This window comes from Muricoccus nepalensis (assembly GCF_006438825.1).
GTDB classification, from domain to species: domain Bacteria; phylum Pseudomonadota; class Alphaproteobacteria; order Acetobacterales; family Acetobacteraceae; genus Roseomonas; species Roseomonas nepalensis.
This window is the reverse complement of record NZ_RCZP01000005.1, coordinates 1-55,956: the sequence shown is the minus strand read 5'-3', so window position 1 is coordinate 55,956 and position 55,956 is coordinate 1. Positions and strand designations below refer to the sequence as shown.

Annotated in this window: 51 protein-coding genes and 1 tRNA gene (1 of these 52 only partly in view); 29 read left to right on the top strand and 23 right to left on the bottom strand. The window is 73.7% G+C overall.

The window, feature by feature from the left end; all coding sequences use genetic code 11:
* The 3 genes from EAH89_RS07800 to EAH89_RS33025 form a co-directional block, all read left to right on the top strand.
* Positions 1–858 carry the 3' portion of an NAD-dependent succinate-semialdehyde dehydrogenase gene (locus tag EAH89_RS07800; protein WP_140882241.1) on the top strand. 582 nt of this gene lie to the left of the window's left edge, so the window shows 858 of its 1,440 coding nt (coding positions 583–1,440); its start codon lies beyond the left edge, outside the window; the stop codon is at positions 856–858.
* 23 nt (positions 859–881) lie between these two features.
* On the top strand, positions 882–1,604 hold the full coding sequence (locus tag EAH89_RS07795; RefSeq protein ID WP_140882240.1) for a class II aldolase/adducin family protein: 723 nt from the start codon (positions 882–884) through the stop codon (positions 1,602–1,604).
* A 133-nt stretch (positions 1,605–1,737) separates the two neighbouring features.
* Positions 1,738–3,843, top strand: coding sequence for a methyl-accepting chemotaxis protein (locus EAH89_RS33025; RefSeq protein ID WP_140882239.1), 2,106 nt, complete (start codon positions 1,738–1,740; stop codon positions 3,841–3,843).
* A 23-nt stretch (positions 3,844–3,866) separates the two neighbouring features.
* Here EAH89_RS33025 and truA read toward each other — a convergent pair whose 3' ends face one another.
* From truA to def, 3 genes are read right to left on the bottom strand one after another with little or no spacing between them, the layout of a single operon-like run.
* A complete protein-coding gene (gene truA / locus EAH89_RS07785) occupies positions 3,867–4,643 on the bottom strand; it encodes a tRNA pseudouridine(38-40) synthase TruA (protein WP_140882238.1) in 777 nt (258 codons plus the stop codon).
* A 13-nt stretch (positions 4,644–4,656) separates the two neighbouring features.
* Positions 4,657–5,571: a methionyl-tRNA formyltransferase gene (gene fmt, locus EAH89_RS07780; RefSeq protein ID WP_140882395.1), complete on the bottom strand. Its 915-nt coding sequence runs from the start codon at positions 5,569–5,571 to the stop codon at positions 4,657–4,659.
* 41 nt (positions 5,572–5,612) lie between these two features.
* A complete protein-coding gene (gene def, locus EAH89_RS07775) occupies positions 5,613–6,146 on the bottom strand; it encodes a peptide deformylase (protein ID WP_140882237.1) in 534 nt (177 codons plus the stop codon).
* Between the two features lie 161 nt (positions 6,147–6,307).
* On the opposite strand from def, the gene EAH89_RS07770 reads away from it, so the two are divergent.
* Together EAH89_RS07770 and EAH89_RS07765 are read left to right on the top strand one after the other, a co-directional pair.
* Positions 6,308–6,745 carry an Hsp20 family protein gene (locus EAH89_RS07770; RefSeq protein WP_140882236.1) on the top strand — a complete coding sequence of 146 codons (438 nt, stop codon included), beginning with the start codon at positions 6,308–6,310 and terminating at the stop codon, positions 6,743–6,745.
* A gap of 95 nt (positions 6,746–6,840) precedes the next feature.
* Positions 6,841–7,062: a DUF1150 family protein gene (locus EAH89_RS07765; RefSeq protein WP_140882235.1), complete on the top strand. Its 222-nt coding sequence runs from the start codon at positions 6,841–6,843 to the stop codon at positions 7,060–7,062.
* A gap of 50 nt (positions 7,063–7,112) precedes the next feature.
* On the opposite strand, the gene hpf is transcribed toward EAH89_RS07765, so the two are convergent.
* The 7 genes from hpf to EAH89_RS07730 form a co-directional block, all read right to left on the bottom strand.
* On the bottom strand, positions 7,113–7,730 hold the full coding sequence (hpf, locus tag EAH89_RS07760; RefSeq protein WP_140882234.1) for a ribosome hibernation-promoting factor, HPF/YfiA family: 618 nt from the start codon (positions 7,728–7,730) through the stop codon (positions 7,113–7,115).
* A 74-nt stretch (positions 7,731–7,804) separates the two neighbouring features.
* A complete protein-coding gene (gene rpoN, locus EAH89_RS07755; protein ID WP_140882394.1) occupies positions 7,805–9,265 on the bottom strand; it encodes an RNA polymerase factor sigma-54 in 1,461 nt (486 codons plus the stop codon).
* A 71-nt stretch (positions 9,266–9,336) separates the two neighbouring features.
* Positions 9,337–10,089, bottom strand: a complete 753-nt coding sequence (gene lptB, locus EAH89_RS07750) for an LPS export ABC transporter ATP-binding protein (RefSeq protein ID WP_140882233.1) — start codon at positions 10,087–10,089, stop codon at positions 9,337–9,339.
* Complete coding sequence (locus EAH89_RS07745; RefSeq protein ID WP_140882232.1) at positions 10,086–11,111, bottom strand: LptA/OstA family protein; 1,026 nt, start codon at positions 11,109–11,111, stop codon at positions 10,086–10,088. Before EAH89_RS07745 ends, lptB begins: the two co-directional genes overlap by 4 nt.
* Positions 11,108–11,866 carry an LPS export ABC transporter periplasmic protein LptC gene (lptC, locus tag EAH89_RS07740; RefSeq protein ID WP_241666909.1) on the bottom strand — a complete coding sequence of 253 codons (759 nt, stop codon included), beginning with the start codon at positions 11,864–11,866 and terminating at the stop codon, positions 11,108–11,110. The genes EAH89_RS07745 and lptC overlap by 4 nt, the downstream gene beginning before the upstream one ends.
* 104 nt (positions 11,867–11,970) lie before the next feature.
* A complete protein-coding gene (locus EAH89_RS07735; protein WP_140882392.1) occupies positions 11,971–12,621 on the bottom strand; it encodes a ribonuclease D in 651 nt (216 codons plus the stop codon).
* 136 nt (positions 12,622–12,757) lie between these two features.
* Positions 12,758–12,844: transfer RNA gene (locus EAH89_RS07730), tRNA-Leu, on the bottom strand.
* 193 nt (positions 12,845–13,037) lie between these two features.
* Between EAH89_RS07730 and EAH89_RS07725 the strand changes: the two genes are divergently transcribed.
* From EAH89_RS07725 to ypfJ, 6 genes are all read left to right on the top strand, one after another.
* A complete protein-coding gene (locus EAH89_RS07725) occupies positions 13,038–13,985 on the top strand; it encodes a complex I NDUFA9 subunit family protein (RefSeq protein WP_140882231.1) in 948 nt (315 codons plus the stop codon).
* A 218-nt stretch (positions 13,986–14,203) separates the two neighbouring features.
* On the top strand, positions 14,204–15,640 hold the full coding sequence (locus tag EAH89_RS07720; protein ID WP_140882230.1) for an NAD(P)-dependent oxidoreductase: 1,437 nt from the start codon (positions 14,204–14,206) through the stop codon (positions 15,638–15,640).
* A 14-nt stretch (positions 15,641–15,654) separates the two neighbouring features.
* Entirely contained in the window at positions 15,655–20,172 is a 4,518-nt protein-coding gene (gene gltB / locus EAH89_RS07715) for a glutamate synthase large subunit (protein WP_140882229.1), read from the top strand.
* 140 nt (positions 20,173–20,312) lie between these two features.
* Complete coding sequence (gene fzlA / locus EAH89_RS07710) at positions 20,313–20,981, top strand: FtsZ-binding protein FzlA (protein WP_140882391.1); 669 nt, start codon at positions 20,313–20,315, stop codon at positions 20,979–20,981.
* Positions 20,982–21,032: 51 nt separating this feature from the next.
* Positions 21,033–21,884, top strand: a complete 852-nt coding sequence (locus EAH89_RS07705; protein WP_140882228.1) for a Rossmann-fold NAD(P)-binding domain-containing protein — start codon at positions 21,033–21,035, stop codon at positions 21,882–21,884.
* A gap of 79 nt (positions 21,885–21,963) precedes the next feature.
* Positions 21,964–22,932 (top strand): KPN_02809 family neutral zinc metallopeptidase, encoded by a 969-nt coding sequence (gene ypfJ / locus EAH89_RS07700; protein ID WP_140882227.1) that lies wholly within the window; start codon positions 21,964–21,966, stop codon positions 22,930–22,932.
* A gap of 108 nt (positions 22,933–23,040) precedes the next feature.
* Here ypfJ and EAH89_RS07695 read toward each other — a convergent pair whose 3' ends face one another.
* Positions 23,041–24,270: a polyhydroxyalkanoate depolymerase gene (locus EAH89_RS07695; RefSeq protein WP_140882226.1), complete on the bottom strand. Its 1,230-nt coding sequence runs from the start codon at positions 24,268–24,270 to the stop codon at positions 23,041–23,043.
* Positions 24,271–24,524: 254 nt separating this feature from the next.
* Between EAH89_RS07695 and EAH89_RS07690 the strand changes: the two genes are divergently transcribed.
* Positions 24,525–25,235 (top strand): glutathione S-transferase, encoded by a 711-nt coding sequence (locus EAH89_RS07690; RefSeq protein ID WP_140882225.1) that lies wholly within the window; start codon positions 24,525–24,527, stop codon positions 25,233–25,235.
* 27 nt (positions 25,236–25,262) lie between these two features.
* Here the strand turns inward: EAH89_RS07690 and EAH89_RS07685 are convergent, their stop codons facing one another.
* Positions 25,263–26,279 (bottom strand): Bug family tripartite tricarboxylate transporter substrate binding protein, encoded by a 1,017-nt coding sequence (locus EAH89_RS07685; RefSeq protein ID WP_140882224.1) that lies wholly within the window; start codon positions 26,277–26,279, stop codon positions 25,263–25,265.
* A 5-nt stretch (positions 26,280–26,284) separates the two neighbouring features.
* Entirely contained in the window at positions 26,285–27,325 is a 1,041-nt protein-coding gene (locus EAH89_RS07680) for a Bug family tripartite tricarboxylate transporter substrate binding protein (RefSeq protein WP_140882223.1), read from the bottom strand.
* A 298-nt stretch (positions 27,326–27,623) separates the two neighbouring features.
* Here EAH89_RS07680 and EAH89_RS07675 point away from each other — a divergent pair, with 298 nt between their 5' ends.
* The 7 genes from EAH89_RS07675 (at position 27,624) to EAH89_RS07645 (ending at position 35,881) form a co-directional block, all read left to right on the top strand.
* Entirely contained in the window at positions 27,624–29,402 is a 1,779-nt protein-coding gene (locus EAH89_RS07675; RefSeq protein ID WP_140882222.1) for a glucan ABC transporter ATP-binding protein/ permease, read from the top strand.
* Positions 29,403–29,533: 131 nt separating this feature from the next.
* Positions 29,534–29,965, top strand: a complete 432-nt coding sequence (locus EAH89_RS07670) for a CBS domain-containing protein (protein ID WP_140882221.1) — start codon at positions 29,534–29,536, stop codon at positions 29,963–29,965.
* Between the two features lie 133 nt (positions 29,966–30,098).
* Positions 30,099–31,007: a formyltetrahydrofolate deformylase gene (gene purU, locus EAH89_RS07665; RefSeq protein WP_140882220.1), complete on the top strand. Its 909-nt coding sequence runs from the start codon at positions 30,099–30,101 to the stop codon at positions 31,005–31,007.
* A 109-nt stretch (positions 31,008–31,116) separates the two neighbouring features.
* Positions 31,117–32,121, top strand: a complete 1,005-nt coding sequence (locus EAH89_RS07660) for a catalase family peroxidase (protein WP_140882219.1) — start codon at positions 31,117–31,119, stop codon at positions 32,119–32,121.
* Positions 32,122–32,328: 207 nt separating this feature from the next.
* Complete coding sequence (gene thrS / locus EAH89_RS07655; RefSeq protein WP_140882218.1) at positions 32,329–34,290, top strand: threonine--tRNA ligase; 1,962 nt, start codon at positions 32,329–32,331, stop codon at positions 34,288–34,290.
* 156 nt (positions 34,291–34,446) lie between these two features.
* Positions 34,447–34,971 carry a translation initiation factor IF-3 gene (gene infC / locus EAH89_RS07650; RefSeq protein WP_140882217.1) on the top strand — a complete coding sequence of 175 codons (525 nt, stop codon included), beginning with the start codon at positions 34,447–34,449 and terminating at the stop codon, positions 34,969–34,971.
* A gap of 163 nt (positions 34,972–35,134) precedes the next feature.
* On the top strand, positions 35,135–35,881 hold the full coding sequence (locus EAH89_RS07645; protein WP_140882216.1) for a carbonic anhydrase: 747 nt from the start codon (positions 35,135–35,137) through the stop codon (positions 35,879–35,881).
* 94 nt (positions 35,882–35,975) lie between these two features.
* Here EAH89_RS07645 and EAH89_RS07640 read toward each other — a convergent pair whose 3' ends face one another.
* Positions 35,976–36,293 carry a hypothetical protein gene (locus EAH89_RS07640; RefSeq protein WP_140882215.1) on the bottom strand — a complete coding sequence of 106 codons (318 nt, stop codon included), beginning with the start codon at positions 36,291–36,293 and terminating at the stop codon, positions 35,976–35,978.
* A gap of 132 nt (positions 36,294–36,425) precedes the next feature.
* Positions 36,426–37,694 (bottom strand): M20 family metallo-hydrolase, encoded by a 1,269-nt coding sequence (locus EAH89_RS07635; protein WP_140882214.1) that lies wholly within the window; start codon positions 37,692–37,694, stop codon positions 36,426–36,428.
* A 175-nt stretch (positions 37,695–37,869) separates the two neighbouring features.
* Here EAH89_RS07635 and EAH89_RS07630 point away from each other — a divergent pair, with 175 nt between their 5' ends.
* From EAH89_RS07630 to EAH89_RS33020, 3 genes are all read left to right on the top strand, one after another.
* Complete coding sequence (locus EAH89_RS07630; RefSeq protein WP_140882213.1) at positions 37,870–39,363, top strand: SidA/IucD/PvdA family monooxygenase; 1,494 nt, start codon at positions 37,870–37,872, stop codon at positions 39,361–39,363.
* A gap of 7 nt (positions 39,364–39,370) precedes the next feature.
* Entirely contained in the window at positions 39,371–39,718 is a 348-nt protein-coding gene (uraH, locus tag EAH89_RS07625) for a hydroxyisourate hydrolase (RefSeq protein ID WP_140882212.1), read from the top strand.
* Between the two features lie 89 nt (positions 39,719–39,807).
* Entirely contained in the window at positions 39,808–41,145 is a 1,338-nt protein-coding gene (locus EAH89_RS33020; RefSeq protein WP_140882211.1) for a vanadium-dependent haloperoxidase, read from the top strand.
* A gap of 51 nt (positions 41,146–41,196) precedes the next feature.
* Here EAH89_RS33020 and EAH89_RS07615 read toward each other — a convergent pair whose 3' ends face one another.
* A complete protein-coding gene (locus tag EAH89_RS07615; protein WP_140882210.1) occupies positions 41,197–41,964 on the bottom strand; it encodes an SOS response-associated peptidase in 768 nt (255 codons plus the stop codon).
* A gap of 102 nt (positions 41,965–42,066) precedes the next feature.
* Here EAH89_RS07615 and EAH89_RS07610 point away from each other — a divergent pair, with 102 nt between their 5' ends.
* Both EAH89_RS07610 and EAH89_RS07605 read left to right on the top strand, forming a co-directional pair.
* On the top strand, positions 42,067–42,258 hold the full coding sequence (locus tag EAH89_RS07610; protein ID WP_338325521.1) for a CsbD family protein: 192 nt from the start codon (positions 42,067–42,069) through the stop codon (positions 42,256–42,258).
* Positions 42,259–42,472: 214 nt separating this feature from the next.
* On the top strand, positions 42,473–44,917 hold the full coding sequence (locus tag EAH89_RS07605; RefSeq protein ID WP_241666908.1) for a recombinase: 2,445 nt from the start codon (positions 42,473–42,475) through the stop codon (positions 44,915–44,917).
* Between the two features lie 55 nt (positions 44,918–44,972).
* Here the strand turns inward: EAH89_RS07605 and EAH89_RS07600 are convergent, their stop codons facing one another.
* Positions 44,973–45,842 (bottom strand): HpcH/HpaI aldolase/citrate lyase family protein, encoded by an 870-nt coding sequence (locus EAH89_RS07600; RefSeq protein WP_140882209.1) that lies wholly within the window; start codon positions 45,840–45,842, stop codon positions 44,973–44,975.
* Positions 45,843–45,958: 116 nt separating this feature from the next.
* Positions 45,959–47,071, bottom strand: a complete 1,113-nt coding sequence (locus EAH89_RS07595; protein WP_140882208.1) for a helix-turn-helix transcriptional regulator — start codon at positions 47,069–47,071, stop codon at positions 45,959–45,961.
* A gap of 517 nt (positions 47,072–47,588) precedes the next feature.
* Between EAH89_RS07595 and EAH89_RS07590 the strand changes: the two genes are divergently transcribed.
* Positions 47,589–48,440 (top strand): hypothetical protein, encoded by an 852-nt coding sequence (locus EAH89_RS07590; RefSeq protein ID WP_140882207.1) that lies wholly within the window; start codon positions 47,589–47,591, stop codon positions 48,438–48,440.
* A gap of 107 nt (positions 48,441–48,547) precedes the next feature.
* On the top strand, positions 48,548–49,120 hold the full coding sequence (locus tag EAH89_RS07585) for a hypothetical protein (protein WP_140882206.1): 573 nt from the start codon (positions 48,548–48,550) through the stop codon (positions 49,118–49,120).
* Between the two features lie 30 nt (positions 49,121–49,150).
* Here EAH89_RS07585 and EAH89_RS07580 read toward each other — a convergent pair whose 3' ends face one another.
* The 4 genes from EAH89_RS07580 to pdxR form a co-directional block, all read right to left on the bottom strand.
* Positions 49,151–49,930 carry an SDR family NAD(P)-dependent oxidoreductase gene (locus EAH89_RS07580; RefSeq protein ID WP_140882205.1) on the bottom strand — a complete coding sequence of 260 codons (780 nt, stop codon included), beginning with the start codon at positions 49,928–49,930 and terminating at the stop codon, positions 49,151–49,153.
* A 111-nt stretch (positions 49,931–50,041) separates the two neighbouring features.
* Entirely contained in the window at positions 50,042–51,022 is a 981-nt protein-coding gene (locus EAH89_RS07575) for a Bug family tripartite tricarboxylate transporter substrate binding protein (RefSeq protein ID WP_140882204.1), read from the bottom strand.
* Positions 51,023–51,068: 46 nt separating this feature from the next.
* Positions 51,069–51,866, bottom strand: coding sequence for a substrate-binding domain-containing protein (locus EAH89_RS07570; RefSeq protein WP_140882203.1), 798 nt, complete (start codon positions 51,864–51,866; stop codon positions 51,069–51,071).
* 121 nt (positions 51,867–51,987) lie between these two features.
* Positions 51,988–53,457 carry a MocR-like pyridoxine biosynthesis transcription factor PdxR gene (gene pdxR, locus EAH89_RS07565; RefSeq protein ID WP_140882202.1) on the bottom strand — a complete coding sequence of 490 codons (1,470 nt, stop codon included), beginning with the start codon at positions 53,455–53,457 and terminating at the stop codon, positions 51,988–51,990.
* A 91-nt stretch (positions 53,458–53,548) separates the two neighbouring features.
* Between pdxR and EAH89_RS07560 the strand changes: the two genes are divergently transcribed.
* Both EAH89_RS07560 and EAH89_RS07555 read left to right on the top strand, forming a co-directional pair.
* Positions 53,549–54,172 (top strand): FMN-binding negative transcriptional regulator, encoded by a 624-nt coding sequence (locus EAH89_RS07560; protein WP_140882201.1) that lies wholly within the window; start codon positions 53,549–53,551, stop codon positions 54,170–54,172.
* Positions 54,173–54,203: 31 nt separating this feature from the next.
* Positions 54,204–54,854 (top strand): LysE family translocator, encoded by a 651-nt coding sequence (locus tag EAH89_RS07555; RefSeq protein ID WP_140882200.1) that lies wholly within the window; start codon positions 54,204–54,206, stop codon positions 54,852–54,854.
* Positions 54,855–54,899: 45 nt separating this feature from the next.
* Here the strand turns inward: EAH89_RS07555 and EAH89_RS07550 are convergent, their stop codons facing one another.
* Complete coding sequence (locus EAH89_RS07550) at positions 54,900–55,265, bottom strand: hypothetical protein (protein WP_140882199.1); 366 nt, start codon at positions 55,263–55,265, stop codon at positions 54,900–54,902.
* Positions 55,266–55,658: 393 nt separating this feature from the next.
* Here EAH89_RS07550 and EAH89_RS07545 point away from each other — a divergent pair.
* Positions 55,659–55,956: response regulator (locus tag EAH89_RS07545; protein ID WP_140882198.1), on the top strand; the 298-nt coding region annotated here is incomplete at its 3' end.

The following is a 55,956-nucleotide window of genomic DNA, read 5'->3' as shown; positions in this document are numbered from 1 at the left end:
GCCGGCGTGCCGAACGGCGTCGTCCAGCTCGTCTACGGCATCCCCGCGGAGATCTCCGCCTACCTCATCCCGCACCCGGTGATCCGCAAGATCACCTTCACCGGCTCCACCCCCGTGGGCAAGATGCTCGCGGGCCTCGCCGGCCAGCACATGAAGCGCGCGACCATGGAGCTCGGCGGCCACGCGCCGGCCATCGTCTTCAACGACGCCGACGTGGGGAAGGCCGCCAGGACCCTCGCCGCCGCGAAGTTCCGCAACGCCGGCCAGGTCTGCGTCTCCCCCACCCGCTTCCTCATCCAGGAGCGCTCCTTCGACGAGTTCCTCGAGACCTTCACGACCGCCGCGAAGGCCATCAAGGTCGGCCCCGGCACCGAGGCCGGCGTCGCCATGGGCCCGCTCGCCAACGAGCGCCGCATCCCCGCCATCGAGGCCCTCGTGCAGGACGCCGTCACCCGCGGGGGCAAGCTGCAGACCGGCGGCAAGCGCATCGGCAACAAGGGCTACTTCTACGAGCCCACCGTCATCTCCGACCTGCCCCGCGACGCCCGCGCGATGAACGAGGAGCCCTTCGGGCCGCTCGCCCTCGTCAACCGCTTCTCCGACCTCGACGAGGTCGTGGAGGAGGCCAACCGCCTGCCCTTCGGCCTCGCCTCCTACGCCTTCACGGGCTCGGCCGGCACCGCACAGGCCCTCGGCGCCCGCGTCGAGACCGGCATGATGACCATCAACCACCTCGGCCTCGCCCTCCCCGAGGTTCCCTTCGGCGGCGTGAAGGACAGCGGCTACGGCTCCGAGGGCGGCTCCGAGGCCATCGAGCCCTACCTCGTCACGAAGTTCGTGACCCAGACGGGCCTCTGAGCCGGCAAGGGGAGGGGAGGGCGATGACGGACCGCACGCTGGACGCCCTCCTCGCGGACCTCGTCATCGCCAACCGCATCCTCGCGCACGAGGGCGTGCTCGACGACTTCGGGCACGTCTCCGCGCGCGACCCGCACGACCCCTCCCGCTTCTGGCTCAGCGCCTCCCGCAGCCCCGAGCTCGTCTCCCGCGCCGACCTCCTCCGCTTCGACCTCGACGGGCGGCCGGAGGACCCCGGCCAGCGCCGCCCCTACCTCGAGACCATCGTCCACGCCCGCCTCTACGCCGCGCGCCCGGACGTGCGGGCCATCGTCCACCACCACGCCCGCGCCGTGCTCCCCTTCACCGTCACGAAGCGCCCGCTCCGCCCCGTCTTCCACCTCGCGGCCGTGCTGGGCGAGGCCGTGCCCGTCTGGGACAGCGTGCCCGAGTTCGGCGACACCGCCATGATCATCGCCGACGGCGCCGTCGCCGACAGCCACGCCCGCGCGATGGGCGGGGGCAACAGCCTGCTGCTGCGCGGCCACGGCGCCACCAACGCGGAGGCCGGCCTCGCCGCCGTCACCTTCGTCGCCGTCACGCTGCGCGACAACGCCGAGGTCCAGGCCGCCGCCGAGGCCATGGGCGAGGTCCAGTACCTCTCCCCCGGCGAGATCGCGCTCACCGCGAAGATGCAGATGGGCGAGCGCCCGCTCTCCCGATCCTGGGAGTACCGCCGCGCCCGCGCGGGCTTCGCCGGCCTCTAGGCGCCGCCCCGCCCCGGCCCGGGACCGCGCGACGAAACGGCCCGGAAACCTCGGGCCGCGCCGGTAATCTCCCGTTCATCCCGTTCTCGGAAGATTGTGCCTCGCGACGACACAATTTCTGGAGGATGGCTGGATGATGCGGTGGCTGGACCGGTGCTTCGGCTCGCGGCGGTGGGCGGCGATGGAGGCTGTCCGCGCGAACGTCATGATCGCCGATGCCAACTTGCGCATCGTCTACATGAACCCCTCGGTCATCCGGCTGATGCAGGAGGCCGAGGCCGAGCTGAAGCGGGAGATGCCGAACTTCAGCGTCGACCGCCTCATCGGCAGCAACATCGACATCTTCCACAAGAAGCCGGCGCACCAGCGCAAGATGCTGGCCGCGCTCGCCAAGCCGCACGCGGCCACCATCCAGGTCGGCTCGCGCAAGTTCGACCTCCTGGTCAGCCCGCTCACGCGGCTCGGCCGCCGCATCGGCTTCGTCGTCGAGTGGTCCGACGCGAAGGAGCGCCTGCTCAACCTCGACTACGCCGCCCAGATGCGCGCCATCGGCCGCTCGCAGGCGATCGTGGAGTTCACGACCGAGGGCAAGGTCCTCGACGCCAACGAGAACTTCCTCCAGCTCATGGGCTACAAGATCGAGGAGATCCGCGGCCTGCACCACGGCGTCTTCGTCGACCCCGCCGAGAGGGCCAGCCCCGCCTATGCCCGCTTCTGGGAGCGACTGCTCGCCGGCGAGTACCAGGCCGCGAGCTTCCGGCGCTTCACCAAGACTGGCGACACCGTCTGGATCGAGGGCTCCTACAACCCGATCTTCGACGAGCGCGGGCAGGTGACGAAGGTCGTCAAGTTCGCGACCGACATCACCGCCGAGAAGCAGCGCGCCGCCGACGCCGAGAGCAAGATCGCCGCCCTCAACCGCGTGCAGGCGCTGATCGAGTTCGACCCCTCCTCGAAGGTCATGACGGCCAACGAGAACTTCCTCCGCGTCATGGGCTACACCCTCGACGAGGTCCAGGGGCAGCCGCACGCCATCTTCGTCCCGGAGCCGGAGCGGAGCTCGCCCGAATACGCGCGCTTCTGGGAGCGCCTGCGCAACGGCGAGGTCCAGGCCGGCGAGATGCAGCGCGTCGGCAAGGAAGGCCGGGCGGTCTGGCTCCAGGCCACCTACCACCCCGTGAACGACGCGGACGGGCGGCTGATGAAGGTCGTGAAATACGCCACCAACATCACCGAGGAGGTGAAGCAGCGCCGCCTCATCTCCCTCCTCTCGCTCGTCGCCAACGAGACCGACAACAGCGTCATCATCGCCGACGCGCGCGGCCGGATCGAGTACGTCAACCCCGGCTTCACCCGCCTGACCGGCTACACCATGCAGGAGGCCCTCGGCCGCAAGCCGGGCGAGCTTGTGCAGGGCCCGGGCACCGACCAGGCCACGGTGCAGCGCATCCGCGAGAAGATCCGCCAGAAGCAGGCCTTCTACGAGGAGATCCTCAACTACACGAAGGCGCGCGACCCCTACTGGGTCTCCCTCTCGATCAACCCCGTGCGCAACGCGGCCGGCGAGGTGGAGCGCTACGTCTCCGTGCAGGCCAACATCACCGAGACGAAGCTCAACGCCGTCGACGCCGAGGCCCGGCTGGACGCGATCGAGGGCTCGAACATCGTCGTCGAGTGGGACGCCGAGGGCGCGATCGCGAAGGTCAACCAGGCCGGCCTCGAGTCGCTCGGCATCGCCTCCCTGGCGGAGCTGGGCGACCCCGCGGTCCTCTCCCACGCGCGCCTCCTGCCGGGCGTGACCGCCGCCGAGCTGAGCAGCATGGAGGTGTCGCGCCGCGACGTCCGGATCGAGCGCGAGGGCGCGGCCCCCGTCTTCCTGTCCGGCACCCTCCAGCCGCTGCGCGACGTCGAGGGAGGGCTGCGCGGCACGGTGATGTACGCGATCGACGTCTCCTCGCGCCGCCGCGCCGTGCAGGAGACCGAGCAGGTCATGTCCGTCGTGCTCGACAGCATCGGCCAGTTCGCCCAGACCATCTCGACCATCTCCGGCCAGACCAGCCTCCTCGCGCTGAACGCCACCATCGAGGCGGCGCGGGCGGGGGAGGCGGGCCGCGGCTTCGCGGTGGTCGCGAGCGAGGTGAAGAGCCTCGCCCAGAACTCGGCGAAGTCGACGCAGGACATCACGCACCTCGTCGGCGAGACCCGGTCCCGGATCGAGCGCCTGATCGCCTCGATGTAGCCGCCCGCGGTCCGGGCGGGGGCCTAGTCCCCCCGCCCGGACGGCCATTCCAGCGGCGGGTCGTAGCGCACGGCGGTGAAGCAGAGCCCCTCCGCCGGCGCCGTCTGCCCCGCTCGCGTCCGGTCCCGCCCCTCCAGCACCGCGTGGGGCCAGGAGACTGGCCGCTGCCCCCAGCCCACCTTCGCCAGCGTCCCCACCAGGTTCCGCACCTGGTGGTGGAGGAATGACCGCGCCGCCACCCGCAGCACGATCTCCTCGCCCTCCCGCGAGACGTCGAGCCGGTCCAGGGTCCGCATCGCGTGGCGCGCCTGGCAGGTCGCCGCCCGGAAGGCCGAGAAGTCGTGGTGCCCGAGCAGCCCCTGCGCCGCCTCGTGCATCGCCGCCGCGTCCAGCGGCGCCGGCACGTGCCACACCCGCCCCACCTCCAGCGCCGGCCGCGCCCGCCGGTTCAGGATGCGGTAGCGGTAGCTCCGGTGCACCGCCGAGAAGCGCGCGCTCCACTCCCCGCCCGGCCGCGCCACCGCGAGCACCGAGACCCGGTGCGGCCGCGTCCGCGCGTTCAGCGCCTCCCGCACCCGCTCCTCCGGCAGGTCCGCGAGAAGATCCATCCCCGCGACCTGCCCCTCCGCGTGGACCCCGGAATCCGTCCGTCCGGCGGCCGCGACCTCCGGTGGCACCCCGCCGTTGAGGAAGGCCCCCGCCGCCTCCAGCACGCCCTGCACCGAGACGCCCTCCGCCTGCCGCTGCCAGCCGACGAAGCCCGCGCCGTCATACTCCACCAGCAGCGCGTAGCGCGGCATCCCGGCCCGGCCCCTAGCCCAGCACCGTGCCGGCCGGCACCGCGTGCCCGCGCAGGAAGGCGCCCGCCTCCATCGCCGCCCGCCCGGCCTTCTGCACGCGGGTCAGGCGCAGCGCCGTCCCCCCGCCGCAGGCGACCAGCAGTCCCTCGTCCAGCACCGTCCCCGGCGCCCGCCCGGCCAGGCCCTCCGCCGGCTCGGCCGAGAGAACGCGGAGCACCTCGCCCCCCAGCGCCGTGAAGGCGCCCGGCCAGGGCGTCATGGCGCGCACCCGCCGGTCCAGCGCCGCCGCCGGCTCGGCCCAGTCCAGCCGCCCGTCTTCCTTCCCGAGCTTCGGCGCGTAGGTCGCGCCCTCCGCCGGCTGCGGGGTCTCGGGCGGCCGCTCCGCCAGCGCCCGCAGCACCAGCCGCGCGCCCATCTCGGAGAGCCGGTCGTGCACGCCCGCCGCCGTCTCCCGCGGCCCGACCGGCGTCGCCTCCCGCAGCAGCATGGGGCCGGTGTCCAGCCCCTCGTCCATCCGCATGATGGTGATGCCGGTCTCCGCGTCCCCCGCCAGCACCGCCGCCTGGATCGGCGCCGCCCCGCGCCAGCGCGGCAGCAGGCTCGCGTGGATGTTCAGGCAGCCCATCCGCGGCGCCTCCAGCATCGGCCGCGGCAGGATCAGCCCGTAGGCGACCACCACCGCCGCGTCGAGCAGGAGCGCCGCAAAGGCCTCGTGCTCCGCCGCCTCGCGCCGCACCCGCGCCGGCGTCCGCACCGGCAGCCCCATCTCGACCGCCGCCTGGTGGACGGGGCAGGGGGTCTCCCGCTGCCCGCGCCCCGCCGGCCGCGGCGGCTGGGCGTAGACGCAGGCCACCTCGTGCCCCGCCGCCACCAGCGCCCGCAGCGCCGGCACCGAGAAGGCCGGGCTGCCCATGAAAGCCAGCCGCAGCCGCCCGCCCCCCGGCCCGCCTCTCGCCTGGCCCGGAGGGGTCACATCGCCTCCCGCGACTTCAGCTTCTGCTCCTTGAGGAACTTCTTGATGAGCATGTTCCGCTTAAGGATGCTCAGGTGGTCGGTGAACATCACCCCGTCGAGGTGGTCGATCTCGTGCTGCAGGCAGGTCGCCAGCAGGTCCTCCGCCTCGATCTCCTGGCGCGACCCGTCCAGCGCCCGGTAGCGGACCTTCACCCGCGCCGGCCGCTCCACGTCGGCGTACTGCCCGGGCAGGGAGAGGCACCCCTCCTCCCGCACCGCCAGCTCGGTGCTCGCCGCCACGATCTCGGGGTTCACCAGCACCATCGGCGCCGGGTCCTCCTCCTTGGCGACGTCCAGCACCACCAGCCGCAGCGCCTCGCCTACCTGCGGCGCCGCCAGCCCGATCCCGGGCGCCTTGTACATCGTCGACAGCATCCGCGCCGCCAGGTCGGACACCCGCGGCCCGTCGCCCTCGGCCACCGCGCGGGCCTTGGCGCGGAGAATCGGCGCGGGGTGGAGCAGGATGGGAAGGATCGGGGCGTCGGTCATGGCTGCGCCCCGCATGTAGGGCAGAACCGCCCCCGGCGGAATGCCGCCCGGGCCCGTCCCGGCCTTGCAACGGCCGCCGCCTTCGACAATATCAATCCCGTGGTTCGGTGCCGCGGAAAGGGCCGGGCCACGTGGCCTCGCTTTCCCAAGGACGCCGCAGCATGTCCCGTTCGCCGGTCTTCGGATCGCCGCTCTTCCTCGGCTTCGACCACCTCGAGCAGATGCTCGACCGGGTGCAGAAGACCGCGGACGGCTATCCCCCCTACAACATCGAGCAAACCGCGGCCAACCGGCTGCGGATCACTCTTGCCGTCGCGGGGTTCGCCATGGACGACCTCCAGATCACCCAGGAGGACAACCAGCTGGTGATCCGCGGCCGCCAGAAGGAGGACGCGGAGGACCGCATCTTCCTCCACCGCGGCATCGCGGGGCGCCAATTCCAGCGCGCTTTCGTCATCGCCGAGGGCATCGAGATCGAGGGCGCCTGGCTCGACAACGGCCTCCTCCACGTCGAGCTGCGACGCCCCCAGCCGGAGGTGCGGGTCCGCACCATCCAGATCAACGGCAAGACCCGCCCCCTCGTGGACGGCGAGGCCTAGTTTCTTTCCCCGTCCGCAACGCTCCGCCGAACCGGGGGGCGCCGCGGACGTTATCAGCCCGCAGGCCATCCCGGCTGCGGGCGAGAGGATCCATCATGCAGCCCACCACCGAAATCAGCCTCCGCAACCTGACCCCCCTCGACTGGGCCCGCTTCGGCGCGCAGGAGATGGCCTATATCCGCCCGGTGACCGTCAACGGCACCCAGGCGGTCGCCATCCACGCGGCCGACGGCACCCCCATCGGCGCCGCCCCGAACGAGGCCCTGGCCATCGCCGCCATCCTCCAGCACGAGATGGCGCCCGTCCTCGTCCACTGAGGAGCTGGGGGGAGGCCGCGGGCCTCCCCCTCCCTTGGTCAGGCCCTCGGTCAGGCCTTCTGCGGGTCGATCCACCCCACATGCCCGTCGGCCCGGCGGTAGACGACGTTCAGCACCCCCGTGCCCCGGTTGCGGAACATCAGCACCGGCTCCTGCGACAGGTCCAGCCGCATCACCGCCTCGGGCACCGTCAGCCGGCTGATCTCGGTCGGCGTCTCCGCCACCACGGCACCGTCGGCGTAGCCCTCCGGCGTCACCGCCTCGCCCGGCGCCGCCTGCGCGGCCTCGGCGCCCTCCTCGGGCTCCTCCTCCTCGCGCAGCACCACGCTGCGCGCGAGCTCCGTCAGCGGGTCCCGCTCCTCGGCCAGGCTGCGCGCGTGCTCGTTCACCCGCCGCCGGTAGCGCCGCAGCCGCTTGCCGATATGGGCCGCCGCGTCCGCGAAGGCGCGATGGGCGTCCACGCCCTCGCCCTCCGCCCGCATGTTCAGGCCGCGGCCGGCGCGCAGGTTGATGTCGCAAGCGAAGAAGGCCCGGTCCTTGCGGAAGGTCACATGGGCGTCGATGGCATGGTCGAAGTACTTTCGGGTGACCGCCTCGAGCCCGTCCGTCACATGAGTCTTCAGTGCCTCGCCGGTCTCGACGCCCTTGCCGGCGACTGTGATCTGCATGGATCGGCTCCCTTTTCGTTAACCTGTAGCCGAACTGACCTGAGGCCATCCGCCGGGCGTTTAAAGGGGCCCGATCAGAGAACGAGCGCCGATTTCTCCCTTTTGCGTTGCACCGAAGAGGGGATCTTCAACGCGTCGCGGTACTTCGCGACCGTCCGCCGGGCGATGTCCACGCCCTCGGCCCGCAGCCGCTCCACGATCGCGTCGTCCGACAGAACGTCATCCGCCGTCTCGGCGTTCACCATGTCCCGGATGCGGTGCCGGATGGCCTCGGCCGAGAAGCTCTCGCCCCCGTGCATGCCCGCGATCGCCGTGGTGAAGAAGTACTTCAGCTCCAGCGTGCCCCGGGGCGTGGCGATGTACTTGTTGGCCGTCACCCGCGAGACCGTGCTCTCGTGCATCCCGAGCTCGTCGGCCACGTCCCGCAGGATCAGCGGCCGCAGGTGCCCGACCCCGTAGCGGAAGAACCCCTCCTGCCGCCGCACGATCTCGGCCGCCACCCGCAGGATGGTGTTCGCCCGCTGCTCGAGGCTGCGGACGAGCCAGTTCGCCGCCTGCAGCTTCTCGGCGATGAAGGCCCGGTCCTCCTTGCTACGCGTCCCCGTGTGGGCCGTCGCGTGGAAGCCCCGGTTCACCAGCACCCGGGGCAGGGTCTCCGGGTTCAGCTCCAGCAGCCAGGTCCCGTCGGGCACCCGGCGCATCAGCACGTCCGGCACGACGAGCGGCGCCACCTCGCCGTCCGTCAGCGCCCCCGGCTTGGGGTTCAGCCGGCGGATCTCGGCCACCATCTCCGCGAGGTCCTCGGCGTCCACGCCGCAGACCCGCCGCAAGCCCGCCATGTCCCGACGCGCCAGCATCTCGAGGTTGTCGAGCAGCGCCTGCATCGCCGGGTCCAGCCGGTCCAGCTCCGCGAGCTGCACCGCCAGGCACTCCCGCAGGTCCGCGCAGAACAGCCCTGGTGGGTCGAAGCGCTGCATCCGCGCCCGCACGCCCGAGACGAGCTCCACCGCGCAGCCCAGCGCCCCCGCGATCAACGCGTCCGGCACCGTCAGCCGCCCGGCCGCGTCCATCAGCGCGATGAACTGCCCCGCGATCAGCCGCTCCCGCGGGTCGCCGAAGGTCAGCCGCACCTGCTCGGCCAGCAGCTCCCGCAGCGTCCGCGGCCGCTCCCCCGCGATCTCCTCCAGGCTCCGCCCGTCATCGTCCCAGGAATCGGCCCGCGCCCCGCGGGACGCCGGGTAGAGCGCGTCCCCGCTCTCGTAGCCCGCCGACCAGTCCGCCTCGATCGGGCTGTTCGCCTCCTCCGCCATGGTGGAGGAGGAGGCCGCCTCGAAGGCGTCGGGCTCCACCGCAACGGGCGCCGCAGGCGCGCTGCCCTCCTCGCGCTCGAGCATCGGGTTCCGCTCGAGCTCCTCCTCGACGAAGGCCGAGACCTCGAGGTTGCTCGACTGCAGCAGCTTGATGGCCTGCCGCAGCTGCGGCGTCATCACCAGCTGCTGCGTCTGCCGGAAGTCGAGCCGCGGGCCCAGGCTCACCATAGGCGGCTTACCATCGGCGGCTCACCACGCCGCGCCTGCCGCTGCGACAACGAGAGGTGTCCAGGCCGTCACAGGCTGAACCGCTCCCCGAGATAGACGCGCCGCACGCCCTCGTGCGCCACGATCTCGCTCGGCCGCCCCTCCATCAGCACCTGGCCGTCGTGCAGGATGTAGGCCCGGTCGATGATGGCGAGCGTCTCGCGCACGTTGTGCTCGGTGATCAGCACGCCGATCCCGCGGTCCTTGAGGTGCCGCACGAGGTCGCGGATCTCGCCCACCGCGATCGGGTCGATGCCCGCCAGCGGCTCGTCGAGAAGAATGTAGGCCGGGTGCGTCGCCAGCGCGCGCGCGATCTCGCAGCGCCGCCGCTCGCCCCCCGACAGCGCCAGCGCCGGCGCCCGCCGCAGATGCGCGATGCCGAACTCGGCGAGCAGGCTGTCGAGCATCCCGTCCCGCCGCTCGCGGTCCGGCTCCACCACCTCCAGCGCCGCCCGGATGTTGTCCTCCACGGACAGCCCCCGGAAGATCGAGGCCTCCTGCGGCAGGTAGCCGAGCCCGAGCCGCGCGCGGCGGTACATCGGCAGCATGGTCACGTCGTGCCCGTCGAGGAAGACCTGGCCCTCGTCCGGCCGCACCAGCCCCGTCATCATGTAGAAGGTGGTCGTCTTCCCCGCGCCGTTCGGCCCGAGGAGCCCCACCGCCTCGCCCCGCTTGAGGCTGAGCGACACCCCCCGCACCACCGGCCGCTTCTTGTAGCGCTTGCCGAGCGCCCGCGCGACGAGGCCCGATTCCCCCGGCACCACCTTCAGCGCCTCGCTCATCGCCCGCGCCCCTGCGCCGGGGAGGGAGACGGGGAGGGCGCCGCCGCGCCGCCCGGCGGCGTCGCCTCCTGGCCGGAGCTCGGCAGCACCAGACCCTGCACCCGCTGCCCGGGCGCGGAGACGAGGCGGGAGATGCCCGTACGAAGGTTCACGATCGCTTCCTGCCCCTGGAGCTGGTTCTGCCCGCGCGTGATGCGCACGTTGCCGAGCACGCGCGCCATGCCCGAGACGGGGCTGTAGACGCCGCGGTCGCCGCGCACGACCTCGGTCTCCGTGCGGATCTCGACGTTGCCGAAGACCTCCACCCGGTCGACCTTGGATCCCTCGCCCGGCACCGGCCGCGGCGCGGCCCCGCTCCCACCGGCGGCCCCACTGGCGGCCCCACCGGCGGCCGGCGCGCGCGCCGCGGCCGCCTGCACGCCCGGCGCCGATTCCAGGAAGTAGGCAACGAGCGTGTCCGCCATGATCTGTCGGTTGTCGCTCGTGGTCACCCGCGCCGCCCCGCGCGCGACCGCCATGCGCCGCTGCGACCAGTACTCGAGGCTGTCCCGCGCCACGATGGTGTCGTTCGGCGTGGTCAGCTTCAGGTCCCGCCCCGTCAGCACCATCACCGCCTGGTCCATGTCGTAGACCCCGCGGTCGCCCTGCGCCTTGTCGGTCGCGGTGGTGATCCGCACGTCGCCCTCGGCCTCGAGCCGCCAGATCTCGCCCCCCGACATCGGGTTCTCGGACCCGGCCGCCTCGCCTCGCGCGGCGGGGGCCGCGGCGCCGGGCGCCGGGGCGCGCGGGCGGTAGCGGGCGATCAGCCGCGCCGCGTCCACCGTCACCCCGTCCCGCACCGCCCGCGCCTTGCCGCGGGCGACGATCACCTGCTCGCCCTGGCGCCACTCGATCCCCTCGGTCGCCGTGATCTCGACGGGCCCGCCGCCCGAGAGGTCGATCGGCTGCGCGAGCGCCGGCGAGAGGCCCGCCGCCGCCCCGAGAAGCCCAAGGCCCAGGACCCCCGCGCGAAGAGTCCTCACCGGCTGCCCTCCAGCACGGCGCGGGCGTTCCCGGTGAAGACCACCACCGCCCCGCGGTCGCGGAGCCGGAACCCCTCGCCGGTCAGGGTGCCGAAGCTCCCCTGGGCGGCCACGGGGCTGTCGCCCTCCGCGTGGCCCTCCTTCACGTCCACGCGCGCCTGCTGGGTCTCGATCAAGGTTCCATCATCCTGCCAGATCGTCACGTCGCCCCAGAGGTCGAGGATGTTCTCGTTCCGGTCGAGCCGACCCGTCTTGCTGTCCAGGAGAACCCAGCCCCCGTTCGTCAGCGTCATGTCCCCGCGCGGGGCCTCGAGGTCGACCACATTGCTGCTTCCTTGTTGCGAAGCGGTGAACGCCGTCACGTTGAAGGGCCGCCCCGTGTCGTCGATGCCCTGGTAGCGGGGATCGACCACCCGCACCGCCTCGGGCGCAGCGCGGCTGAGCCGCCGGAAGGAGAGCCGTGCGCTCTCCCCCGTGCGCTCGAACTCCGGCCAGAGCACGATCGCCGACATCAGCGCCAGGGCGGCCGCCGGCAGGAGGAACTTCAGGAAGCGCACCGCGAAGCGCCGCCGCCGCATCGACCCCCGCGTGTAGCCGCGCCGGGCGCGGGACGGCACCGGCCTCTCCCGCCACTCCGCCGGCAGCACCAGCCCCGCCTCCTCGGGGGCCGCGACGCCCGGATCGGCCGCGCGCACGGGCGCGCCCGGCGGAACCGGGTCGCTGGCCGGGGGGGTGGTGGAGGCTCGGAGGGTCACGGCCCCTGTATGGAGCGGGGCCGGGAACCGGTCAACGCGGACGAGACCCACATTCTTCCAAGAATCATGCCATAGGTTAGGCCCGCGCACCCGGCACGGCGCGCTCAGTGCGCGAAGATGTCGGGGTCGCCGTAGCCCAGCAGGTCCAGCGCCCCCCGCGCCGGCAGGAAGCGGAAGCACTCCTCGGCCAGGGCAAGGCGCCCCTCGCGCCGCAGCAGCGCCTCCAGCCTCTCCCACAGCGCGTGCAGGTGCAGCACGTCGGAGGCCGCGTAGGCGAGCTGCTCCGGGCTCAGCTCCGGCGCGCCCCAGTCGCTCGTCTGCTGCCCCTTCGAAATCTCGACTCCCAGCAGCTCCCGGCACAGCTCCTTCAGCCCGTGCCGGTCCGTGAAGGTCCGCACCAGCTTCGCCGCCACCTTTGTGCAGCGCACCGGCGCCACCTCCACCCCCAGCGCCTGCCGCAGGATCGCGACGTCGAAGCGCGCGAAGTGGAACAGCTTCACCGTCCCGGGGTCGGCCAGCATTGCCCGCAGCCGCGGGCAGTCCGCAAGCCCCTCCCGCCGCGGCGGCCCGCCGAGCTCCGGCGGGCGGATCTGCACGAGATGCGCCACCCCGTCGCCCGCCGAGAGCTGCACGAGGCAGAGCCGGTCGCGATGCGGGTTGAGCCCCATCGTCTCCGTGTCCACGGCCACGACCGGGCCGAGCGACAGGCCCTCGGGCAGGTCGTCCCGGTGCAGGTGGAGGGTGGCGTTCGGCATGAAGAGCGTCGTTCCCACGCGGGTCGCTCCGTCGGTCACGGGAGGGCCGGGGAGGGAAGGGGCAGGGCCGGCAAGCGGCGCAACGGGATCACGCCCGGCGTCCCCCAGGGGGGACGATCTCTCGCCGTCGAGGCGGTGGTGCCCAGGAAAGGACTCGAACCTTCACAACCTTGCGGTCACAGGTACCTGAAACCTGCGCGTCTACCAATTCCGCCACCTGGGCAAGGGGGCCAGCACCCTCGTATCAGAGAGGGCGTGGGCGGGCTTCTATGAGGCGCCGGGACCGCCGTCAAGGCACCCCGCCGCGGAATCGGCGCCCCGAGGCGCCGCGCCGCAAGGGGAGATTTGCGCCGGGCGGCGCCGGCCCTAAGTTCCCCGCCACGAGAGCAGCGATTCCTGCGGAACGGAGGCGGCCGATGGCGCGACGTGTGGCGGTGGTGTTCGGCGGAACCGGGTTCATCGGCCGCTACGTCGTCCAGCGCCTCGCGCGCCAGGACTACGTCGTGCGCGTCGTCACCCGCAGCGCCGAGGGCGCCCGCGGCCTCATGACCCAGGGCACCGTCGGCCAGATCGCCCCGGCCGCCGCCGGGGCCATGGACGCGGCCTCCCTGCACCGCGCGGTCGAGGGCGCGGAGGTCGTCATCAACCTCGTTGGCATTCTCGCCGAGCGCCGCGAGGGCGACTTCGCCCGCGTCCACGCCGCCCTGCCGGGCCGCATCGCCACCGCCGCCGCAGCGGCCGGCGTCGCCCACCTCGTCCAGGTCTCGGCCATCGGCGCCGACCCCGCCTCGCCCAGCCTCTACGCCCGCAGCAAGGCGGAAGGGGAGGCCGCCGTGCTCGCCGCCTTCCCGCGCGCGACCATCCTCCGCCCCTCGATCGTCTTCGGCCACGAGGACTCCTTCTTCAACCGCTTCGCCGGCCTCGCCCGCGTCCTGCCCGTGCTCCCCCTCGTCGGCGGCGGCACCCGCTTCCAGCCCGTCTACGTCGGCGACGTCGCCGACGCGGTCATGGCCGCGATCGACCGCCCCGAGGCCGCCGGCCGCACCTACGAGCTCGCCGGCCCCCGCGCCGCGACCTTCCGCTCCCTCCTCGAATACATGCTCCAGCTCATCGGCCGGCGGCGCCCCATCGTGGAGATGCCGGAGGGCCTCGCCTCCTTCCAGGCGAAGCTCACCGCCTGGCTCCCCAACCCGCCGCTCACCGGGGACCAGATCATCCTTCTCAAGCGGGACAATGTTCCCTCCGGCATGCTCCCGGGCCTCGCGGAGCTCGGCATCGCCCCCACCTCCCTGGAGGCCATCCTGCCGAGCTACCTCACGCGCTTCCGGGAGGGCGGCGGCCGCCGCGCGGTGATCCCCGGCTGAAAGGTCCGATCCGGACCCAACGCGCCGCGCCCTGGGCTGCGCAAACCCCACGCAGCCCTGCCTGCCGCGGAATAAGGACAGCCATGCTGCCCTAGCGGTGATTTTCGTCTCGCGAACCCCGTGGGACTATGGCAAACCGCGCGCCAACAGGCCCCTCGGCTCGCCCCGCCGCCATTCGGGACGCCCGCGGGTCCGGAAAGCATTGCAAGGATCGCGCCATGGCCGAGCGCATGCTCCAGTTCGTCCGCCTGTCCCAGCAGACGCCCGAGAAGCGCGAGCCGACGATCCGGCGCGAGGACTTCGACGAGATCTACGCCCGCTTCGACCCCGCCCGCGCCTCCGAGCAGGCCAGCCGCTGCTCCCAGTGCGGCGTCCCCTTCTGCTCCGTCCACTGCCCGCTCCAGCAGAACATCCCGGACTGGCTGAAGCTGACGGCCGAGGGCCGGCTGGAGGAGGCCTACGAGGTCAACGCGGCCACCAACACCTTCCCCGAGATCTGCGGCCGCGTCTGCCCGCAGGACCGCCTCTGCGAGGGCAACTGCGTCATCGAGAAGGGCTTCGAGAGCGTCACCATCGGCGCGGTCGAGCGCTACATCAACGACACCGCCTGGGAGAAGGGCTGGGTCAAGCCGCCCACCCCCGTGCGCGAGCTCGAGCACTCCGTCGCCATCATCGGCGCTGGCCCCGGAGGCCTCGCCGCCGCCGAGAAGCTCCGCACCCAGGGCTGGCAGGTCCATGTCTACGACCGCTACGACCGCGCGGGCGGGCTGATGATCTACGGCATCCCGAACTTCAAGCTCGAGAAGGACGTGATCACCCGCCGCACCGCCCAGTTCGAGGAGGGCGGCATCCACTTCCACCTCAACAGCGAGATCGGCCGCGACGTCACGCTCGAGGAGCTGCGCGCGCGCCACGACGCCGTCCTCATCGCGACCGGCGTCTACAAGGCCCGCGACATCGCCGTTCCCGGCGCGCATCTCGACGGCGTCGTCCCCGCCATGTCCTTCCTCACGGCCTCGAACCGCAAGGGCCTCGGCGACGACGTGCCGGAGTTCGACAGCGGCGCCCTCGACGCCGCCGGCAAGCGCGTGGTCGTCATCGGCGGCGGCGACACCGCGATGGACTGCCTCCGCACCTCCATCCGCCAGGGCGCGGCCTCCGTCACCTGCCTCTACCGCCGCGACAAGGCCAACATGCCCGGTTCCATGCGCGAGGTGCACAACGCCGAGGAGGAGGGCGTCCGCTTCGCCTGGCTCTCCGCCCCCGACGCCTTCGAGGGCGACACCCGCGTCACCGGCGTGCGCGTCACGAAGATGCACCTCGGCCTCCCCGACGCCACCGGCCGCCAGCAGGTCGAGCCCATCCCCGGCAGCGAGTTCACCGAGCCCGCCGACCTCGTCATCAAGGCGCTCGGCTTCGACCCCGAGGACCTGCCGCGGATGTTCGACGAGCCCGGCCTCGGCGTCTCCCGCTGGGGCACGCTCACGGTGGACCGGCGCAACATGATGACGAGCCTGCCCGGCGTCTTCGCCGCCGGCGACATCGTCCGCGGCGCCTCCCTCGTCGTCTGGGCCATCCGCGACGGCCGCGACGCTGCCGACCGCATCGCCGACTACGTCAAGGCGCGCGACGCCGTCCCCCAGGCCGCCGAGTGAGCGAGGCAACGACCATGACCGACTACGTGTCCCGGCACCTCGCCAACACGGCCCTCCTCCGCGACGAGGCCCATATCGACACGACCGAGCACGACGCCTGCGGCGTCGGCCTCGTGGCCGCGCTCGACGGCATCGCCCGCCGCGACGTCGTCCAGGCCGGCATCGACGCGCTCAAGGCCGTCTGGCACCGCGGCGCGGTCGACGCCGACGGCAAGACCGGCGACGGCGCCGGCATCCACGTCGAGATCCCCCAGGACTTCTTCGCCGAAGTCGTGGAGCACGGCGGCGACCGCCTCCGCCCCGGCCGCATCGGCGTCGGCATGGTCTTCATGCCCAAGACCGACCTCGGCGCGCAGGAGCGCTGCCGCTCGATCGTGGAGTCCGAGATCCTTATTGCGGGCTACGGCATATACGGCTGGCGCCAGGTCCCGATCGACGTCGCCTGCATCGGCGAGAAGGCCAACGCCACCCGCCCCGAGATCGAGCAGATCCTCATCTACGACCCCGAGCAGCGCGACGAGGCCGTCTTCGAGCGCGACCTCTACGTCATCCGCCGCCGGATCGAGAAGCAGGCCATCGCGGCCCAGATCCCCGACCTCTACCTCTGCACGCTCTCCTGCCGCTCCATCATCTACAAGGGCATGTTCCTGGCCGAGAGCCTCTCGGTCTTCTACCCCGACCTGCTGGACGCGCGCTTCGTCTCGCGCTTCGCCATCTACCACCAGCGCTACAGCACCAACACCTTCCCCACCTGGCGCCTGGCCCAGCCCTTCCGCACCCTCGCCCACAACGGCGAGATCAACACGGTGCACGGCAACGTCAACTGGATGAAGAGCCACGAGACGCGCCTCTCCCACGCGCTGCTCGACCCCTTCATGGAGGACATCAAGCCCGTCGTGCAGGCCGGCAACTCCGACACGGCGTCGCTCGACAACGTCTTCGAGCTCCTCGTCCGCGCCGGCCGCGACGCGCCCATGGCCAAGGCGATGCTCATCCCCGAGAGCATCGGCTCCAACGCCACCATGCCGAAGGCCCACCAGGAGCTCTTCCTCTACTGCAACGCCGTCATGGAGCCCTGGGACGGCCCCGCCGCCATCGCCGCCACCGACGGCCGCTGGGTCGTCGCCGGCCTCGACCGCAACGGGCTGCGCCCCATGCGCTACACGGTCACCGCGGACCGCATGCTCGTCGTCGGCAGCGAGACCGGCATGGTCCGCTTCCCCGAGGAGAGCATCATCGCCCGCGGCCGCCTGGGCCCCGGGCAGTGCATCGGCGTGGACCTGCACGAGGCCCGCTTCTACGACGACGGCCAGCTCAAGGACACGCTCGCCGCCCGCAAGCCCTGGGGCGACTGGACGCGCCGCACCACCCGCATCGACGGCATCGTCAAGGCCGACGCGCGGGAGGGCGCGACGCTCGAGGGCGAGTCCCTCCGCCGCCGCCAGCTCTCCATGGGCTACACGCTCGAGGACCTGGAAGCGATCCTGCACCCCATGGTCGAGGAAGGCGCCGAGGCCATCGGCAGCATGGGCGACGACACCCCCATCGCCGTCCTCTCCCGCCAGTACCGCGGCCTGCACCACTACTTCCGCCAGGCCTTCGCGCAGGTGACGAACCCGCCGATCGACAGCCTGCGCGAGACGCGCGTGATGACGATCAAGACCCGCCTGGGCAACCTCGGGAACATCCTCGACGAGGACCCGACCCAGTGCGACATGCTCATGCTGGACAGCCCCGTGCTGTCCAACGCCGAGTTCGCGGCCATGCGCGGCTACATGGGCGACACCGCCTGCGAGGTGGACGCGACCTTCCCCGTCGCCGAGGGCGAGCCCGGCCTCCGCCGCGCCATCGAGCGCATCCGCCGCGAGGCCGAGGAGGGCGTGCGCTCCGGCTGCGCCCACGTCATCCTCTCGGACGAGGCCCAGGGGACCGACCGCGCGGCCATCCCGATGATCCTGGCCGTCGGCGCCGTCCACACCCACCTCGTGCGCCACAGCCTCCGCACCTTCACCAGCCTCAACATCCGCAGCGCGGAATGCATGGACGTGCACTACTTCGCCGTCCTCATCGGCGCCGGCGCGACCACGGTGAACGCCTACCTCGCGCAGGAGAGCATCGCCGACCGCCACCGCCGCGGCCTCTTCCCCGGCCTCTCGGTCGAGGAATGCGTCGCCCGCTACCGCAAGGCCATCGACAAGGGCCTGCTGAAGACGATGTCCAAGATCGGCATCGGCGTGCTCTCCTCCTATCGCGGCGGCATGAACTTCGAGGCGATCGGCCTCTCCCGCGCCCTCGTCGCCGAGTTCTTCCCCGGCACCCAGTCCCGCATCTCCGGCATCGGCCTCTCGGGCATCGCGCGCCGCGTGCTCGACATGCACACCGCCGCCTGGGACGCGGCCACCCCCGTGCTGCCCGTCGGCGGCCTCTACAAGCTCCGCCGCCGCGGCGAGGCCCACGCCTTCGAGGGCAGCCTCATCCACCTCCTGCAGAAGGCGGTGAACGCCGACAGCTACGAGACCTACAAGCGCTACAGCCACGCCGTCCGCCAGCTTCCCCCGGTGGCGCTGCGCGACCTGCTGGACTTCCGCGCGCCCCCCAGCAAGCCCATCGCGCTGGAGGAGGTCGAGAGCATCACGGAGATCCGCAAGCGCCTGCTCGCGCCCGGAATCTCGCTCGGCGCCCTCGGCCCGGAGGCGCACGAGACCCTCTCCATCGCCATGAACCGCATCGGCGCCCGCTCGGACAGCGGCGAGGGCGGCGAGGACCCCGCGCGCGCCAAGCCCCGCGCCAACGGCGACAACGCGAACTCCGCCATCAAGCAGATCGCCTCCGGCCGCTTCGGCGTAACGGCCGAGTACCTGAACAACTGCCGCGAGATCGAGATCAAGGTCGCCCAGGGCGCCAAGCCCGGCGAGGGCGGCCAGCTTCCCGGCTTCAAGGTGACGGAGCTCATCGGCAAGCTCCGCCACTCCACCCCGGGCGTCACGCTGATCTCGCCGCCGCCCCACCACGACATCTACTCGATCGAGGACCTCGCCCAGCTCATCTACGACCTGAAGCAGATCAACCCCGAGGCCACCGTCTGCGTGAAGCTGGTGTCCCGCAGCGGCATCGGCACCATCGCGGCCGGGGTAGCCAAGGCCAAGGCCGACGCCATCCTCGTCTCCGGCCACTCGGGCGGCACCGGCGCCTCGCCCGTCACCTCGATCAAGTACGCGGGCCTTCCCTGGGAGATGGGCCTCTCCGAGACCCACCAGGTCCTGCTGCTGAATCGCCTCCGCCACCGCGTGAAGCTGCGGACCGACGGCGGCATCAAGACCGGGCGCGACGTCGTCATCGCCGCCATGCTCGGCGCCGAGGAGTTCGGCATCGGCACGGCCTCCCTGGTCGCCATGGGCTGCATCATGGTCCGCCAGTGCCACTCCAACACCTGCCCCGTCGGCGTCTGCACCCAGGACGAGGCGCTCCGCGCCAAGTTCGAGGGCACGCCGGAGAAGGTCATCTCCCTCTTCTCCTTCGTGGCCGAGGAGGTGCGCGAGATCCTCGCCTCGCTCGGCGTCCGCAAGCTCGAGGACGTCATCGGCCGCACCGACCTCCTCCGCCAAGTCTCCCGCGGCGCCGAGGATCTCGACGACCTCGACCTGAACCCGCTCCTCGTCCAGGCCGATGCCGGCGGCCATCCCTCCCACTGCACGCTGGAGGGCCGCAACGAGGTCCCGGAGACGCTCGACGCCGACATGATCCGCGACGCCGCCGCCCTCTTCTCCCGCGGCGAGAAGATGCAGCTCCAGTACAACATCCAGAACACGCACCGTGCCATCGGCACCAAGACGAGCTCGATGATCGTGCGCCAGTTCGGGATGACCGGCCTGCAGCCCGGCCACCTCACCGTCCGCCTCCGCGGCTCGGCCGGCCAGTCGCTCGGCGCCTTCGGCGTCCGCGGCCTCAAGCTCGAGGTGCTGGGCGACGCCAACGACTACGTCGGCAAGGGCCTCTCGGGCGCCACCATCGTCGTCCGCCCCGGCCCGTCGGCCAACTTCCTCTGGGAGGAGAACACCATCGTCGGCAACACCGTCCTCTACGGCGCGACGGCGGGCGAGCTCTTCGCGGCGGGGCAGGGGGGCGAGCGCTTCGCCGTCCGCAACTCCGGCGCGACCTGCGTGGTGGAGGGCATCGGCGCCAACGGCTGCGAGTACATGACGGGCGGCGCGGTGGTCATCCTCGGCGCGGTCGGCGACAACTTCGGCGCCGGCTTCACCGGCGGCCAAGCCTTCGTCTGGGACGCGGATCAGACCTTCGAGCGCCGCCTGAACCGCGACACCCTCCTCTGGGCCCGCCTCGGCTCCGCCCACTGGGAGGGGATGCTCCGCGGCCTCATCCAGCGCCACGTCCAGGAGACCGGCTCGCGCCTCGCGGCCCGCATCCTGAACGACTGGGCCACCGAGCGCGACCGCTTCTGGCACGTCGTGCCGAAGGACTACGCGAAGCTCCTGCCGCAGCCCATGAGCGACCAGCTCATGGCCGCGGAGTGACCGGAGGAGGCCGGCGGGCAACCGCCGGCTCCCGCCCGTGATCGATTGCACAAAACCTGACACTACAAGGCGTTGAGCGGGTTCGTTAAACCTCCATCCCATCTTGCCCGGCAGGCCCCGCGGTGGCAAACACCCGCCCCGTGCGCATCCTCCATCACCTCCCGCTCTCCCCGGCCTGCCGCAAGGTCCGCCTCGCCCTCCACGAGAAGCGCATCCCCTTCGAGCTGCGCGCCGAGCGCATCTGGGAGCGGCGCGAGGAGTTCCTGGCGATGAACCCCGCCGGCACGGTCCCCGTGCTGGAGGAGGAGACCGGCCTCGTCATCGCCGACAGCAGCGCGATCTGCGAGTACCTCGACGAGGCCTACCCCGACATGCCCCTCATCGGGCGCACCCACGCCGAGCGCGCCGAGGTCCGCCGCCTCGTCGCCTGGTTCGATGGCAAGTTCGACCGCGAGGTCACCCGCAACCTCTACTTCGAGAAGCAGCTCAAGCGCATGCTCGGCCGCGGCAACCCGGACGCCGGGGCGCTGCGCGCGGGCTACGCCAACATCAAGCCGCACATCGAGTACATCGGCTGGCTCGCCGAGAGCCGCGCCTGGCTCGCGGGGGGCCAGATCTCGCTCGCCGACCTCGCCGCCGCCGCCCACCTCTCCTGCCTCGACTACATCGGCGACGTCGACTGGTCGATGAACGACGCGGTGAAGGACTGGTACGCCCGCGTGAAGTCCCGCCCGGCCTTCCGCCCCATCCTGGCGGACCGCGTGAGCGGCCTGACCCCGCCCAACCACTACGCCGACCTCGACTTCTGAGGGCGCGGCGCCGGCCTAGCCGCGCCCGCCCGAACCGACCAGCATGGGGGCATGCAGCCCCACCTCCTTCTCGTCGGCCTCGGCTTCAGCGGCCTCGCCATCGCGCGCGACGCCCTGGCCGCGGGCTGGCGGGTCACCGCCACCGCTCGCGACCCCGCCCGCGTCGCGGCCCCCGGCGGCACGGCCGTCATCCCCTTCGCCGAGGCCGCCCCCGCGCTGCGCGCCGCCACCCACCTCGCCGTCACCGCCCCGCCGGGTGAGGAGGGCGACCCCGTCCTCGCCGCCCACCGCGCCGCGCTGGACGCCGCCCCGCTCCGCTGGATCGGCTACCTCTCCACCACCGGCGTCTACGGCGACCGCGGCGGTGCCTGGGTCGACGAGACGACGGAGCCCGCCCCGGCCCAGCCCCGCTCCCGCCGCCGGCGCGAGGCCGAGCGGGCCTGGGAGGCCTTCGCCGGCCGCGCCGCCGTGGACCTCTTCCGCTGCGCCGGCATCTACGGCCCCGGCCGCTCCGTGCTCGACGACCTCCGCGCCGGCACCGCCCGCCGCACGGTCCTGCCCGGCCACGCCTTCGGCCGCATCCACCGCGACGACATCGCCCGCGCCGTCCTCGCCGCCGCCGCCAACCCCCCGCCGCCGGGCCTTCGCGTCCTCCACCTCTCGGACGACGAGCCCGCCGAGAGCGCCGCCGTCACCGAGGGCGCCGCCCGCCTCCTCGGCCTCGAGCCCCCGCCGGCGATCCCCTTCGAGGAGGCCCGCGCCACCATGTCCCCCATGGCGCTCTCCTTCTGGTCCGAGAACCGCCGCGTCGCCAACGGCCGCACCAAGGCCGCGCTCGGCATCGCCTGGCGCTACCCGACCTGGCGCGAGGGCCTCGCCGCCATCCTCGCCGAGGGCGGCTGAGGCGGGGGAGGGACCCCGCCCGCAACCCCACCCCCGGGGCGGCGTTCGCCCCCTGCCATGAAGAAGAGAGCCCCACGCCATGCGCCTCGACGGTCCTGAGAGCGACAACGTCGAGGACCGCCGCGGCGAGGGCGGCGGTGGCTTCGGCGGCGGCGGCTTCGGCGGCCTGGGCGGGGGAGGTGGCCGCGGCGGCGGCATCGCCGTCGGCGGGATCGGCGGCGTGGTGCTGCTCGTCGTCGCCCTCCTGCTCGGCGTCGACCCCTCCATGCTGCTCGGCGGCGGCGACCCCGCGCCCCAGCCCGCCCCGCAGGAACGCCGCTACGACCCCGGCGCGGACCGCCCGGCCCCCGGCCGCCAGGCCGGCAACGACCCGGGCCGCCAGGCCGGCAGCGAGCCCGGCCGGCAGGCCGAGCGCGGCAGCGAGGACTCCGGCCGCCGCTTCGTCGGCCAGGTCCTCGGCGAAACCGAGCGCGTCTGGAACGCCCAGTTCGCCCAGATGGGCCGCCGCTACGAGGAGCCCGTCCTCGTCCTCTTCTCCGGCGCCACCCAGTCCGGCTGCGGCGCCGCCCAGGCCCAGACCGGCCCCTTCTACTGCCCCGAGGACCGCCGCGTTTACATCGATCTCGAGTTCATGGCCCGGCTCCAGCGCCAGCTCGGCGCCACCGGCGACTTCGCGGCCGCCTACATCGTGGCGCATGAGGTCGGCCACCACGTCCAGAACCTTCTCGGCGTCCTTCCCCAGGTTCAGCGCGCCCAAGCCCGGGCCGACGGAACGGAGCGGAACCAGCTCCAGGTCCGGGTGGAGCTCCAGGCCGACTGCTTCGCCGGCGTCTGGGCCAACCAGGCCAACCGCGCCCACCAGATCCTCGAGGACGGCGACATCGAGCAGGGCCTGAACGCCGCCGCCGCCGTCGGCGACGACCGCGTCACCGGCGGCCGCATCCGCCCCGAGAGCTTCACCCACGGCAGCTCCCAGCAGCGCGTCCGCTGGTTCCGCCGCGGCCTCGAGAGCGGCGACATCCGCCAGTGCGACACCTTCCAGGGCTGAGCTGCCCGCCCCGCCGGGGAAGACGGCGGCGCCGGCCCCCGCAACGCCGAAGGGCTGGGCGATCCCTCGCCCAGCCCTTCGGCCATATCCTCCGCGGCGTGATCCCGCCTAGCTGTGCGCCTCGATCAGCGTCCGCACCTTCGGGTAGACCTCGTTCGCCCAGCGCTTGCCGCTGAACACCCCGTAGTGCCCCACCCCTGTCTGCAGGTGGTAGAAGCGGTTCGCCAGCGGGATGTTCGGGCAGAGGTCCAGCGCTGCCATGGTCTGGCCGATGGCGCAGATGTCGTCCCGCTCGCCCTCCACCGCCAGCAGCGCCGTCCGCCGGATCGCTTCGGGCCGCACGGGCCGGCCACGGTAGGTGAGGCGCCCCTCCGGCAGGTCGTGCTCCTGGAAGATCCGCCGCACCGTCTCGATGAAGTACTCGGCCGGCAGGTCCATCACCGCGAAGTACTCGTCGTAGAAGCGGCGATGCGCGGCCTGCGCCTCCGCGTTGCCCGCGACGATATTGGCGAACTGGTTCCGGTGCGCGCGGATGTGGCGCTGCACGTTCATGGCCATGAAGGCCTGGAGCTGGATCGCGCCCGGGTAGACCCGGCGCCCCGCCCCGGCGTAGCGCCCGGGGACCGTGCCGATGAGGTTCTTCTCGAACCACTCGATCGGCTTCGACTGCGCAAGCTCGTTCACCTTGGTCGGGCTCACCCGCGTGTCCACGGGCCCCGCCATCAGCGTCATCGTGGCGGGGGTCGCGGGGTTGCGGTCCTCGGACATGATCGCGACGGCCGCCAGCGTCGCCGGCGCCGGCTGGCAGACCGCCAGCACGTGGCTCCCCGGCCCCAGCTCCTCAAGGAAGCGGATGACGTGGGACGTGAACTCGTCGAAGCCGAAGGTCCCGGCCGAGACCGGCACGTCCCGCGCGTTCGCCCAGTCCGTGATGTAGACGTCGTGGTCCGGCAGCAGCACCTCCACCGTCCCGCGCAGCAGGGTGGAGAAGTGGCCGGACATCGGCGCCACCACCAGCACCTTGGGCTGCTGGACGGAGGTGTCCTTGGCAAAGCGGAGCAGCGTGCCGAAGGGCGTCTCGAGGACCGCCTCCTCCGTCACCTCCGCGTCGCGGTTGCCGACCCGCACGGTGGTGAAGTCGTAGCCCGGCCGGGAATGCGTCGTCCGGGACCGCGCGACCATCTCCAGGGCGGCGCTCGTCCGGCGGACGAAGGGGGCCGCCAGCGGCATGGCCGCCACCACCGGCTCGAGGCTGTTCAGGACACGCCCGGCACTCTCGGCGAACATCCGGAAGGGAAGCTGCAAGTCCTGCTGAGCCTGCCAGAGCTGGTAGATCATGCCGGATGGTTCGTGTCGGAAGGGCGCATGATGGAGGAACGGCCCACCAGGGTCAGGGGTTTGATCACAGTCGAGAATGGTGAGAGCATCCTCCCGGTAGGTCAACAGTTTGTGAATCGTATTGTTCGCGCGGGTGTCCGCCGTGGCCGGCACAACCGCTCTGTTCCCATACATAGAACGAGAGCGGGCCGGCGGAACAGTTCTCGCATAAGCTTTCCTCGCCGGCCCCGCCCGGCCACAGGAAGGTCCCCCCCATGGCACAGGTCGAACAGCCCAGGACACCGCGGAGGGAGGACGGGCGCGAGCCCGCCCGGCTCCTCATCAGCAGCCGGAACTACTCCTCCTGGTCGCTCCGCGGCTTCCTCCTGGCCCGCATGGCCGGCCTCGACTTCACCGTCGAGACCGTGGACGTGAACGACCCCGCCGCCCGCGCCGAGCTCCTGATGCGCGCCTCCTCCATCCGCATCCCTTGCCTCCTGCACGACGGCCTGCGGATCTGGGACACGACCGCCATCGCCGGCTACCTCAACGAGATCCGGCCGGAGGCGGGGATGCTCCCGGCGGACCGCGCCGCCCGCGCCCGCTGCCGCTCCATCTCGGGCGAGATGCATTCCGGCTTCCAGGCGCTGCGCGCCTCGCTGCCGATGAACCTCCGCGCCCACCGCCCCGGCTTCCGCGTCTGGGCCGGCCCCCAGGCCGACATCGACCGCGTGCTCTTCATCTGGCGGGAATGCTTCGAGACCTGGCGCGGCCCCTGGCTCTTCGGCAGCCGCCCCAGCGTCGCCGACGCCATGTACGCGCCCGTCGTCACCCGCTTCCTCACCTACGACGTCCCGCTCGCCGGCGCCTGCGCCGCCTACGCCCAGCGCATCATGGAGTGGGAGCCGATGGCCGAGTGGCTGGCCGCCGCCCTCGACGAGCCCGACCCCGCCATCCAGGAGCTGGAGGTCGAGGCGGAGTTCTGACCCCGCCCCGGCCCTCGCTCGGACTCCTCAGTCGAGCTTCGCCCCCGCGGCGCGCACCACCTCCCGCCACTTGCTGTTCTCGGTGGCGATGTAGCGGTCGAAGGCGGCGGGCCCGAGCGGCTTGGGCTCGCTGCCGATCTCGCGCAGCCGCTCGGCCGTCGCCGGCTCCGCGACCGCCCCCAGCACCGCCTCCGCCAGCCGCTCCTGCACGGGGCGGGGGATGCGCGCCGGCGCCTGGAAGCCGAACCAGGCCACCGCCTCGAAATCGGGCACCCCCGCCTGGGAAACGGTCGGAACCTCGGGCAGCGAGAACCAGCGGGCGGAGGAGGTCACCGCCAGCGCCCGCATCCGCCCCTCCTTGATGTGCGGCAGGTAGCCCGGGAGGTTGTCAATCGCGACCTCCACCCGCCCCCCCAGCACGTCCGGGATCACCCCCGCCGTGCCGCGGTAGGGGATGTGCGTGAGGTTCACCCCCGCCTTCGTCTTGAGGTACTCGCCGCAGAGATGCCCCGAGGTCCCGTTCCCCGGCGTGCCGTAGTTCAGCTCCCCCGGCCGCGACTTCGCCGCGGCCAGCAGGTCGGCCAGCGTGCGGAAGGGCGAATCGGCGGCCACGACGATTCCGTTCGCCACCTCGTTCACCATCGCCACGCTCGCCAGGTCGCGCGCGGGGTCGTAGGGCAGCTTCGTGTAGAGGAACTGGTTGATGCTGGCCGTGCCGATGGTGCAGCAGAGGATCGTGTGACCGTCCGGGTCCGCCTTGGCCACCACGTCGCTGCCGAGGTTCCCTCCCGCGCCCGGCCGGTTGTCCACCACCACCGGGAAGCGCGAGGGCTCGCCCCCCTGGCCGAGCAGCGCCGGCATCCGCTCCGCCACCACCCGCGCCGTCAGGTCGGTCGCCCCCCCGGCCGGGAAGGGCACGATGATGCGGATGGGCCGGTTCGGGAAGGCGGGCTGCGCCCGCAGCACCGCCGGCGCCCCGATCGCGGGCAGCGCCAGCAGCGCGGCGCGGCGCGTCAGCGGGAAGCGGTTCGTCGGATGGTTCATAAGGCTCACTCCACGGTTGCGCCGGACTTGCGGACGACCTCGCCCCACTTCGCCGTCTCGGCCCGCACGAAGGCGGTAAAGGCGGCGGGCGTCGTGCCGCCCTCGGGCGTGAGGTCGGGCATCATCCCCCCGAGGTCCGCCATGCGCGCCCGCGTCGCCGGCTCCTTCACGATGGCGTCGATCACCGCCCCCAGCCGCTCCACGATCGGCCGCGGCGTGCGGGCCGGCGCCTGGATGCCGAACCAGGCCGTCGCCTCCACGCCCGGCAGCCCCTCCTCGGCGGTGGTCGGGCAGTCCGGCAGCGCCGGGGTGCGCGCGGCCGTCGTCACCGCCAGCGCCCGCAGCCGCCCCTCCCGCAGGTGCCCGATCGCGGACGGCAGGTTGTCCACCGCCACCTGCACGCGCCCCGCGATCACCTCCGCCAGCATCGGCCCCGCGCCCCGGAAGGGCACGTGGGTCATCTCGATCCCCGCCTCCATCTTCAGCAGCTCCCCCGTGACGTGCAGCGAGGTGCCGGCGCCCGAGGAGCCGATGTTGAGCTTGCCCGGATTCGCCTTCGCGTAGGCGACCAGCTCCCGCAGGCTCCGCACCGGCAGGGCGTTGGTCACGAAAATGACGTTGGGCACCCGCACCACCAGCCCGACCTCCGCGAGATCCTCCGGCCGGTAGGGCATGCGGCCGCCGTAGAGCGTGTAGTTGATCGCCCCGCTCGAGATCGCCTGCATGAGCACCGTGTAGCCGTCCGGCTCCGCCTTCGCGACGGCGTCCGCCCCCACGTTCCCGCCCGCGCCGGCCCGGTTCTCCACCGTGAAGGGCTGGCCGAGATGCGCCTGCAGCCGCTCCGCCAGGATCCGCGCCGCGACGTCCGTCGTGCCGGCCGGCGTGAAGGGCACGATCAGCCGCACCGGGCGATTCGGCCAGCCCGCCGCGCCCGGGGCCGTCGCCCCCTGGGCCCGCGCGGCCGAGCCGAAGGGGGAGGAAAGCGCGGCCAGCCCGAGGGACACGATCCCGGGGGCCGCCAGCAGGGCACGGCGCGATACGCTCATGGACAACCTCCTTCGCCGCGCCGCGCCAGGGTCTGTCGCCGGGGTCTCGCGCCCCGTGCCCGCGTCGCGGCGGTCCCGGAACAGGTGCCCGCCCCGCCGGCCGCTTGCAAGGCCTCCTGCAAGGGTGTTCGGGCGGGGGCTTGCACCGCGGGGCGATCCGGGGTGGCTGATGCAGCCCCGGCCGTCCTTCGGCGTTGCGGAAGGGCCCGGCTCGGCCCGGCCCGCCGAAGGCTGGCCCCGTCGCAGACCGCCGCCGCGTCCCGGGACGCCGGGCCACAGCGCAAGGAAGACGAACCGCATGGGATTCCTCCAGACCTATGCCCGGGTGCTGGGCCTGCTGGCGCCGGACAAATGGGTCGCCATCGGCCTCGCCCTCGCCTCGCTCGCCCTCGCCGGCCTGCAGTTCCTGGAGCCCGTCCTCTTCGGCCGCGTGGTGGACGTCCTCACCAGCGCCGACCGCCTCCCGCAGGACGTCGTCTGGCGCTCCGCCATCTCCCTCCTCATCGTCTGGGCCGCCGTCGGCGTCACGGGCATCGCGGCCAACGTCGCCGTCAGCCTGCTGGCCGACCGCATGGCCCACCGCAACCGCCTGACCGTGATGCACCGCTACTTCCAGCACGTCCTCGCCATGCCGCTCTCCTTCCACGGCGACACCGCCTCGGGCCGGCTGATGAAGGTCATGCTCGTCGGCACCGACCACCTCTTCTCCATCTGGCTCTCCTTCTTCCGCGAGCACCTGACCACCTTCATCACCGCCATCATCCTCCTGCCGCTCACCTTCTTCATGAACTGGCGGCTGGCCATCGTCCTGCTCGTGCTCGTCGTCGTCTTCTGCGCCGTCGCCGCCTTCGTCGTCAGCCGCACCCAGGAGGCCCAGGCCCAGGTCGAGGACTACCAGAGCCAGCTCGCCGGCAACGCCCAGGACGCGCTCTCCAACGTCGTCGTCGTGCAGTCCTTCACCCGCCTGAACGCCGAGGCCCGCCTCTTCGGCGACATCGTCCGCCAGGTGCTGGACCACCAGTTCCCCGTGCTCAACTGGTGGGCCGTCGTCTCCGTCCTCACGCGCTCGGCCAGCACGCTCAGCGTCATCACCATCTTCATCCTCGGCACCTGGCTGCACATGCGCGGCCAGGCGTCGGTCGGCGAGATCGTCGCCTTCATGGGCTTCGCCACCATGCTCATCGGCCGGCTCGAGGGCGCGGTCGGCTTCGTCTCCACCCTGCTCCGCCAGGTGCCGGGCCTGCGCGAGGTCTTCAGCGTGCTCGACGCCCGCAGCACCGTGCCCGAGAAGCCCGGCGCCCTCGACCTGCCGCGCGTGCAGGGCCGCGTCCTCTTCGACCACGTCGCCTTCGGCTACCCCGGCGGCGGCCTCATCCTCAACGACGTCGCCTTCGAGGCCGACCCCGGCAAGACCGTCGCCCTCGTCGGCCAGACCGGCGCCGGCAAGTCGACCGCCATGTCCCTTCTCCAGCGCCTCTGGGACCCCGTGAACGGCCGCGTCACCATCGACGGCCACGACCTCCGCGACATCAGCCTCGAGAGCCTCCGCCGCAACGTCGGCGTCGTCTTCCAGGACGCGATGCTCTTCAACCGCACGATCCGCGAGAACCTCCTCATCGGCCGCCCCGACGCGACGCAGGAGCAGCTCGAGCACGCCTGCCGCATGGCCGAGGCCCACGACTTCATCACCCGCCAGCCCCAGGGCTACGACACGCGGGTGGGGGAGCGCGGCATCAGCCTCTCGGGCGGCCAGAAGCAGCGCCTCTCCATCGCCCGCGCCCTGCTGAAGGACCCGCCCATCCTCATCCTCGACGAGGCCACCAGCGCCCTCGACGCCGCGACGGAGGCCCGCGTGCAGATCGCGCTGAAGGCGCTGATGGCCGGCCGCACGACCTTCATCATCGCCCACCGCCTCTCGACCATCCGCGACGCCGACGAGATCCTCGTCTTCGAGCACGGCAAGATCGTGGAGCGCGGCTCCTTCGACGAGCTCGTCTCCCTCGGCGGCCGCTTCGCCGAGCTCGTCCGCACCCAGCTCTCCGGCGCCGAGCAGAAGAAGGCGAGCGTCGCCGCCTGACCGCCGGGCCGGGGAGGGGGCGGGCGCATTACCGAAAGTTCACGGCGCCGTGATGCGCCGCTTTCCCGCTTGCGGCCGCCCCCCTCTCACCTGTCACGATCCCCTCCACAACCGGCTAAGGGGAGGCTGCGATGACCATTGCGAGAATCCTGCGCAACAAGGGCAGCGATGTGATCGGCGTGGCGCCGGGGGAGGACCTCGCCGCCATCGCCCGCACCCTCGTCCGTCACCGCCTCGGCGCCGTCCTCGTGCGCGACGAGGGCGGCGAGGTCCTCGGCATCGTCTCCGAGCGCGACATCGTCCGCGCCTTCGCCGAGGAGGACGGCGTCCTCGACGGCCGCACGGCCGCCGACGTCATGACCCGCAAGCTCTTCACCGCCACCCCCGATACGCCGATCACCCGCGCCCTCGAGATGATGACCGACCGTCGCGTCCGGCACCTGCCGGTCATGGAGGACGGCAAGCTCCGCGGCATCGTCTCCATCGGCGACCTCGTGAAGGCCCGCATCGAGGAGGCCGTGACCGAGGCCGCGGCGCTGCGCGAGTACGTCACCACCGGCTGAGCCCGGCCGCGAGAAGGCCCGAGGAAGCCCGCGAGAAGCCCGCCGGGGGGGCTTCCGGGGCGGCCCCCTTGGTGGCAAGGGGCGGGGCGGCGCCGTGCCTCCGGCGCGCCCCCTCCGACAGGTCCGCCCCCGCATGCCGCACGCCCCGGTCCCCGCACCCGCCGCCACCGCCGCGGCCGCCCCGCGCCCCGAGCACGTCCTCACCCTCTCCTGCCCGAACCGGCCCGGCATCGTCGCGGCCGTCGCCACCTGCATCTTCGAGCACGGCGGCAACATCCGCAGCGCCCAGCAGTACGACGACGTCGAGAGCCGCCGCTTCTTCGCCCGCATCACCCTCGACCACCCCGAGGGCGCCCTCGACGCCCCGGCGCTGCGCGGCGGCCTGTCGGCGGTCGCCGAGCGCTTCGCCATGCGCTGGACGCTCCGCGACCCCGGGGAGCGGCGCCGCGTCGTCGTCCTCGTCTCGAAGTTCGACCACTGCCTGGCCGACCTCCTCTACCGCTGGCGCCTCGGCGAGCTGCCGATGGACCTCGCGGGCATCATCTCCAACCACCCGCGCGAGACCTACCAGCACCTCGACTTCGCCGGCGTCCCCTTCCACCACCTCCCCGTCACCCGCGCCACGAAGATGGAGCAGGAGGCGGAGATCTGGCGCATCATCCGCGAGACCGGCACGGAACTCGTCGTCCTCGCCCGCTACATGCAGGTCCTGTCGGACGGCCTGGCCGCCAAGCTCGCCGGCCGCTGCATCAACATCCACCACTCCTTCCTGCCGGGCTTCAAGGGCGCCAAGCCCTACCACCAGGCCCAGGCCCGCGGCGTGAAGCTCATCGGCGCCACCGCCCACTTCGTCACCGCCGACCTCGACGAGGGCCCGATCATCGAGCAGGACGTCGAGCGCATCTCCCACAACGACACGCCCGACGACCTCGTCCGCCAGGGCCGCGACATCGAGCGCCGCGTCCTCTCCCGCGCCGTGCTCTGGCAGCTCGAGGACCGGGTGCTGCTGAACGGGTCGCGCACGGTGGTGTTCCGGAACTGAGGCCCGTCCCGGCCGGGGCCGGGGCCGGAGACGAGACGGGAGAAGGGGCTTGCCAGCCGCGGCCCGCCTCCCCCTAAGCTTCGGTCCCCCCAGGCCCCAGGAACCCCCCATGCCCATCCCCGCCCGCGCCCTCGCCGTGACGCTCGCCGCCGGCGCGCTCCTCGCCTTGCCCGGCCTATGGGCGGGGGCGCGCGCCGAGCCGCCCTCCTCCGAGGCGATCGTGGAGGCCTTCGAGGCCGTGCTCGGCCCGATCCGCGCCAACCGCCCGAGCCACGCCAAGGGCACCTGCGCCGCCGGCCACTTCACCGCGACGCCCGAGGGCACCCGCCTCTCCGTCGCCCCCGTCTTCAACGGCCAGCGCGTGGCGACCATCATCCGCTTCGGCGTGGGCGTCGGGAACCCGGCCGGCCCCGACACCGGCCGCACCACGCGCAGCCTCTCCATCCGCTTCGAGACCCCGTCCGGCGACACCTGGGACATGGCGAACATCTCCGCCCCCATCTTCGGCTCGCCCACGCCCGAGGCCCTGGTGGCCGGCCTCCTCGCCCGCCGCCCCGACCCCGCGACCGGCCAGCCCAACCCGCAGGCCGTCGCCGCCTTCGTCGCCGCCAACCCCGCGACCACCCTCCAGGGCCGCTGGCTCGCGGCCACCCTGCTGCCGGCGAGCTGGGCCACCACCCCCTACTGGGGCGTGAACGCCTTCCGCTTCCAGGGCACGGACGGGCAGGTGCGCCATGCCCGCTGGAGCTTCGAGCCCGCCGCCGGCACCCAGCGCCTGACCGAGGAGGAGACGCGCACCAAGCCCGCCAACTTCCTCGCCGACGAGCTGCGCCAGCGGGTGGCGCAGGCCCCCGTCGAGTTCGACATGGTCCTGCAGTTCGCCGCCCCCGGCGACGACGTGACCAACCCCACCATCGCCTGGCCCGACGACCGGCCGCGCGCGGTGGTCGGACGCCTGGCCGTCACGGAGGTCGCCCCCGGCCCCGGCGGCGCTTGCGACCCCATCAGCTTCCTCCAGCTCGACATGGCGCCGGGCGTCACCTACAGCGACGACCCCACGCTCCAGGCCCGCACCGGCGCCTACGCCGTCTCCCTCTCGCGCCGCCTGCAGTAGCCGGACGCCCGCGGCGCCGTCCCCCGGGGCGGCGCCGCCCCGCGGCCCGCCCGGCACGACCACCCCGGCCCACCACCCCGGCCCCACCACCGGCGCACCACTCTGGCGCCGCGCCCCAGCCCTGCCCGCCCCGCGCTTGACCTGGGCCGGGCCCCCTGCCACCTCTCCCGACCCCTTCCCACCACTGCAAGGCCCGGCCCACCCCCCATGCCCGCGATCACGCTGCCCGACGGTTCCGTCCGCGCCTATGACGGCCCCGTCACCGGCACCACGGTCGCCGCCTCCATCGGCCCGGGCCTGGCCAAGGCGGCGCTGGCGATGGAGGTGAACGGCACCCTCCGCGACCTCTCCGTCGCGATCGACTCCGACGCGCGCCTCCGCTTCATCACGCGCCGCGACCCGGAAGCGCTGGGCATGATCCGCCACGACGCCGCCCACGTCCTGGCCGAGGCCGTGCAGGCGCTCTTCCCCGGCACCCAGGTCACCATCGGCCCCGCGATCGAGAACGGCTTCTACTACGACTTCGCCCGCAACCAGCCCTTCACGCCCGAGGACTTCCCGGCGATCGAGGCGAAGATGCGCGAGATCGTCGCGCGCAACGCCCCCTTCACCCGCGAGGAATGGCCGCGCGAGGAAGCCATCGCCTTCTTCGAGGCCCGCGGCGAGCGCTTCAAGGCCGAGCTGATCCGCGACCTCCCCGAGAGCGAGACGATCTCGATCTACCGCCAGGGCGAGTGGCTCGACCTCTGCCGCGGCCCGCACATGCGCGGCACGGGCGACGTCGGCACCGCCTTCAAGCTGCAGAAGGTCGCCGGCGCCTACTGGCGGGGCGACCACCGCAACCCCGTCCTCTCCCGCATCTACGGCACCGCCTGGCGCGACGCGAAGGAGCTCGAGGCCCACCTCACCATGCTGGAGGAGGCCGAGAAGCGCGACCACCGCCGCATCGGCCGCGAGATGGACCTCTTCCACCTCCAGGAGGAGGCGACGGGCAGCATCTTCTGGCACCCCAAGGGCTGGCGCCTCTACCGCACCGTCGAGGACTACATGCGCCGCCGCCTCGACGCCGCCGGCTACGACGAGGTCAAGACCCCCCAGCTCCTCGACCGCAAGCTCTGGATCGAGTCCGGCCACTGGGAGAAGTTCCGGGAGAGCATGTTCATCGCGACGGTGGAGGACGAGTCCGAGAAGGACCGCGTCCTCGCGCTGAAGCCCATGAACTGCCCCTGCCACGTCCAGATCTTCAACCAGGGCATCCGCAGCTACCGCCAGCTCCCCTGGCGCATGGCCGAGTTCGGCGCCTGCCACCGCTACGAGCCCTCGGGCGCGCTCCACGGCATCATGCGCGTCCGCGCCTTCACCCAGGACGACGCCCACATCTTCTGCACCGAGGACCAGATCGCCTCGGAAACCGTGCGCTTCGTGGGGCTCCTCTCCTCGATCTACCGCGACTTCGGCTTCCAGTCCTTCCGCGTGAAGTTCTCCGACCGCCCCGCCAAGCGCGCCGGCACCGACGAGACCTGGGACCGCGCCGAGGGCGCGCTGCGCGAGGCCTGCGCGACGGCCGGCGTCGACTACGAGCTGAACCCGGGGGAGGGGGCCTTCTACGGGCCCAAGCTCGAGTTCGTCCTCCGCGACGCCATCGGCCGCGACTGGCAGTGCGGCACGCTCCAGGTCGACTTCGTCCTGCCCGAGCGGCTCGACGCCGAATACGTCGGCGAGGACGGCGCCAAGCACCGCCCCGTCATGCTCCACCGCGCCATCCTGGGCTCGTTCGAGCGCTTCCTCGGCATCCTCATCGAGGAGCACGCCGGCCGCTTCCCCCTCTGGCTCGCCCCGGTCCAGGTCGTCGTCGCCTCCATCGTGGACGACGCCGCCCCCTACGCCGAGGAGGTGGCCGAGGCGATGCGCGCCGCCGGCCTCTCGGTCGCGACCGACACCCGCAACGAGAAGATCAACCGCAAGGTCGCCGAGCACATCGAGGCCCGCGTCCCCATCCTCGCCGTCGTCGGCCGGCGCGAGGCCGAGGAGCGCAACCTCGTCCTCCGCCGCCTCCCCGGCCGGGAGCAGGAAACCCTGCCGCTCCCCGACGCCATCGCCCGCCTGCTCAGCGATGCCGCGCCCCCCGACGGCCGCCCGCAGCCCCTGCCGGAGGCCGCCGCGGCGTAACCCCGGACGCCGCGCCCCGCGCGGCGCCCGCCGTCGCCGGGACGTGCCCCCGAATCCGCCTTGACCCCGCCACGCGAAGGTTGCAGACGCACCCACCGCGCACCATAAATCCACGACTAGACACCACTAGAGGAGACGACCCTGGCCCGAGGCCCAATGCCCAACACCCTCCCGACCCGCGACGGACCGCGGGTGAACGAGGAGATCCGCGCGCCCCAGGTCCGCCTGATCGACCAGGACGGTGAGATGCAGGGCGTGATGAGCGCGCGCGAGGCCCTGGCCCGCGCCTACGACGTCGGAATGGACCTGCTCGAGATCAGCCCGAACGCCGAGCCGCCCGTCTGCAAGATCACCGACTTCGGCAAGTTCAAGTACGAGCAGCAGAAAAAGGCCAACGAGGCGCGCAAGCGCCAGAAGGTCGTCGAGATCAAGGAGATCAAGGTCCGTCCGAACATCGACGACCACGACTACGAAGTGAAGATGCGCCAGATGAAGGGCTTCATCGAGGAGGGCGACAAGGTGAAGGTCACCCTCCGCTTCCGCGGCCGCGAGATGGCGCACCAGGACCTTGGCGTGAAGGTGCTCGAGCGCATCCGCACCGAGATGGCCGAGGCGACGAAGGTGGAGTCCATGCCCCGCCTCGAGAACCGCCAGATGATCATGGTCCTCGCGCCGAAGTAGCGGCCCGTCCCGGATCGGGAACGCCGGCCTTCCCCCGGGAAGGCCGGCTTTTTCATGCCGGCAACCCGACCCACCTTCCTGTCGACAGACTGTCCCCAGGCGTTCTAGTGCCGGCCAAGGGAGCGACTGAAAACCAGCGCCCGGCCCGCCAGGAGGACACGCCATGCAGACCGACCCCTGCCGCTGCTGCGGCGGCTTTCCCCATCCCCGCCCACTAGGCCGCCGCGCCCTCGGCGGCCTTGCCGCCGGCCTGCTCGCCGCGGCGGCCCTGCCCGCCCGCGCGGCCGACCCGGTGCCCAAGACGGACCTCACGCCCGACCAGGCCCTCGCCCGCCTGAAGCAGGGCAACGACGAGTTCCGGATGGACGCCCCCTACCGCGCCGTCCAGGGCCGCGAGCGCCGCATCGAGCTTGCCCGCGGCCAAGCGCCCTTCTGCGTCCTCGTCGGCTGCTCCGACAGCCGGGTGCCTCCCGAGCTCCTCTTCGGCCGCGGCCTCGGCGAGCTCTTCATCGTCCGCAACGCCGGCAACACGGTCGACACCACCGCCCTCGGCAGCATCGAGTACGGCGTCGGCGTCCTCGGCTGCCCGCTGGTCGTCGTGCTCGGCCACGAGAACTGCGGCGCCGTCGCCGCCGCGCTGGCGGTCGTGCAGCGCAACGCCACCTACCCCGGCATGATCGGCGAGATGATCCAGCCCATCATCCCCGCCGTCCTCTCCGCCCGCGGCCTCTCCGGCGAGATCTCGCTCGACGACGCCGTCACCGCGAACGCCCGCCGCGTCGCGGCCCGCCTGAAGACGCAGAGCGCCATCGCGCAGGAAGCCATCCGCGCCGACCGGCTGAAAGTCGTCGCCGCCCGCTACGACCTCGACGACGGCGACGTCGACGTCGACTGGTTCGAGGACATCTAGTCGCCGCCCCCGTCGTCGCCGCCCCCGCCTGGGGAGCACGGAAAGCCGGTGGCTCCCCGGCCTGGGAAGCGACCGGCCTTCCGTCTGCCCGGGCCTAGAGCGGCGCCCCGCGGTTGTCGTCGAAGACCCCCGGCGTCCGGTTCAGCGTGCGGGCCGGCGCGGAGGAGGGCGAGCCCACCCCCACCGCCCCCGTGCCACCGGGCGAGAGCGGCCCGCCGATCGCCTCGCGCCGCGTCGTGTTGCCGGCGGGGTCCGTCATCAGCGGCGCGGGCGTGGCCGCGGTCATCGGCCCGCCCTGCCGCTCGCGCCGGGAGGAAAGGTCCACCGGCCCCGCGGGGCCCTGGCAGGCGGCCAGCAGGCCCATGCCAAGCAGGAAGGCGCCGCCGCGCAGCATCGTCGAAGGCTTCGTCATGATGCCTGTCTCCTCGTGCCGCCCGGCCGCTCGCCGGTCACGGCAAGGGAAGAAACGCGCGGCCCCCCGGATTCTTCGATGCCGCGCCGTGACGAAGTGAAACGCCGCCCGGGCCGCTCGGGGGGGAACCGCTCAGCGGTTCGCCAGCTCCGCCAGCGCCGCCGCCAGCACCCGCGCCCCGGCCGCGAGCTGCGACGGGCTCGAGTACTCCGCGGGGTTGTGGCTCACCCCGTTCCGGCTGGGCACGAAGACCATCCCCGCCGGGCAGATCGGCACCATGAACTGCGCGTCGTGGAAGGCCCCGCTCGGCATCCGCCGGCTCGAGAGGCCCTGCGCCGTCGCCGCGTCCTCCACGGCGTCCACCACCAGCGCGTCGAACTCCACGGGCAGCGCGTGGAAGCGCTCCGTCACGACCACGTCGCAGCCCTTCACCGCGCTGCGGATCGTCGGCTCGATCGCGTCGCCGTTGGTGATCAGCAGCTCCTTGTCGGGGTGGCGGAAGTCGATCGTGAAGCGCACCCGGTCCGCCACCGTGTTCGACGTGTTCGGGAAGACCTCGACCTGCCCGACCGTGAAGCGCAGCACGTCCGTCGGGTCCGTCATCAGCGCGTTCAGCGCCGTCACCGCACGGACCATGTCCTGCACGGCGTCGCGGCGCGTGGAGACCGGCGAGGTCCCGGCATGCGCCGTCTCGCCCGTGATCTCCACGATGAACCAACGGCTCCCCTGGATGCCCGTGACCACGCCGATGTCGATCCCCTCCGCCTCCAGCAGCGGCCCCTGCTCGATATGGGCCTCGAGGTAGGCGAAGGGCTTGCCGCCGAGCGGCCGGCGCGCGAGGTCGGCCTCCGCCGCGCGGTGCTCGTCCAGCGCCTGGCGGAAGGTCACGCCCTCGAGGTCGCGCACCTCGTCCCAGGCGTTGGCGGGCTTGAAGTGGGCCCAGGCCATGCTGCCCATGCAGCCCGGCGCGAAGCGCCCGCCCTCCTCGTTCGTCCAGGCCACCACCTCGATCGGGCGCCGCGTCGAGACGCCGGCCTCGCGGATCGCCTGCACCGCCTCCAGCCCGGCCACCACGCCCCAGATGCCGTCGAAGCGCCCGCCATTGGGCTGGCTGTCCATGTGGCTGCCCGTCAGCACCGGCGCCGCCTCCGCCTCCGTCCCCTCGTGCCGGAAGAAGAGGTTGCCGATCTCGTCCACCGTCACCGAGAGCCCCAGCCCCTCGGCCCAGCCGATCATCAGCCGCCGCGCCTCGCGATCGAGCGGCGAGAGGCAGGGCCGGTTCACCCCGGGCGACCCGTCGGCCCCCGTGATGGCGCCGAGCTTCGCCAGCTCCATCAGCCGGTCCCATTGCCGCCGCTCGCTCACGGCCGCGATCAGGTTGGGGGCGGTGCTGGCGCTCATCGGGGGTCCTTTCCGGTCGGCTCCCCGCATTTGCGGTGCAGCCCGCCCGGAGATCAACCCGGGGGCCCGCGCCGCGCCGCGCTGGCCCGGCGGCGGCGCGGTGTCGGCCGCGGCACGCGCCGTGCTAAGCACCCGTGCTGAGAACCCTGAGCAACCCCTCCGCGGGACCCCCGCCATGCCCGACGCCACGACCCCTCCCGGCCCCGAGGCCCGCCACCCCGGCCTGGACGCCCTCGCCGCGGAAGCCCGCGCGCAACTCGAGCTCCTCTCCTACCCCCGCCACCCCTGGGTGCCGGAGAAAGGGGAGGGGGTGCTCGACGTCGCCGTCCTCGGCGCGGGCCAGACCGGCCTCGTCACCGCCTTCGGCCTCCTGCGGGAACGGGTGCAGCGCGTCCGAGTCTTCGACGCGGCGCCCGCCGGCGGCGCCGGCGTCTGGACCACCTTCGCGCGCATGAAGACCCTGCGCACCCCCAAGCACGTCACCGGCCCCGACCTCGGCGTCCCCGCGCTCACGCCGAAGTCCTTCTTCACCGCCCGCGACGGCGCCGAGGCCTGGGAGGCGCTGCACAAGATCGGCCGCGTGGACTGGCAGCGCTACCTCGACTGGCTGGAGGCGACGCTCGAGCTCCCCGTCGCGCACGAGCACCGGCTGCTCCGCATCGGCCACACGGGCGCCGCCGACCCCCTCGAGCTCACCTTCGCCACCCCCGCCGGCGAGACGGTGATCCGCGCCCGCAAGCTCGTGCTCGCCACCGGCATGGACGGCATGGGCGGCTGGTCCATCCCCGCCCCCTTCGACCAGCTTCCGGCGTCCCGCGTCTCCCACACCTCCGGCCACGTCGACTTCGCGGCGCTCTCGGGCAAGCGCGTCCTCGTCGTCGGCGCCGGGGCCTCGGCCTTCGACAACCTCGCGACCGCCCTCGAGGCCGGCGCGACGAAGGGCACCATGCTCGTCCGCCGCGCGCGGATGCCCCGCGTGAACCCCTTCCGCTGGATGGAGCAGCCGGGCTTCCTCGGCCAGCTCTACGCCCTGCCGGACCCGCTGCGCTGGCGCTTCATGCAGCACATCTTCGCCCTCAACCAGCCGCCGCCCCAGGAGTCCTGGAACCGCGTCGCCGGCGACCCCCGCTTCGACCTCCACATGGCCAGCCCCGTCCTCGCCGTGCGCGAGGAGAGCGGCGAGGTCGTCGTCACCACGCCCCGCGGCGAGCACCGCACCGACCACGTCATCACCGGCACCGGCACCGCCTTCGACCTGGCGCTCCGCCCCGAGCTCGCGCCCTTCGCGGCGCACGTCCTCCTCTGGCGCGACGTCTACACGCCCCCCGCGGGCCAGGAGTTCCCGGCGCTCGGCGCCTGCCCCTATCTCCGCGACGACTTCTCCCTCCGCGAGAAGACCCCCGGCGCCGCGCCCTTCGTCGCCAACATCCACATGATCAACTACGGCGCCACCGCCTCCATGGGCCTCTCGGGCGCCACCATCAGCGGCATGAAGTACGGCACCATGCGCCTCGTGGACGGGATCTGCCGCCGCCTCTGGCTCGAGGACGCCGGGCACCACCTCGACAGCCTCCTCGCCTACGCCGAGCCCGAGCTGACGAGCGAGATCCCCCAGGAAGTGGCCGAGGAAGCCCTCGCCGACGCCCTCCGCACCCTCGCCGCCGAGTAGCCCGCCGATGAAGCCCTCCGCCGTCTCCACCCACGTCCTCGACACCGCCAGCGGCATCCCCGCCGAGGGCATGCCCGTCGAGTTCTGGCGCATGGAGCCCGAGCCCGCCCTCCTCGCCCAGGGCACCACCAACGCCGACGGCCGCCTCGACGCGCCCCTCCTCGCGCCCGACCACTTCGTCCCCGGCCGCTACGAGCTCCGCTTCGACGTCAGCGCCTACTTCGCCGCCCGCGGCAACGACCCCGGCTACCTCGGCACCGTCGTCCTCAACGTCGGCCTGAAGGAAGGGGAGGGGCACTACCACGTCCCGCTGCTCTGCTCCCCCTGGTCCTACTCCACCTACCGGGGCAGCTAGCCCCTGGGATCGCCAGGCGGGGGGGGTGGCCGCGCCGCGCCCCCGCCCCCTATCCTCCCCCGATCGACGACGCGCAGAGGACCCCGGCCATGACGACCCCCGCCAAACCCTCCGCCCCGCCGCCCGTCCGGGGCACGGCGGGGCACCCGGCGCCCTCCCGGCGCGCCCTCCTCGGCGGCGGCGCGGCCCTCCTCGGCCTCTCCGCCTGCGAGACGCCCATGCGGGCCGGCCACGACCCGCGCCCGGGCCGCGACCCCTCCGAGCCCGCCCTCTCCAGCCCCGTCGCCCGCTGGCTGGACGTGACCGACCGCCTCTGCGGCGACCCCAACGCCGCCTGGCCCCGCGCGGACACCATCGCCCTGTCCGCCCGCGCCATGCACGACGGCCTGAACGCCGCCCGCCCGCGCTACGCCCGCTGGGTGCCCCGCGCCGGCTCCGAGCCGCCGGGCGGCGGCGCCGCGCCCGAGGTCGCGCTCGCCGCCGCCGCCTACACCGTGATCGCCGCCCGCAGCGCCCCCGCGGCCCAGGGCGAGGCCCGGGCCATGCTCGACGCGACGCTCGCCGCCGAGCCCTCCGAGGCCGCCCGCGCCGCCGGCCTCGCCCTCGGCACCGCCATCGGCGCGGCCACCCTCGCCGGCGCCGGCCCGACGCCCCCCGAGAAGCGCGTCTTCCCCGTCTTCTCCGAGACCGGCCGCTGGCGCCCCGCCCCGCCGGCCGGCCGCAACAGCTTCTACGACCTCTCCGCGCCGCTGCTCTTCCCGAGCCGCGACTCCCTGCTCGGCCCGCCGCCGCCCGCGCTCGACTCCCCGACCTACCTCGAGGTGCTCGAGGAGACCCGCCGCGTCGGCGGCACCACCTCCACCGACCGCACCCCGGAGCAGGCCGACATCGCCCGCTTCTGGGTGCCCCAGCTCCTGCCCCGGAACCTGATGGTCGTCCTCCTCCGCCGCCTGGCCGCCTACCCGCCGCCGGGCGGCGTCTGGGACATCGCGCGGATGGTCTCCATCCTGGCCACGGCGCACGCCGACACGGACGTCTTCGTCTACGGCTACAAGGCGCACTTCGCCTACTGGCGCCCCGTCACCGCCATCAACCTCGGCAGCGCCGGCGTGCGCCGCGACCCGCTCTGGCAGCCGCTGCTGGTCACGCCCTACCACCCCGAATACCCCTCGGGGCACAGCGCCGACGTCGCGACGGGCGCCTACGTCATCACCGGCCTGCTCGGCGAGTTCCCCTTCACCTTCCAGGCCCTCGAGCGCCAGGGCCGCCCCACCCGGGACTTCCCCAGCCTCGCCGCCGCCCTCACGGAGTGCTCCAACAGCCGCGTCTGGTGCGGCGCCCATTTCCGCACCGCCTGCAACGAGGGCGAGCGCCTCGGCCGCGCCATCGCGACCAAGGCCCTCGCCCAGGTGCCGCGCGTCGCCTGACGGGGTGCCGGGCGCCGCGGCGGGACGCCGCCCCGCGGCGCCCGCCCGGCCTCAGGCCGCGTCCCGCGCCGCCTCGTAGGGGGAGGGGTCGTCCAGCCCCGCCGGCGCCACCACCGAGGCGTCCCGGAGGATCAGCGACGCGTCGTTCTCCGAGACCTTGTTCGCCCGCTTGCTCACGGGCCAGCAGGCCAGCCACTCCGGCGGGCAGGGCCGCAGCAGCCCGAGCAGCGCCTCCTCCGAGGCCTCCTCCCCCAGCCAGGCCCCCCAGTCCCCGCGGCCGAGGATCACGGGCATGCGGTGGTGCAGCGGCGCCTGCTTGGGATTCGCCTCCGTCGTGATGATCGAGTAGGTGCGGAGCCAGTTCCCCTCCGGGTCCTTCCACCCCTCCCAGATCCCCGCCAGGCTCATCGGCTCCCCGCTCGCCAGCGCCACCGCGTAGGGCTGCTTCGGGTCCTTCGGCCGCGTCCGCGCCTCCGCCTCCGTCGGCGTGAGCCACTCGTAGAACCCGTCCGCCGGCACGAGGCAGCGCCGCTTGCGGAACGCCTCCCGGAAGGAGGGCTTCTCCGCCACCCCGTCCGCCCGCGCGTTGATCAGCCGCGCCCCGTCCCGCGCGTCCTTCGCCCAGCGCGGCACCAGCCCCCAGCGCAGCGCGTCGAGCCGCCGCTCGCCCGTCTCGGGATGCCGCCGCAGCACCAGCCCGTCCTGCGTCGGCGCCCTGTTCCAGCTCGGCGCCGCGTTCGGCGTCGGGCTGCCGTCGGGCACGTCGTAGTAGCGCGCGAGCGCCGCCGGGTCGCGCTGGAGGAAGTATCGCCCACACATGCCGTCGTTCTACTCCATGGCACCGTTGCGGGGCCTCTCCCGAAACCGCCCGGGCGAGCCCCCCGTTTCATCGCCGTCGCAACAACGAGCAGGAGACAGCACATGGCGATCGACAAGGACCGGATCGAGGGCGCGCTGAAGCAGGCCGGCGGCGCCATCAAGGAGAACGTCGGCGCGGCCGTCGGCGACAAGAAGATGGAGGCCGAGGGCGCGGCCAAGCGGACCGAGGGCAAGGTGCAGAACACCGCCGGCGGCGCGAAGGACGCGGTCCGCGACGCCGTGAACAAGACCTGATCCACCAGGCGCCGTGAGGCGGAAGGGCGGGCTCCCGGAAGGGGGCCCGCCCTTCTCGTTGCGGGCCATGGACCCCACGCCGGAGTCGCAACGAACCTCCGCGACTCGGGCGCAATTTTTCCAGATATGGTGGCTTACACACCGCCTTAACCACCATATGATGTGTTCGCCGACTCGCCAAAAGGGGCGGGCGGTGACGAAGGCCAATCCCCGAATGGACGGATACCTCCTCCCCGCGCCCGCCGACCGGCACGCCCTCAGCGCCCACGCGACGCCCCGCACGCCCCCGGGCGCGCGTTTCGGCACTGCCCCGCTCCCGGCCCGCGCGATCGACCCCGGCATGGGCCTCGCCGTCGCCCGCCGCACCGTCTTCCGCCCCGAGGACCAGGAGGATTTCGGCCGCGTCGCCGACCGCGTGGCCGCCGGCAACACCGCCCTCCTCGGCCCCGACGCGGACCCCGCCGAGCGCGCCCGCCTGCGCAACGCCATCGCCACCGGCGCCCTCATCACCTCCGGCCGCCACCTCCAGCACGGCGACGCCGGCCAGCCCGGCCGCAACATGGAGGTCTTCACCAACTGCGCGACGGCCAACGCCTCCTTCACCCTCTTCTACCTCCTGCTGAACGGCAGCGGCGTCGGCCGCGCCTATGACGACGAGCTCGTGGCGGTGGACTGGGGCCAGGCCCCGCGCCTCCTCCTCCGCCTCGACCCCGCCCACGCCGACTGGCCGCGCACCCGCGCCGACCTGCACCGCTTCGGCACCGAGTTCGGCCTCCTCCCCTGGGGCACGTCCCTCGACGCCCTGACCGAGGCGCAGGAGGCGGAGATCCGCGCCTTCATCGCGCGCGAGTTCGCCGGCGACGAGGCCCCGCCCCCCGGCGCCCTCCGCCACGCCGTCGCCGACAGCCGCGAGGGCTGGGGCAAGGCCGTCGAGCTCCTCGAGAGCCTCGCCTTCGAGGGCGCGGCCGACCGCACCCTCCTGCTCGACTTCTCCGCGGTCCGCCCGCGCGGCGCCCCGATCGGCGGCATGCAGGGCCGCCCCGCCTCAGGCCCGCTCTCGCTCATGCGCGCCTTCGCCAACCTCCGCCGCCACGTCATCGAGCCCGCCCGCGACCGCGCGCCGGACGGCGAGGCCCTCCAGCCCTGGGAGCAGGCGCTGCTCGCCGACCACCACCTCTCCGTCGAGGTCCAGGTCGGCGGCGCCCGCCGCGCCGCCCGCATGGCCACCAAGTCCTGGCGCGACCCCGGCATCCTCCGCTTCGTCCGCGCGAAGTCCGAGGGCGGCCTCTGGACCGCCAACAACTCCGTCATGGTGGACGCCGAATTCTGGGCCGGCGTGCGCGCGGCCCGCGCCGGCAGCGCGGACCCGCTCCACCGCCACGCGCTGGCGGTCTTCGACGAGGTGACCCGCTGCGCCTACGTCAACGGCGAGCCCGGCTTCATCAACGGCGACAAGCTCGAGGACGTGCGCACCGGCCACGCCCGCACGAAGCCCGTCCACGCCGACGGCCGCGACGTCCGCTCCGCCCGCTACCGGGCGGACCACGCCGTGCCGCTGCTCGCCGAGCTGTCCCGCCGCGCGGCCACCGCGCGCTTCCCCGCCACCACCAACCCCTGCGGCGAGATCACGCTCCACGTCACCGGCGGCTACTGCGTCATCGCCGACTTCGCCCCCCTCTTCGCCTGCCCCGCGGACCTCGCCACCCTCGCGCCCGGCCTCGTGACGGACGAGGTCGCGGCCGAGTGGGACGCCCGCGTGGAGGACGCCGTCCGCCTCGGCGTGCGCTTCCTCATGCGCGCCAACACCATGGACGCCCTCTACGGCGAGGAGGTGCGCCGCACGAACCGCATGGGCATCGGCCCCACGGGCCTGCACGAATGGGCCCTCATGCGCTGGGGCCTCGCCTTCCCCGACCTGCTCGACGAGGCGCGCGCCGCCCCCTTCTGGGCCATGCTCGACCGCCTCTCGGCCGCGGCGAAGGAGGAGGGCCTCGCCTACGCCGCCGAGCTCGGCCTGGAAGCGCCCGTCACCATCACCACCGTCAAGCCCGCCGGCACCACGAGCAAGCTCTTCGGCCTGACCGAGGGCGCGCACCTGCCCGCGCGCCGGCAGTACCTCCGCTGGGTGCAGTTCAAGGGCACGCGGGAGGGCGCGGGCGACTGGAGCGCGGACACCGACCCGCTGCTGCCGGAATACGAGGCGCGCGGCTACCCCGTGCGCGTGCTGCGCAGCTTCCCCGGCATGTCCGTCGCCGGCTTCCCGACCCTGCCGCTCATCCAGCGCCTCGGCATCGGCGACCGCCTCGTCACCGCGCCCGAGGCCTCGCCGGAGGAGCACTACCGCTGGCTCGCCCTCCTGGAGCGCCACTGGATCGGCGAGGAGCGCGGCAACCAGGTCTCCTACACGCTCAAGGTCTACACCGACCGGCACGACCTCGACGCCTTCCGCGACATGCTGCTCGAGCACCAGCCGCGCATCCGCTGCTGCGCCATCCTCCCGGGCGGCCCCGACCACGCGCTCGGCTACGAGTACCTGCCGGAGGAGGAGGTGCCGATGGACCGCTTCGCCGCCCTCGTCGAGGGCATCCGCGACCCCGCCCTGCACGAGGCGATCGACCTCGCCCACCTGCAATGCGCCTCGGGCGTCTGCCCGATCTGACGGGCGCCCGACGACCCCGCCCGCGCCCGGCCTCCCGGCGCGGGCGGCCCCCGCCTCACCCCGCGAGCGCCAGGATCTCCTCGGCGCGCCGCACGACCGGCAGGTCCACCATGCGGCCGTCCACCTGGAAGGCGCCGCGCCCCTCCGCCCGCGCGGCCCGGTCCCCCTCCACGACACGGCGCGCCCAGGCGGTCTCCTCCGCCGTCGGCGCGAAGGCCTCGTTCAGAGGCCCGACCTGCGAGGGATGCACGACCAGCGCCCCCCGGAACCCCATCCGCCGCGCCCGCCGCGCCCGCTCCGCGAAGGCCGGGATGTCCGAGAAGTCCCCGATGCTGCCCACGAAGCCCAGCGGCAGGATCCCCGCCGCCCGCGCGGCGAGCAGCACGGCGTAGTTCGGCGCGAAGAGCACGTCCTCCTCCGGCACGCCCCCCATCGCCGCCGAATAGTCCTCGGGCCCGAGCGTCATCGCCGCCACCCGCGGGTGGGCGCCGGCGATCGCGGGCAGGCCGAACAGCGCGCCCGGCGTCTCCACCTGCAGCACGAGCCGCACGCCCCCCGCCGGCAGCCCGCGCTCCGCTTCCAGCTCCCCCACCGCCTCGGCCACCTCCCGCACGAAGCCCGGCTCCTCCACCTTCGGCAGCACGATCGCGGCGAGGCCGGGATGGACCGCCGCCTCCAGGTCGCGCCCGATCGCGCGCAGCCCGTGGTTCACCCGCACCATCGCCGCCGTGCCCGCCCGCGCGATCCCTGCGACCGAGGCCGCCAGCCGCGCCCGCGCGCCCTCCTTCTCCGCCGGCGGCACCGCGTCCTCGAGGTCGAGGATCACGCCGTCCGCCCCCCGCTCGTGCGCGCGGGCGACGAAGCGCTCGACATGCGCGGGCACGAAGAGAAGCGAGCGCCAGCGGGGAGGGGAGGGCCTGGTCATGCAGCGGGGTTCCCTGTGCCGGCCGTCCGCGCCCGGCGCGGCACGGAAGCCGCCCCTTGGGGCCGGCGGCCCTCCCCGGCACTGCATCAAGCCGCGCCGGAGCGCAACGGCCGTCCCTACGGCTCCGGCATCCGGATCGGCGAGGCGAAGGAGAGGGTGCGTGCCACCAGCTCGGCCTGCCGCGACGTGCCCGACCGCGCGAAGAGGTCCGCCAGATGCGACCGCACCGTCGTCACGGAGACGCCGAGAAGCCCGGCGATCTCGTCCGGCGCGTGCCCCCGCGTGAGGAAGGCGAGGACCTGCACCTGCGCCGGGGTGAGGCCGAAGGCGCGGGCGGCGTTGGCGACGGGGTTGCGCGTGTCCTCGCGCGGCGAGCGTAGCACCAGCAGCGTCCGCCGCAGCCCGCCGCAGCCCTCGGCGTCGAGGCCGAGCGTGAACAGCAGCCGCTCCTCCCCGTCCGTGCCGGCGAGGCTCGCCTCCACGCCGCCCGAACGCCCGCCCTCCTCGCCCACGGCGCGCCGCAGCGCCCGCTCCGCCGCCTCCGTTGCCCCCCGCAGCCGGCCGTCCTGCAGCCGCAGCACGGCGCCGCCCGCGATCTCCCCCTCCGCCCGCGGGTTCGCGTAGACCGGCCGCCGCGCGCCATCGAGGAGCAGCACCGCCGCGTCGATCCGGTCGAGCGTGGCGCGGTAGCTGTCGGCCATCAGCCGCTGCGCGCCGAGCACCTGCGAGATCTCGACGGCGCGCCGCACATGCGGCGCGACGAGCTCGAGCCCGGCGATCTCCGCGGGCGTCAGCACGTCGCGGTCGTCGCCCGTCACGAGGAGCCAGTTGCCGAAGCTGCTCCCCTCGTCCGTCACGCGGAAGCCGATGAGGTCGCGGAACCCGCGCGGGCGGAGGTACTCGCGGTAGTAGCGGGTGGCCTGCAGCGCCTCCATCCCGTAGTCGCGCGACCCCACGAAGGCCCGGTCGATCGGCTGCACCATCGCCAGCGGCAGGAAGGGGTTGATCGCGAGGGACCGCTCGTCCTCCTCGGTCCAGGGCAGGCCGTGGATCGCGGCGATCGCGGCCCTCCCGCCCGCCACGGTGCTGACGCCGAGCGCGCCCCGTTTCCCGCCGATGGCGTCGCAGAGCCGCTCCAGCACCTCCGGCCAGGCATCGGGCCGCAGCGTGCAGTCGTAGATCGCCCCGACCGTCTCGCTCAGGAACACGGGATCATCGAGCAGTCGCATCCGCTGTCCGCCCTCGCTGCCTCGGTGGCTCCCCGTCCCGCGCCGCGCGGGCGGCACGCCGCCGCGACCGCCGCGTTGCGGCCGGGAAGACGGCGCAGCCCGCCGTCGGCTGCCCTGCTGGGGAGACCGCGCGGCGCCGGATCGGCGCGCAGCGCGGCCCTCGATGATGCATGGCGGGCGCCGCGCGACCTAGCCCGATCCGGCCGCGGGTTCTGCGCCGCGAACGGGAAAGATCGAGATGCCGTCGAAGGAAACGAAAAACAGGCATCGCCCCGACCCCGTCGCCCCGCCGTCCGCCTCCCGGGTCGGGGACCCGCCCCGAAGCCTCCCGCCCGCGCGGCGCCCGGCCGGCCCGCCAGCCGACCGGCGCCGCGTTCGGCGCCACGGCACGGCGCCCCGAGCGGAACAGGCCCGGCGGAAAAACGCCGCTGACATCTTGGTGAGAAGGCCGGTCTTCGGGCCGCCTTCCGTCAGATGAAGGATGCCGCGCCCGCCGCGCCGGACCGCAATCGGCCCCATGCCGCCCGACGCCCCCCCGCCAGCCGAGGCCTCCCCGCCCCCGCGCGGCGGGAAGGGCCGCGCGCCCTCCCGCGGCCGGCGCCTCCTCGCGCTCGGCGCCCTGCTCGGCCTCGGCGCGGCGGGCCCGGTCGACCCCGACCCGCTGCCCGGGGAGCTGAGCTGGCACGAGCCGGTCTGGGTCACGCCCTTCCCGCCGGCCGCCGCGCCCCCTCCCGCGCGGACGCCCCCGCCCGTCACCGCGATGCTCGAGTATCCCGAAGGGTGGGCGCCGGGCCACGCCGCCGCCATCCTCCTCCCGGACAGCCCGGGGGCGGACCCGGCGCGGGACCGGCTGATCGCCGCCCTCATCGAGCAGGGCGCGGCGGTGCTGCTGCTGGGCGCGCCCCGCGGGGTCGCGGCGGACCCGCCCCTCGCCACGCGGGCGCCGGCCCTGGGCGAGGCGGAGCACCTGCCAGCGATCTTCGGCGCGCTCGTCGCCCTGCAGCGGGACATCGGCGCCGCCGTCGTAGTCGCGCTCGGCCATGGCGGGCGGGTGGCCGAGGCGGCGGCGCTGGCGGCCGCCTCGGAGCCCGTCGCCGCCGCCCACCTGGGCCAGGCCGGGCCGCGCCTCGCGGCGGCCGCGGGGCTGGGCGGCCCCGGCCGGAAGGCGAGCTTCGCGGGCGGCGCCCCCCAGCCTGCCCGGGAGGACTGGAACCCCCGCGCGCTCCCCCTCTGCGACCTGCTGGGCGAGGCCGCGGCCGACCTCCAGCCGCAGGACCGCGCCGGCGAGGCCTTCGGCGACGCCGTGCGCGACTGCCGCGCGGCGCTCCTGCACCCGCCCGCCGGGCCGCCCTCGCCCCCCGCCCGCTAGCCCGGCGGCGTCCCCCCCCCCGCTGGCGCGCGCCCGCGACTTCGGGCTCTCTCTCGCCACCGGCCGGACCCGGCCGCGCGCCACGGGCCGTCGAGAGGAGCCGCACCATGCCGGGAAGGCCGAGAGCCAGGTTCCCCGAGGACAGCCTGCTGGCCGCCATGCTCGGCGAGGACGCGCCGGTCGAGGCCCGCCGCGCCGCGCGGCGCCTGCGCGCGGAGGGCGCGCCCGTCGTCGCCGTCGACGACGGCCTCGCGAGCCTCGCGCGCGGCCTCGCCCTCTCCGAGGTGTCCCGCTCGCCCGCCGTGCTCGACGTCCTGCCGCCGCTCTTCTGGATCGAGGCCCGGCCCGCCGAGGACGCCGGGATCGCCGGCTGGGTCGTGGAGCGGAAGGGAAGCGGCCTCGCCCTCCGCGGCTTCACCCTCGCCGGCCGCGACGGCGCCCTGCCCGAGCCCGAGGGCACCGCGACGCTCCCCTACGGCCCCGGCCACCCGGAGGAGGACGGGCCGACCCGCGCCGCGCGGGGCCTCGTCGCCGCCGTCGGCCTGCCCGAGATGCTCGCGGGAATGGGCGAGAGCTCCCCCATCCTGCTGGTGCCCGCCGACCCGGCCGCGGACGACGCCGCCCTGCTGCGCGGCCTCCGCCTCTCCGTCGCGATGGCGCCCGACGCGGCCCCGACCTGATCCCCGTCGGACGGCCGGGGAGGGCCCGCCTCAGCCCCGGGGCATGACCGTCTGCAGCACCTGCGCCGCCGCCGCGCGCACCAGCGCCGGCACCGTCAGCACCGAGCCGGTGATGGCGCCCAGCACCAGCGTCCGCTGCCGCCCCAGCGCCGCCAGCGCCCGCGTCGCGACATGGGAGGGGTCCTGCGCCCCCGGCAGGTTGCGCCCGAAGCCCGAGCGCTCCGCGAAGCGGCTGCGCGTCGCGGTCGGGCAGAGCGCGAGGATGTCGACGGGCCGCCCGGAGAGCTCCGCGGAGAGCGCCTCGGTGAGCGACAGGTCGAAGGCCTTGGTGGCGGCGTAGGTGGCCAGCCGGGGCGTCGGCACGAAGCCGAGCCCGCTCGACACCACGATCAGCCCCGCGCGGCGCCCCTCCGCCTCCGCCCGCACGATCATGCCGGGCAGCAGGCGCCGGATCATGACCAGCGGCGCCAGCGCGTTGACGAGCACCGTCTCCCGGAGGTCCGCCTCCGGCGCCGAGAGGACGTCGCCGAAGGGGCCGACGCCGGCGTCGCAGACCAGCAGGTCGACGCCGAAGGCCTCGCCCGCCGCGCAGACCGCCGCCAGCCCCTCGTCAGTGGCGAGGTCCGCCGCGACCGTCTCCACCCGCCGCCCCGGGTTGCGCGCGGTCAGCGCCGCGGCCAGCCGGCCCAGCGCCTCCTCGTTGCGCCCGTTCAGCAGCAGGTCGGTGGTGGCGGGCAGGGCGTGGACGAAGGCCTCGCCGATGCCGCTGGTGGCCCCGGTGATCAGGGCGGCCGTGGAGGAGTGGTGCATCGTGGCCTCGGCGGGGAAGGGGAGCGCGGGAGCCCCCCATGTGGGGCGCCTCCCCGGTCCCGCCAGCGAAACCCCGCGCGGCCCGCGGCCGGCAGCGCCCCGCCCCGCGGATCAGCCCAGGCTGATCCCCGTGTCGCGCACGAGCTGCTGGATGAGCGCCCGCTCGCGCACCAGCCGCTCGCCGAGGCGGTCAGGCTCGGCCGCGGTCGCCTCCGCGCCGATGTCGTTGAAGCGGCTCCGCACCTCGGGATCGGAGGTCGCGGCGTCGATCGCCTCCGCCAGCCGATGCCGCACCTCGTCGGGCGTGCCGCTGCGGCAGAAGATGGCGTTCCAGCTCGTGATGTCGAAGTCGGGGACGCCGGATTCCGCGATCGTCGGCACGCCGGGGATGCCGCCGCGCTTGCCGCTCGTCACCGCGATCGGCACGGCGCGCCCGCCCTGCACGACGGGGTTGAGCGAGTTCGCCGTCAGGATCCCCGCCGGCAGCGTCCCGGCCGCGAGGTCGCGCGCCACCTCGGAGCCGCCGCGGTAGGGGATGTGCTCCAGCTTCACCCCGGCCCGGTGCGCGAGCAGCGCGCCCGCGAGGTGCCCGGGGCTGCCCACGCCCGGCGTCCCGTAGGAGGTGCCCTCGCGGTCGGCGCGCGCCTTGTCGAGGAAGCCCTTGAGGTCGCGCACGCCCGCGTTGGCCGGGACGGCGAGGATGTAGGGAACGTCCGCCACGTTCCCCACGGGCACGAAGTCGCGCTCGTAGTTGAAGGGCGTGCTGCGCTGGACGAACTGCGCGACGACGAAGGAGGCCGCGTCGAACAGCAGCGTGTGCCCATCCGCGGCCGCCGTCGCGACCGCGCCGGCCGCGAGCGTGCCGCCGGCGCCGCCGCGGTTGTCCACCACGATGTTCTGGCCGAGCACCGCCGACATCTTCGGCGTGATCAGCCGCGCGAGCGTGTCGGAGTTGCCGCCGGGCGCGAAGGCCACCACGAGGCGGATGGGCCGGTTCGGAAAGGCGCGCTGCGCCAGCACGGCCGGCGCGGGCAGGAGCGCCGCGCCGGACAGGGCGAGCAGACGGCGGCGGGAGGGGGAGAGCAACGGCAAGGCGGGCGTCCTCGGCACGGGGTTGGGGGTCGGCGGGCCCGCGGGCTCAGCCGCGGCTCAGCGGCTCCAGGCCCGTCCGGCGCAGCGCGGGCGCCGCCTCGGGCGAGGCGAGGAAGCGGATCAGCGCCTGCGCGGCCTCCGGCTGCCGCGAGCCCGCGGTGACGACAGCGCAAAAGATCGTTGGAAGCTGCACCTCCTCGGGGATCGTGCCGAGATAGGTGATGCCGGGGACGGTGACGATCTCGCTCACCTGCTGGAAGCCGAGCTCCGCCTCGCCGCGGGCGACGACGGCGGCGACGCGCTCGGACAGGATGCGGCGCGACTTCGGCATGACCTGGTCGTGGATGCCGAGGCGCCGGTACATCTCGTTCTCGATGTAGACGCCGCTGGCGCTGGCCGAATAGGCGATGGAGGAGGCGTTCAGCAGCGCCTGGCGGAAGGCGTCGAGGCTGGAGATGTCGGGCTTCGGCGCGCCCTCCTTCACGCAGAGCCCGATGAGCGAGCGCGCGATGTCCACCCGGCTGCCCGGGCGGATGAAGCCCCGCGCCTCGAGCGGCGGCAGCCCGCCATCGGCCAGCAGCAGCACGTCGGCGGGCTCGCCGCGCGCGAGGCGCTGCGGGATGGCGTCCGGCGCGGCCCCCATGGAGGAGGCGCCGACCGAGGTCAGCGTATGGCCGCTCGCGCGCTGGAAGTCGGGGACGAGGGCGAGGTAGGCGGCGTTCAGCCCGCCGGAAGAGAGGACGGTGAGCTCCGCCGCGGCCGCGCGGCGGGCGAGCAGGGGCAGGCCGGCCGCGCCCAGCAGGAACGCGCGGCGCGTGGCGCCGCCCGGGATTAACGAGCGCATGGGTTTTTTCCTCCTCGACGGACCCCGCACCTTATTCCCGTTTCCGGGTCCCCCATAGGTGCCGCCCGGGCGCGCACGGGCCGCCTGGCCCCCGGCCCGATCACCCCTTCGCGCGCGAGCCCTAAGGCGCGGGGGCCCCGCCTCCGCCCCGCATGGCCCGGACCACATCCCCGAGGACCTCGACGCCCCGGCGGATGGCGCGCGCGTCGAGGCTGGCGTAGCCGATCACCAGCCCGGCCACGCCGGGGCGGTCCGCCTCGCCCGGGGCGTAGAGAGGCCCGACGGGGTAGACGCCGAGGCCCGCCTCCCGCGCCCGGGCGACGAGCGCGTCCTCGCGGTCCCGCGGCACGCCGTGCAGCCAGGCGACCGCGTGCAGCCCGGCCTCGGCGCCGACCACCGTCGCCCCCTCGCCCAGCGTCGCCGCCAGCGCGGCGAGCAGCGCCGCCCGGCGCTCGCCGTTCCGCCGGCGGGCGCGGCGGACATGCCGCTCGTAGGCGCCGTCCTCGATCAGCCCGGCCAGCGCCTCCTGCTCCAGGCTCGGCGTGTGCCGGTCCGCGAGCCGCTTGGCCTTGGCGAAGGGGAGGGACAGCGCCGCCGGCACGACGAGGTAGCCGAGCCGGAGCGTCGGCGACAGCGTCTTCGAGACGGTGCCGAGATAGAGGACGCGGCCCGCCTCATCCAGCGCCTGCAGGGCCGGGATCGGCGCGATGTCGAAGCGGTACTCGCTGTCGTAGTCGTCCTCGACGACATGGGCGCCGGTGCGCCGCGCCCAGGCGAGGAGCTCCCGGCGCCGCCCCGCCGGCAGGACCCCGCCCAGCGGGAACTGGTGGGACGGCGTGACATAGGCCAGCCGCGCCGCCGGCAGCCCCTCCGTCAGCAGCCCCTCCCGGTCGACGGGCACGGGCACGACCTCGGCCCCCGCCGCCAGGAAGACCTGCCGCGCCAGGGCGTAGCCCGGGTTCTCCATCAGCGCCCGGTCCCCCGGGTCCAGCAGAAGCCGCGCGCAGAGGTCGAGCCCCTGCTGGGAACCGTTCACCACGACGATCTGCTCGGGCGCGCAGCGCAGCCCGCGGGCCCGCCACAGGTAGCCCTGCAGGGCAGCCCGCAGCCGGGGCGAGCCGCAGGGGTCCTCGTAGCGGAGCCGCGGCGGGCGGCGCAGGATCACGCCGGTCACCGCCTTCCGCCAGGCAAGCGAGGGGAAGTCCGCCGCCGACAGGTCCCCGTAGCGGAAGTCCGCCACCGGCGAGGGGGCAGGGGCCGACGGCAGCGCGAAGCCGGCCAGCCGCTCCCCGAAGGCCGACAGCCGGCCGGGCGCTGCCGCGGCGGCGGGCGAGGACGGCGGCGCCGGGGACCGGCCCAGGCCCCGCGCCACCTCGGCCCGGGCGCCCGGCCGCGTCGCGACGTAGCCCTCCGCGATGAGCTGCTCGTAGGCCGCCGTCACCGTGGTCCGCGAGATCCCCCATTCCGCCGCGAGCGCGCGGGTCGAGGGAAGCCGGTCGCCGGGACCGAGCAGGCCGGAGGCGATCCGCGCCTTGATGGTCTCGACGATCCGCGGCGTGACCCGGGCCGCCGCGGGCTGGTCCGATGCCATGCGGAACTGGCCCTCTCTCTTTTGCGCAAACTGGCCGTTCCTTGTGGGCCAGGTCGCGGGCACCGTCCAGTCGCACCGAGGAGCCCCGCCGATGTACGTCCCGCCCGCCTTCCGTGAGGAGGATCTCGCGGCCCTGCACGGGATGATGCGCGGCGCGGGCCTCGCGAACCTCGTCACGGCGACGGCCGAGGGCCTCGTCGCCACGCCGCTGCCCCTCCTCCTGGCGCCGGACGAGGGCCCCTTCGGCACGCTCTACGGCCACCTGGCCCGCGCGAACCCCCAGTGGAGGCAGCCGCCGCTGGGCGACGCCATGGCGATCTTCATGGGGCCGGACGCCTATGTCAGCCCGTCCTGGTACCCGTCGAAGCGGGAGCACGGGAAGGTGGTGCCGACCTGGAACTACATCGCCGTCCACGCGCACGGTCCGGTGGAGTTCTTCGACGACGCCGACCGCCTGCTCGACGCCGTGACGCGGCTGACGGACCGGCACGAGCAGCCGCGCGCCGAACCCTGGGCCGTGAGCGACGCGCCCGCCGCCTTCGTCCAGTCCCAGCTCCGGGGGATCGTGGGCCTGCGCCTGCCCATCGCGCGGCTGGAGGGCAAGCGGAAGATGAGCCAGAACCGCAGCGCCGAGGACCGGGCGGGCGTCGCCGCCGGCCTCGCCGCCAGCGACCGCGCCGCCGACCGCGCCGCGGCGGCCCTGATCCCGACCTGAGCGTCCCACCCTCCCGCCGAGGCTCCCGACCGTGCCGGACCCGACCCAGTTCGCCCTCTACGCCGCCGCCGCCCTGCTGCTCGCCGTCACGCCCGGCCCGGGCCTCTTCTACGTCGCTGCCCGCACCCTCTCCGGCGGCCGAGGGGAAGGCGTCGCCTCCAGCCTCGGCACGGGGCTCGGCGGCATGGTCCACGTGCTCGCGGGAAGCCTGGGCGTCTCCGCCCTCGTCCTCGCGAGCGCGGAGCTCTTCGCCGCCCTCAAGCTGGCCGGGGCCGCCTACCTCGTCTGGATCGGGGTCCGCACCATCCTCGCCGCCCGCCGGGACGCCTCCGCCGCCCGGGCCGGGGACGCTGCGCCGCCCCCGGTCGGCCCGCGCCGCGCCTTCCGCGAGGGCGTGCTGGTCGAGGCGCTGAACCCCAAGACCGCCGCCTTCTTCCTCGCCTTCGTCCCCCAGTTCGTGGACCCCGCCGCCGGCCCCGTGGCGCCGGCGTTCCTGGTGCTCGGGTCCGTGTCCGTCGCGCTCAACACGCTGGCGGACGTCGCGGTGGCCTGCGCGGCGGGCGGCATCCGGGACGGGGCCGCGGCGCGCCCCGCCCTCATCCGGCGCCTCCGGGAGGGCTCGGGGGCCGCGATGATCGCCCTGGGCGTCGGGCTGGCGCTCGCCAAACGCCCCGGCCACTGACCGCTCGCTGGGCCGGAACGGCGTCCGCGCGCAGCGGCGCCGGCGTCAGACCAGCCTCATCGGCCCGCCAAGGGCGAAGGGAGCGCCCGTCCGCCTCACGCTGTCGCGGATGGCCAGCAGGACGGCCCGGACGGAGCCGAAGCCCTCGACCGCGACCGGCTCGTCGCCGCGCATCGTGCTCAACTGCAGCTCGGCACCCGCGCGCCAGACCGCGAACACGACGTCGCACGCCGCGTCCGCAGGGGAGAAGAGGAGGGTCAGGTGCCCATCATAGCCCTCCTGCCGGTCGAGCTCCCAGGCGCCGGGCAACAGGGCCAACCCCGCCTCGAACTCGCCGGCCTGCTCGTCGGAGAGGCTGTGGAAGGCCCGCAGAGGGGCCGTGGTGTTCGACAGGTACTGCTCGGGGCGCATTTTGTGCTCCTGACGTCTGGCACCGGCCTTCGGAAAGCCGGCGTTAACCTTCGGGAACCTCGCGGCAAAAGGTTAACGGATCATGACCACCGGCCCACCGATCCCCGCTCTGGAAAGCGCCTCGCTCCATTTTATCAACCAGAGGTTGTATAACCCATAGCGTGGGCGGTCGGCCGTAAGTCTCACTCCAGAGGCAACCTCGGCACCCGAACAGACGCTGTCCTCCAGCAGCAACGCAATGATCAGAAGTCTTTTCAACAGTCTTATTTGTCCTTCCAACCGCCCGACCCGGCAACTCCCCGTCGCACCCATACAAAACATGACACCAAACCAAATGGCAGAACTCGCGTCATGGTTGTATGAATAGCCCACGCTCCGACGGATGAAAAATTCATGCGCGTCCTGCTCGTAGAAGATGACCTGACCACCTCGCGCGGGGTGACGCTCATGCTCAAGACCCAGGGCATGATCGTGGACGCCGCCGACACGGGGGAGGAGGCGCTCGAGCTCGCGCGCCTCTACGACTACGACATCGTGGTGCTCGACCTCATGCTGCCGGACATGGAGGGCTACGAGGTGGTCCGCCGCCTGCGCGCCGGCCGCAGCACCACCCCGGTGCTGATCCTGTCGGGCCTCTCCCGCCCGGGTGCCAAGGTGAAGGGCTTTGGCCTCGGCGCCGACGACTTCATCG

Bases quoted from the DNA above. Each gene is read 5' to 3' on its own strand.
- def (WP_140882237.1), bottom strand. From the start codon at position 6,146: ATGACCGACGCCCCGATCCTTCCCATCCTGCTCCACCCCGCGCCGATT.
- gltB (WP_140882229.1), top strand. From the start codon at position 15,655: ATGACCGACTACGTGTCCCGGCACCTCGCCAACACGGCCCTCCTCCGC.
- EAH89_RS07645 (WP_140882216.1), top strand. From the start codon at position 35,135: ATGCAGACCGACCCCTGCCGCTGCTGCGGCGGCTTTCCCCATCCCCGC.
- EAH89_RS07610 (WP_338325521.1), top strand. From the start codon at position 42,067: ATGGCGATCGACAAGGACCGGATCGAGGGCGCGCTGAAGCAGGCCGGC.
- truA (WP_140882238.1), bottom strand. From the start codon at position 4,643: ATGCCGCGCTACGCGCTGCTGGTGGAGTATGACGGCGCGGGCTTCGTC.
- EAH89_RS07570 (WP_140882203.1), bottom strand. From the start codon at position 51,866: ATGCGCTCGTTAATCCCGGGCGGCGCCACGCGCCGCGCGTTCCTGCTG.
- EAH89_RS07770 (WP_140882236.1), top strand. From the start codon at position 6,308: ATGTCCCGTTCGCCGGTCTTCGGATCGCCGCTCTTCCTCGGCTTCGAC.
- EAH89_RS07550 (WP_140882199.1), bottom strand. From the start codon at position 55,265: ATGCGCCCCGAGCAGTACCTGTCGAACACCACGGCCCCTCTGCGGGCC.
- EAH89_RS07695 (WP_140882226.1), bottom strand. From the start codon at position 24,270: ATGATCTACCAGCTCTGGCAGGCTCAGCAGGACTTGCAGCTTCCCTTC.
- EAH89_RS07690 (WP_140882225.1), top strand. From the start codon at position 24,525: ATGGCACAGGTCGAACAGCCCAGGACACCGCGGAGGGAGGACGGGCGC.
- EAH89_RS07680 (WP_140882223.1), bottom strand. From the start codon at position 27,325: ATGAGCGTATCGCGCCGTGCCCTGCTGGCGGCCCCCGGGATCGTGTCC.
- EAH89_RS07605 (WP_241666908.1), top strand. From the start codon at position 42,473: ATGGACGGATACCTCCTCCCCGCGCCCGCCGACCGGCACGCCCTCAGC.
- EAH89_RS07670 (WP_140882221.1), top strand. From the start codon at position 29,534: ATGACCATTGCGAGAATCCTGCGCAACAAGGGCAGCGATGTGATCGGC.
- thrS (WP_140882218.1), top strand. From the start codon at position 32,329: ATGCCCGCGATCACGCTGCCCGACGGTTCCGTCCGCGCCTATGACGGC.
- ypfJ (WP_140882227.1), top strand. From the start codon at position 21,964: ATGCGCCTCGACGGTCCTGAGAGCGACAACGTCGAGGACCGCCGCGGC.
- lptB (WP_140882233.1), bottom strand. From the start codon at position 10,089: ATGAGCGAGGCGCTGAAGGTGGTGCCGGGGGAATCGGGCCTCGTCGCG.
- EAH89_RS07720 (WP_140882230.1), top strand. From the start codon at position 14,204: ATGGCCGAGCGCATGCTCCAGTTCGTCCGCCTGTCCCAGCAGACGCCC.
- EAH89_RS07615 (WP_140882210.1), bottom strand. From the start codon at position 41,964: ATGTGTGGGCGATACTTCCTCCAGCGCGACCCGGCGGCGCTCGCGCGC.
- EAH89_RS07560 (WP_140882201.1), top strand. From the start codon at position 53,549: ATGTACGTCCCGCCCGCCTTCCGTGAGGAGGATCTCGCGGCCCTGCAC.
- EAH89_RS33025 (WP_140882239.1), top strand. From the start codon at position 1,738: ATGATGCGGTGGCTGGACCGGTGCTTCGGCTCGCGGCGGTGGGCGGCG.
- EAH89_RS07675 (WP_140882222.1), top strand. From the start codon at position 27,624: ATGGGATTCCTCCAGACCTATGCCCGGGTGCTGGGCCTGCTGGCGCCG.
- EAH89_RS07595 (WP_140882208.1), bottom strand. From the start codon at position 47,071: ATGCGACTGCTCGATGATCCCGTGTTCCTGAGCGAGACGGTCGGGGCG.
- EAH89_RS07640 (WP_140882215.1), bottom strand. From the start codon at position 36,293: ATGACGAAGCCTTCGACGATGCTGCGCGGCGGCGCCTTCCTGCTTGGC.
- pdxR (WP_140882202.1), bottom strand. From the start codon at position 53,457: ATGGCATCGGACCAGCCCGCGGCGGCCCGGGTCACGCCGCGGATCGTC.
- EAH89_RS07580 (WP_140882205.1), bottom strand. From the start codon at position 49,930: ATGCACCACTCCTCCACGGCCGCCCTGATCACCGGGGCCACCAGCGGC.
- EAH89_RS33020 (WP_140882211.1), top strand. From the start codon at position 39,808: ATGACGACCCCCGCCAAACCCTCCGCCCCGCCGCCCGTCCGGGGCACG.
- EAH89_RS07735 (WP_140882392.1), bottom strand. From the start codon at position 12,621: ATGCCGAACGCCACCCTCCACCTGCACCGGGACGACCTGCCCGAGGGC.
- EAH89_RS07585 (WP_140882206.1), top strand. From the start codon at position 48,548: ATGCCGGGAAGGCCGAGAGCCAGGTTCCCCGAGGACAGCCTGCTGGCC.
- infC (WP_140882217.1), top strand. From the start codon at position 34,447: ATGCCCAACACCCTCCCGACCCGCGACGGACCGCGGGTGAACGAGGAG.
- EAH89_RS07705 (WP_140882228.1), top strand. From the start codon at position 21,033: ATGCAGCCCCACCTCCTTCTCGTCGGCCTCGGCTTCAGCGGCCTCGCC.
- purU (WP_140882220.1), top strand. From the start codon at position 30,099: ATGCCGCACGCCCCGGTCCCCGCACCCGCCGCCACCGCCGCGGCCGCC.
- EAH89_RS07685 (WP_140882224.1), bottom strand. From the start codon at position 26,279: ATGAACCATCCGACGAACCGCTTCCCGCTGACGCGCCGCGCCGCGCTG.
- EAH89_RS07590 (WP_140882207.1), top strand. From the start codon at position 47,589: ATGCCGCCCGACGCCCCCCCGCCAGCCGAGGCCTCCCCGCCCCCGCGC.
- EAH89_RS07635 (WP_140882214.1), bottom strand. From the start codon at position 37,694: ATGAGCGCCAGCACCGCCCCCAACCTGATCGCGGCCGTGAGCGAGCGG.
- hpf (WP_140882234.1), bottom strand. From the start codon at position 7,730: ATGCAGATCACAGTCGCCGGCAAGGGCGTCGAGACCGGCGAGGCACTG.
- EAH89_RS07795 (WP_140882240.1), top strand. From the start codon at position 882: ATGACGGACCGCACGCTGGACGCCCTCCTCGCGGACCTCGTCATCGCC.
- EAH89_RS07725 (WP_140882231.1), top strand. From the start codon at position 13,038: ATGGCGCGACGTGTGGCGGTGGTGTTCGGCGGAACCGGGTTCATCGGC.
- EAH89_RS07765 (WP_140882235.1), top strand. From the start codon at position 6,841: ATGCAGCCCACCACCGAAATCAGCCTCCGCAACCTGACCCCCCTCGAC.
- uraH (WP_140882212.1), top strand. From the start codon at position 39,371: ATGAAGCCCTCCGCCGTCTCCACCCACGTCCTCGACACCGCCAGCGGC.
- EAH89_RS07600 (WP_140882209.1), bottom strand. From the start codon at position 45,842: ATGACCAGGCCCTCCCCTCCCCGCTGGCGCTCGCTTCTCTTCGTGCCC.
- EAH89_RS07630 (WP_140882213.1), top strand. From the start codon at position 37,870: ATGCCCGACGCCACGACCCCTCCCGGCCCCGAGGCCCGCCACCCCGGC.
- EAH89_RS07660 (WP_140882219.1), top strand. From the start codon at position 31,117: ATGCCCATCCCCGCCCGCGCCCTCGCCGTGACGCTCGCCGCCGGCGCG.